Annotated in this window: 58 protein-coding genes, 4 tRNA genes and 2 pseudogenes (2 of these 64 running past the window's edge); 45 read left to right on the forward strand and 19 right to left on the reverse strand. The window is 40.0% G+C overall.

Features of this window, described 5'->3' with window-relative positions:
* From HYG88_RS01890 to recJ, 9 genes and pseudogenes are all read left to right on the forward strand, one after another.
* Positions 1–73: the 3' portion of an MBL fold metallo-hydrolase gene (locus tag HYG88_RS01890; RefSeq protein WP_005156846.1), read on the forward strand. The gene continues 725 nt to the left of window position 1, outside the view; the window shows 73 of its 798 coding nt (coding positions 726–798); its start codon lies off the left edge, out of view; it ends in the stop codon at positions 71–73.
* Between the two features lie 104 nt (positions 74–177).
* The gene (locus HYG88_RS01895) at positions 178–543 is read left to right on the forward strand and encodes a YkgJ family cysteine cluster protein (protein ID WP_005156844.1); all 366 of its coding nucleotides are present in this window, start codon (positions 178–180) and stop codon (positions 541–543) included.
* Between the two features lie 141 nt (positions 544–684).
* A complete protein-coding gene (gene guaB / locus HYG88_RS01900; protein ID WP_004659900.1) occupies positions 685–2,151 on the forward strand; it encodes an IMP dehydrogenase in 1,467 nt (488 codons plus the stop codon).
* Positions 2,152–2,277: 126 nt separating this feature from the next.
* Positions 2,278–3,615, forward strand: coding sequence for a phosphoglucosamine mutase (gene glmM / locus HYG88_RS01905; RefSeq protein ID WP_005156841.1), 1,338 nt, complete (start codon positions 2,278–2,280; stop codon positions 3,613–3,615).
* A gap of 12 nt (positions 3,616–3,627) precedes the next feature.
* Positions 3,628–4,281 (forward strand): pyridoxamine 5'-phosphate oxidase, encoded by a 654-nt coding sequence (gene pdxH / locus HYG88_RS01910; protein WP_005156839.1) that lies wholly within the window; start codon positions 3,628–3,630, stop codon positions 4,279–4,281.
* Positions 4,282–4,368 (forward strand): annotated as a pseudogene (locus tag HYG88_RS15400) (hypothetical protein); the annotation flags it as partial.
* A 145-nt stretch (positions 4,369–4,513) separates the two neighbouring features.
* Positions 4,514–5,596, forward strand: a complete 1,083-nt coding sequence (locus HYG88_RS01915; RefSeq protein WP_005156837.1) for a DNA cytosine methyltransferase — start codon at positions 4,514–4,516, stop codon at positions 5,594–5,596.
* On the forward strand, positions 5,596–6,570 hold the full coding sequence (locus HYG88_RS01920; RefSeq protein WP_005156833.1) for a HaeIII family restriction endonuclease: 975 nt from the start codon (positions 5,596–5,598) through the stop codon (positions 6,568–6,570). The genes HYG88_RS01915 and HYG88_RS01920 overlap by 1 nt, the downstream gene beginning before the upstream one ends.
* Before the next feature lie 19 nt (positions 6,571–6,589).
* Complete coding sequence (recJ, locus tag HYG88_RS01925) at positions 6,590–8,290, forward strand: single-stranded-DNA-specific exonuclease RecJ (RefSeq protein WP_005156831.1); 1,701 nt, start codon at positions 6,590–6,592, stop codon at positions 8,288–8,290.
* A 76-nt stretch (positions 8,291–8,366) separates the two neighbouring features.
* Here recJ and HYG88_RS01930 read toward each other — a convergent pair whose 3' ends face one another.
* Entirely contained in the window at positions 8,367–9,173 is an 807-nt protein-coding gene (locus tag HYG88_RS01930; protein WP_005156830.1) for a putative porin, read from the reverse strand.
* Positions 9,174–9,561: 388 nt separating this feature from the next.
* Here HYG88_RS01930 and prfB point away from each other — a divergent pair.
* From prfB to HYG88_RS01945, 3 genes are all read left to right on the forward strand, one after another.
* Positions 9,562–10,657 (forward strand): peptide chain release factor 2 gene (prfB, locus tag HYG88_RS01935; RefSeq protein ID WP_111313900.1). Its coding sequence is split into 2 segments (ribosomal slippage): positions 9,562–9,633 and positions 9,635–10,657, totalling 1,095 coding nucleotides; the frame shifts between segments, so codons are not numbered across the junction.
* Positions 10,658–10,923: 266 nt separating this feature from the next.
* A complete protein-coding gene (locus HYG88_RS01940) occupies positions 10,924–11,226 on the forward strand; it encodes a helix-turn-helix transcriptional regulator (RefSeq protein ID WP_034602558.1) in 303 nt (100 codons plus the stop codon).
* 26 nt (positions 11,227–11,252) lie between these two features.
* Complete coding sequence (locus HYG88_RS01945; RefSeq protein ID WP_005156821.1) at positions 11,253–12,317, forward strand: alkene reductase; 1,065 nt, start codon at positions 11,253–11,255, stop codon at positions 12,315–12,317.
* Positions 12,318–12,483: 166 nt separating this feature from the next.
* On the opposite strand, the gene HYG88_RS01950 is transcribed toward HYG88_RS01945, so the two are convergent.
* Positions 12,484–12,741: a hypothetical protein gene (locus HYG88_RS01950; RefSeq protein ID WP_005156819.1), complete on the reverse strand. Its 258-nt coding sequence runs from the start codon at positions 12,739–12,741 to the stop codon at positions 12,484–12,486.
* Between the two features lie 154 nt (positions 12,742–12,895).
* Here HYG88_RS01950 and HYG88_RS01955 point away from each other — a divergent pair, with 154 nt between their 5' ends.
* Both HYG88_RS01955 and HYG88_RS01960 read left to right on the forward strand, forming a co-directional pair.
* The gene (locus tag HYG88_RS01955; protein WP_034602556.1) at positions 12,896–14,212 is read left to right on the forward strand and encodes a 3-deoxy-D-manno-octulosonic acid transferase; all 1,317 of its coding nucleotides are present in this window, start codon (positions 12,896–12,898) and stop codon (positions 14,210–14,212) included.
* On the forward strand, positions 14,209–14,919 hold the full coding sequence (locus HYG88_RS01960; RefSeq protein WP_005156814.1) for a 16S rRNA (uracil(1498)-N(3))-methyltransferase: 711 nt from the start codon (positions 14,209–14,211) through the stop codon (positions 14,917–14,919). Before HYG88_RS01955 ends, HYG88_RS01960 begins: the two co-directional genes overlap by 4 nt.
* On the opposite strand, the gene HYG88_RS01965 is transcribed toward HYG88_RS01960, so the two are convergent.
* Both HYG88_RS01965 and HYG88_RS01970 read right to left on the reverse strand, forming a co-directional pair.
* The gene (locus tag HYG88_RS01965; RefSeq protein ID WP_005156809.1) at positions 14,908–15,879 is read right to left on the reverse strand and encodes a mechanosensitive ion channel family protein; all 972 of its coding nucleotides are present in this window, start codon (positions 15,877–15,879) and stop codon (positions 14,908–14,910) included. The genes HYG88_RS01960 and HYG88_RS01965 overlap by 12 nt on opposite strands.
* Positions 15,880–16,013: 134 nt before the next feature.
* Entirely contained in the window at positions 16,014–16,583 is a 570-nt protein-coding gene (locus HYG88_RS01970; protein WP_005156807.1) for a DUF805 domain-containing protein, read from the reverse strand.
* Positions 16,584–16,865: 282 nt separating this feature from the next.
* Here HYG88_RS01970 and acs point away from each other — a divergent pair, with 282 nt between their 5' ends.
* On the forward strand, positions 16,866–18,809 hold the full coding sequence (gene acs, locus HYG88_RS01975) for an acetate--CoA ligase (protein WP_178882470.1): 1,944 nt from the start codon (positions 16,866–16,868) through the stop codon (positions 18,807–18,809).
* Positions 18,810–18,864: 55 nt separating this feature from the next.
* On the opposite strand, the gene HYG88_RS01980 is transcribed toward acs, so the two are convergent.
* On the reverse strand, positions 18,865–19,407 hold the full coding sequence (locus tag HYG88_RS01980; RefSeq protein ID WP_178882535.1) for a cysteine hydrolase family protein: 543 nt from the start codon (positions 19,405–19,407) through the stop codon (positions 18,865–18,867).
* Between the two features lie 105 nt (positions 19,408–19,512).
* Here HYG88_RS01980 and HYG88_RS01985 point away from each other — a divergent pair, with 105 nt between their 5' ends.
* Positions 19,513–19,926 (forward strand): winged helix-turn-helix transcriptional regulator, encoded by a 414-nt coding sequence (locus HYG88_RS01985; protein WP_178882471.1) that lies wholly within the window; start codon positions 19,513–19,515, stop codon positions 19,924–19,926.
* A gap of 79 nt (positions 19,927–20,005) precedes the next feature.
* Here HYG88_RS01985 and sfnG read toward each other — a convergent pair whose 3' ends face one another.
* Together sfnG and msuE are read right to left on the reverse strand one after the other, a co-directional pair.
* Positions 20,006–21,112, reverse strand: coding sequence for a dimethylsulfone monooxygenase SfnG (sfnG, locus tag HYG88_RS01990; RefSeq protein ID WP_178882472.1), 1,107 nt, complete (start codon positions 21,110–21,112; stop codon positions 20,006–20,008).
* Between the two features lie 27 nt (positions 21,113–21,139).
* Complete coding sequence (gene msuE, locus HYG88_RS01995; protein ID WP_178882473.1) at positions 21,140–21,880, reverse strand: FMN reductase; 741 nt, start codon at positions 21,878–21,880, stop codon at positions 21,140–21,142.
* Between the two features lie 351 nt (positions 21,881–22,231).
* On the opposite strand from msuE, the gene HYG88_RS02000 reads away from it, so the two are divergent.
* Complete coding sequence (locus HYG88_RS02000) at positions 22,232–22,882, forward strand: response regulator transcription factor (protein ID WP_005156795.1); 651 nt, start codon at positions 22,232–22,234, stop codon at positions 22,880–22,882.
* Positions 22,883–22,998: 116 nt separating this feature from the next.
* Here HYG88_RS02000 and omp33-36 read toward each other — a convergent pair whose 3' ends face one another.
* Both omp33-36 and uvrA read right to left on the reverse strand, forming a co-directional pair.
* Entirely contained in the window at positions 22,999–23,868 is an 870-nt protein-coding gene (gene omp33-36, locus HYG88_RS02005) for a porin Omp33-36 (RefSeq protein WP_178882474.1), read from the reverse strand.
* 711 nt (positions 23,869–24,579) lie between these two features.
* Entirely contained in the window at positions 24,580–27,411 is a 2,832-nt protein-coding gene (gene uvrA / locus HYG88_RS02010; RefSeq protein WP_178882475.1) for an excinuclease ABC subunit UvrA, read from the reverse strand.
* 210 nt (positions 27,412–27,621) lie between these two features.
* Between uvrA and HYG88_RS02015 the strand changes: the two genes are divergently transcribed.
* Together HYG88_RS02015 and HYG88_RS02020 are read left to right on the forward strand one after the other, a co-directional pair.
* Positions 27,622–28,194, forward strand: coding sequence for a DUF2939 domain-containing protein (locus tag HYG88_RS02015; RefSeq protein WP_178882476.1), 573 nt, complete (start codon positions 27,622–27,624; stop codon positions 28,192–28,194).
* Positions 28,195–28,249: 55 nt separating this feature from the next.
* Positions 28,250–28,603: a DUF1304 domain-containing protein gene (locus HYG88_RS02020; protein WP_004678971.1), complete on the forward strand. Its 354-nt coding sequence runs from the start codon at positions 28,250–28,252 to the stop codon at positions 28,601–28,603.
* A 145-nt stretch (positions 28,604–28,748) separates the two neighbouring features.
* On the opposite strand, the gene tenA is transcribed toward HYG88_RS02020, so the two are convergent.
* Positions 28,749–29,423, reverse strand: coding sequence for a thiaminase II (gene tenA / locus HYG88_RS02025; protein WP_178882477.1), 675 nt, complete (start codon positions 29,421–29,423; stop codon positions 28,749–28,751).
* 171 nt (positions 29,424–29,594) lie between these two features.
* Between tenA and HYG88_RS02030 the strand changes: the two genes are divergently transcribed.
* The 6 genes from HYG88_RS02030 (at position 29,595) to HYG88_RS02055 (ending at position 36,530) form a co-directional block, all read left to right on the forward strand.
* On the forward strand, positions 29,595–30,677 hold the full coding sequence (locus HYG88_RS02030) for a DUF475 domain-containing protein (protein ID WP_178882478.1): 1,083 nt from the start codon (positions 29,595–29,597) through the stop codon (positions 30,675–30,677).
* Positions 30,678–30,828: 151 nt separating this feature from the next.
* Positions 30,829–32,193 carry an MFS transporter gene (locus HYG88_RS02035; protein WP_034602552.1) on the forward strand — a complete coding sequence of 455 codons (1,365 nt, stop codon included), beginning with the start codon at positions 30,829–30,831 and terminating at the stop codon, positions 32,191–32,193.
* 51 nt (positions 32,194–32,244) lie between these two features.
* Positions 32,245–32,829 (forward strand): single-stranded DNA-binding protein, encoded by a 585-nt coding sequence (gene ssb, locus HYG88_RS02040; protein ID WP_005156773.1) that lies wholly within the window; start codon positions 32,245–32,247, stop codon positions 32,827–32,829.
* Between the two features lie 276 nt (positions 32,830–33,105).
* A complete protein-coding gene (locus tag HYG88_RS02045; RefSeq protein ID WP_178882479.1) occupies positions 33,106–33,966 on the forward strand; it encodes a pirin family protein in 861 nt (286 codons plus the stop codon).
* A gap of 435 nt (positions 33,967–34,401) precedes the next feature.
* Positions 34,402–35,700: an FAD-dependent oxidoreductase gene (locus HYG88_RS02050; RefSeq protein WP_005156769.1), complete on the forward strand. Its 1,299-nt coding sequence runs from the start codon at positions 34,402–34,404 to the stop codon at positions 35,698–35,700.
* A 2-nt stretch (positions 35,701–35,702) separates the two neighbouring features.
* Entirely contained in the window at positions 35,703–36,530 is an 828-nt protein-coding gene (locus HYG88_RS02055) for a cyclopropane-fatty-acyl-phospholipid synthase family protein (RefSeq protein WP_178882480.1), read from the forward strand.
* A 48-nt stretch (positions 36,531–36,578) separates the two neighbouring features.
* Here HYG88_RS02055 and HYG88_RS02060 read toward each other — a convergent pair.
* A tRNA-Thr gene (locus tag HYG88_RS02060) sits at positions 36,579–36,654 on the reverse strand.
* Positions 36,655–36,998: 344 nt separating this feature from the next.
* A tRNA-Ser gene (locus tag HYG88_RS02065) sits at positions 36,999–37,088 on the reverse strand.
* 122 nt (positions 37,089–37,210) lie between these two features.
* On the opposite strand from HYG88_RS02065, the gene HYG88_RS02070 reads away from it, so the two are divergent.
* The 3 genes from HYG88_RS02070 (at position 37,211) to HYG88_RS02080 (ending at position 40,633) form a co-directional block, all read left to right on the forward strand.
* Positions 37,211–39,088, forward strand: coding sequence for a potassium transporter Kup (locus tag HYG88_RS02070; protein ID WP_005156719.1), 1,878 nt, complete (start codon positions 37,211–37,213; stop codon positions 39,086–39,088).
* A 155-nt stretch (positions 39,089–39,243) separates the two neighbouring features.
* Positions 39,244–40,317, forward strand: coding sequence for a DNA/RNA non-specific endonuclease (locus HYG88_RS02075; RefSeq protein WP_034602596.1), 1,074 nt, complete (start codon positions 39,244–39,246; stop codon positions 40,315–40,317).
* A gap of 73 nt (positions 40,318–40,390) precedes the next feature.
* Entirely contained in the window at positions 40,391–40,633 is a 243-nt protein-coding gene (locus HYG88_RS02080; RefSeq protein WP_178882481.1) for a hypothetical protein, read from the forward strand.
* Positions 40,634–40,672: 39 nt separating this feature from the next.
* Here the strand turns inward: HYG88_RS02080 and HYG88_RS02085 are convergent, their stop codons facing one another.
* The gene (locus HYG88_RS02085) at positions 40,673–41,680 is read right to left on the reverse strand and encodes an AraC family transcriptional regulator (RefSeq protein WP_178882482.1); all 1,008 of its coding nucleotides are present in this window, start codon (positions 41,678–41,680) and stop codon (positions 40,673–40,675) included.
* 114 nt (positions 41,681–41,794) lie between these two features.
* Here HYG88_RS02085 and HYG88_RS02090 point away from each other — a divergent pair, with 114 nt between their 5' ends.
* A complete protein-coding gene (locus tag HYG88_RS02090) occupies positions 41,795–42,439 on the forward strand; it encodes a sterol desaturase family protein (protein ID WP_178882483.1) in 645 nt (214 codons plus the stop codon).
* 323 nt (positions 42,440–42,762) lie between these two features.
* Here HYG88_RS02090 and hisF read toward each other — a convergent pair whose 3' ends face one another.
* A complete protein-coding gene (gene hisF / locus HYG88_RS02095; RefSeq protein WP_004659983.1) occupies positions 42,763–43,521 on the reverse strand; it encodes an imidazole glycerol phosphate synthase subunit HisF in 759 nt (252 codons plus the stop codon).
* A 101-nt stretch (positions 43,522–43,622) separates the two neighbouring features.
* Between hisF and HYG88_RS02100 the strand changes: the two genes are divergently transcribed.
* From HYG88_RS02100 to HYG88_RS02110, 3 genes are read left to right on the forward strand one after another with little or no spacing between them, the layout of a single operon-like run.
* Entirely contained in the window at positions 43,623–44,579 is a 957-nt protein-coding gene (locus tag HYG88_RS02100) for a homoserine kinase (RefSeq protein WP_178882484.1), read from the forward strand.
* Positions 44,580–44,583: 4 nt separating this feature from the next.
* Positions 44,584–45,201 (forward strand): DUF1294 domain-containing protein, encoded by a 618-nt coding sequence (locus HYG88_RS02105; RefSeq protein WP_178882485.1) that lies wholly within the window; start codon positions 44,584–44,586, stop codon positions 45,199–45,201.
* Between the two features lie 31 nt (positions 45,202–45,232).
* Entirely contained in the window at positions 45,233–45,625 is a 393-nt protein-coding gene (locus HYG88_RS02110; RefSeq protein ID WP_005156704.1) for a hypothetical protein, read from the forward strand.
* Positions 45,626–45,709: 84 nt separating this feature from the next.
* On the opposite strand, the gene HYG88_RS02115 is transcribed toward HYG88_RS02110, so the two are convergent.
* Positions 45,710–46,597, reverse strand: a complete 888-nt coding sequence (locus HYG88_RS02115; protein ID WP_005156703.1) for a DMT family transporter — start codon at positions 46,595–46,597, stop codon at positions 45,710–45,712.
* Between the two features lie 102 nt (positions 46,598–46,699).
* On the opposite strand from HYG88_RS02115, the gene HYG88_RS02120 reads away from it, so the two are divergent.
* Entirely contained in the window at positions 46,700–47,251 is a 552-nt protein-coding gene (locus HYG88_RS02120) for an XRE family transcriptional regulator (RefSeq protein ID WP_005156701.1), read from the forward strand.
* 43 nt (positions 47,252–47,294) lie between these two features.
* Here the strand turns inward: HYG88_RS02120 and hisA are convergent, their stop codons facing one another.
* The 4 genes and pseudogenes from hisA to hisB form a co-directional block, all read right to left on the reverse strand.
* Entirely contained in the window at positions 47,295–48,026 is a 732-nt protein-coding gene (gene hisA / locus HYG88_RS02125) for a 1-(5-phosphoribosyl)-5-[(5-phosphoribosylamino)methylideneamino]imidazole-4-carboxamide isomerase (protein WP_004659990.1), read from the reverse strand.
* 87 nt (positions 48,027–48,113) lie between these two features.
* A pseudogene (locus HYG88_RS02130) lies at positions 48,114–48,325 on the reverse strand (3'-5' exonuclease domain-containing protein 2); the annotation flags it as partial.
* 153 nt (positions 48,326–48,478) lie between these two features.
* Positions 48,479–49,096, reverse strand: coding sequence for an imidazole glycerol phosphate synthase subunit HisH (gene hisH, locus HYG88_RS02135; RefSeq protein WP_005156686.1), 618 nt, complete (start codon positions 49,094–49,096; stop codon positions 48,479–48,481).
* Positions 49,096–49,689, reverse strand: a complete 594-nt coding sequence (hisB, locus tag HYG88_RS02140) for an imidazoleglycerol-phosphate dehydratase HisB (RefSeq protein WP_000194096.1) — start codon at positions 49,687–49,689, stop codon at positions 49,096–49,098. The genes hisH and hisB overlap by 1 nt, the downstream gene beginning before the upstream one ends.
* 104 nt (positions 49,690–49,793) lie before the next feature.
* Here hisB and HYG88_RS02145 point away from each other — a divergent pair, with 104 nt between their 5' ends.
* From HYG88_RS02145 to ssb (HYG88_RS02205), 12 genes are all read left to right on the forward strand, one after another.
* Positions 49,794–50,171: a GNAT family N-acetyltransferase gene (locus tag HYG88_RS02145; protein WP_005156683.1), complete on the forward strand. Its 378-nt coding sequence runs from the start codon at positions 49,794–49,796 to the stop codon at positions 50,169–50,171.
* Between the two features lie 109 nt (positions 50,172–50,280).
* Positions 50,281–50,356 (forward strand) — tRNA-Phe (locus HYG88_RS02150).
* A 138-nt stretch (positions 50,357–50,494) separates the two neighbouring features.
* A tRNA-Phe gene (locus tag HYG88_RS02155) sits at positions 50,495–50,570 on the forward strand.
* 227 nt (positions 50,571–50,797) lie between these two features.
* Complete coding sequence (locus HYG88_RS02160) at positions 50,798–52,012, forward strand: site-specific integrase (protein ID WP_178882486.1); 1,215 nt, start codon at positions 50,798–50,800, stop codon at positions 52,010–52,012.
* Positions 52,013–52,168: 156 nt separating this feature from the next.
* Positions 52,169–53,653, forward strand: coding sequence for a hypothetical protein (locus HYG88_RS02165; protein WP_178882487.1), 1,485 nt, complete (start codon positions 52,169–52,171; stop codon positions 53,651–53,653).
* Between the two features lie 126 nt (positions 53,654–53,779).
* Positions 53,780–54,073 carry an AlpA family transcriptional regulator gene (locus tag HYG88_RS02170; protein WP_178882488.1) on the forward strand — a complete coding sequence of 98 codons (294 nt, stop codon included), beginning with the start codon at positions 53,780–53,782 and terminating at the stop codon, positions 54,071–54,073.
* Position 54,074: 1 nt separating this feature from the next.
* Entirely contained in the window at positions 54,075–54,293 is a 219-nt protein-coding gene (locus tag HYG88_RS02175; protein ID WP_178882489.1) for a helix-turn-helix domain-containing protein, read from the forward strand.
* Positions 54,290–54,643 carry a hypothetical protein gene (locus tag HYG88_RS02180; RefSeq protein ID WP_256731033.1) on the forward strand — a complete coding sequence of 118 codons (354 nt, stop codon included), beginning with the start codon at positions 54,290–54,292 and terminating at the stop codon, positions 54,641–54,643. Before HYG88_RS02175 ends, HYG88_RS02180 begins: the two co-directional genes overlap by 4 nt.
* A gap of 13 nt (positions 54,644–54,656) precedes the next feature.
* Positions 54,657–54,959, forward strand: coding sequence for a hypothetical protein (locus tag HYG88_RS02185; protein ID WP_178882490.1), 303 nt, complete (start codon positions 54,657–54,659; stop codon positions 54,957–54,959).
* Positions 54,956–57,385 carry a DUF927 domain-containing protein gene (locus HYG88_RS02195; protein ID WP_256731034.1) on the forward strand — a complete coding sequence of 810 codons (2,430 nt, stop codon included), beginning with the start codon at positions 54,956–54,958 and terminating at the stop codon, positions 57,383–57,385. The genes HYG88_RS02185 and HYG88_RS02195 overlap by 4 nt, the downstream gene beginning before the upstream one ends.
* Positions 57,376–57,606: a hypothetical protein gene (locus HYG88_RS02200; protein ID WP_178882491.1), complete on the forward strand. Its 231-nt coding sequence runs from the start codon at positions 57,376–57,378 to the stop codon at positions 57,604–57,606. Before HYG88_RS02195 ends, HYG88_RS02200 begins: the two co-directional genes overlap by 10 nt.
* 30 nt (positions 57,607–57,636) lie before the next feature.
* Positions 57,637–57,671 carry the 5' end (the start) of a single-stranded DNA-binding protein gene (gene ssb / locus HYG88_RS02205; RefSeq protein WP_178882492.1) on the forward strand. The gene runs 292 nt beyond the window's last position, so 35 of the gene's 327 nt are visible here — the first part of the coding sequence; it begins with the start codon at positions 57,637–57,639; its stop codon lies beyond the right edge, outside the window.

Genomic DNA, 57,671 nt, shown 5'->3' on the forward strand with positions numbered 1-57,671 from the left:
TCTGGACTGGATTGAGGGTCTGGAATGTGGAGTGGACCTGATGAATGAGTATGTGTTTAGTTGTCCTACCTAAATGAATTCATAATATTTTTTCTATAAATCTATTGTGTTCATCAACAACTTTTCTTAGGATTCAAGTTACAAAAAATTAATTTGATAACGAGAATTTTAAGAAAAATGTTGTCTCAAGTTGCAAGCTCAGATGCATGCGTGAGTTGTGGTGCATGCTGTGCAAATTATCGTGTTTCTTTTTATTGGGCTGAAGCAGAACGGATGCCTGCAAACATGGTCGAACCGCTCACAGCCGTTTATTCTTGTATGAAAGGTACCAACCAAGCTCAAGTCAAATGTATCGCATTACAAGGAGAAGTAGGACAGCAAGTCAGTTGTTCGATCTACGTCATTCGAAGCTCAACGTGTAAAGAGGTTCAGATTGCGGATGATCATTGTAATAAAGCACGACTTGCGCACAATCTCATCCCATTGATTAATATTGAACAACAAGATTCAGAAAATAATGAGAATTATGATCAAGTTTGTTAACTGCATCGATGTTGCTTAAATGACATAAGGCGTCGTAGTGAAGCGTTTCTACGCGCTTATCAAATTATTTTCATCATAGAAAATGAAAATCACATCGAAATTTGTTTATAATAGCTCACGGAAATTACCAGTGAGATTGTTATGCTGACCATCGTTCAAGAAGCGTTAACCTTCGATGATGTCTTATTACTTCCTGCCTACTCAACTGTTCTCCCAAAAGATGTCTCCTTAAAGACACGTTTAACTCGCGGAATTCAACTGAATATCCCTCTCGTTTCTGCTGCAATGGATACGGTGACTGAGTCTCGTATGGCGATTGCAATGGCGCAAAATGGTGGTATTGGTATTTTGCATAAAAACATGGATATCGCTGCACAAGCTGCGGAAGTACGCCGTGTAAAAAAATTCGAAGCTGGAATGGTGAAAGACCCAATCACAGTAACACCTGAAACGACAGTACGTGAACTTATTGCAATTACCCAAGCGAATAATATTAGCGGTGTACCTGTTGTAAAAGATGGCAAAGTTGTGGGTATTGTCACAGGTCGTGATACACGTTTTGAAACCAATCTTGAACAACCAGTAAGCAACATCATGACAGGTCAAGACCGTTTAGTGACTGTTCGTGAAGGTGAGTCGAAAGAAAATATTCAAGCATTGCTACAAAAGCATCGTATTGAAAAAGTTCTAGTTGTTGGTGAACACAATGAACTCAAAGGTTTAATTACAGTCACTGACTTCCGTAAAGCGGAAAGCTATCCAAGCAGCTGTAAAGATGACCTTGGTCGTTTACGTGTGGGTGCTGCGGTCGGTACAGGTGTAGAAACACCAAGCCGTGTGGAAGCATTAGTCGATGCGGGTGTAGATGTGATTGTCGTAGATACGGCACACGGTCACTCAGCGGGCGTAATTGAACGTGTACGTTGGGTAAAAACAAATTATCCACAAGTTCAAGTGATTGGTGGAAACATTGCAACAGGTGATGCAGCTTTAGCATTGTTAGATGCAGGTGCAGATGCCGTTAAAGTGGGTATTGGTCCTGGTTCGATCTGTACGACACGTATTGTGGCAGGTATTGGTATGCCGCAGATTTCGGCAATTGATAGTGTTGCCAATGCACTAAAAGATCAAATTCCATTGATCGCAGATGGCGGTATTCGTTTCTCTGGCGATATGGCGAAAGCGATTGGCGCAGGTGCGAGCACAATCATGGTCGGTTCACTCCTTGCTGGTACTGAAGAAGCGCCAGGTGAAGTTGAATTTTTCCAAGGTCGTTACTATAAAGCGTATCGTGGTATGGGTTCATTGGGTGCAATGGCGGGAGCAACAGGTTCTGCTGACCGTTATTTCCAAGACTCTAAAGCGGGTGCTGAAAAGTTGGTCCCAGAAGGCATCGAAGGTCGTGTTCCATATAAAGGTCCAATGGGCAATATCATCCATCAAATGATGGGTGGTTTACGTTCTTCTATGGGCTATACAGGTTCATCTGTGATTGAAGATCTTCGTCAAAATGCAAAATTTGTGAAAATTACTTCGGCAGGCATGTCTGAATCACATGTTCATGATGTGACGATTACTAAAGAAGCACCAAACTATCGTGTAGGTTGATCTTTAGTAATTTTGGCAATAAAAAAACCGTCAGTGCACTGACGGTTTTTTTGTTTTGGTGTAAAGTAAAACAGATGAAAAATGATATGACGATACGTCATATAAAGATAAGAAAGCGAGTAAAGAATGAGCTATTTTGGAACTGATGGAATTCGTGGCAAATTTGGACAAATGCCGATTACCCCTGAATTTGCATTAAAATTAGGATTTGCAGCAGGAAAAGTATTAAAAAGAAATAGTCCTAAAAACAAACCAATTGTGGTTATGGGTAAAGATACGCGTTTATCAGGTTATATTCTAGAAGCAGCTCTCCAAGCAGGTTTAAACGCAGCAGGTGTGTATGTGCATTTGTTGGGGCCATTACCAACGCCTGCTATAGCGCATTTAACACGTGCTTTACATGCACATGCAGGTATTGTGATTTCAGCATCACATAACCCTTACTTTGATAATGGGATTAAATTTTTCTCAGGTGAAGGTAAAAAACTCCCAGATGCCTTACAAAATGAGATCAATCAAGAATTAGAAAAAGATTTAGTGATTGATGATACGGCTAACCTAGGTAAAAGTGTTCGTGTAAAAGATGCCAATGGTCGATACATCGAATTCTGTAAATCAACATTTCCATATCACTTCGATCTTAGTAATCTCACAATTGTAGTGGATTGTGCTAACGGCGCAGCATATAGCGTTGGTCCTTCAGTTTTTAGAGAGCTAGGTGCAAAAGTAATCCCGCTTTTTAATGAACCAGATGGTTTAAATATCAATGAAAATTGTGGATCAACCCATCCTGAATTTCTACAAAAGGCTGTGGTTAACCACCAAGCTGATTTAGGTATTGCGTTTGATGGTGATGCAGATCGTGTCGTAATGGTAGATAAAAATGGTCAACTGGTAGATGGTGATCATATTCTGTATATCCTTGCTACTCAGGCGAAAAATAAACCAGCAGGTATTGTTGGAACAGTCATGAGTAATATGGCACTTGAGTTAGCATTACAAAAAGCGGATGTCGGTTTTGTACGCGCAAAAGTCGGTGACCGCTATGTATTACAGGCATTAGAAGAAAATGGTTGGGTCACAGGTGGTGAGCCTTCAGGTCATATCTTAACGTTGGATAAGAGCACAACTGGTGATGCGATTATTGCCGCTCTACAAGTATTAACGGTGATGGTTGAGCAAGAGAAAGCATTACATGAATTAGTTGCAGACTTTGAATTATTTCCACAGGTGTTAATCAATGTTCGTTTACAGCATATGATTGATCCATATGCTGTTCCTGCTCTTGTTGCTGAATTTGAAAAAGCTGAACAACAATTGACTGGGCGTGGACGTATTTTGATTCGTAAATCAGGTACTGAACCTGTGATTCGAGTTATGGTAGAAGGAGATCAACAGCAGGAAGTGGATGCCATCGCAAATCATTTAGCCGATGCAGTCAGAGCTCATGCTCAAGCTGCTTAAAGGAGAGTAATAATGAATGATGTCATTAAAGACCTGAGTGAACTTCGTTTAAGTTATGAACAAGGTGAGTTACACGAATCCCAGATCAGTGTAAATCCCCATGAGCAATTCTTGAATTGGTTCAATCATGCGCTCACTGCTCAATTACATGAACCCTATGCGATGTCTTTGGCGACAGCAAATACTCAAGGTCGCCCACACGTCCGAACCGTTTTGTTACGTGGTGCAACAGAAGCTGGTTATGATTTTTACACCAATTATGATAGTCAGAAAGGATTAGACCTTGCGGAAAATCCTTATGCTGAACTTTTATTTTACTGGCCGAGTTTAGAACGTCAGGTACGTATCGGTGGTCAGGTTTCCAAGATTCCAGAACAGGAATCGACGGATTATTACCATAAGCGTCCACGTGATAGTCAGATTGCAGCACATATTAGTACGCCACAAAGTGGTGTCATTGAAAGCCGTGAGTTATTACAACAGCGTTTTCAAAACTTACAAAACCAAGTACATGAAGCTGAGTTGGATAAACCCGAATTTTGGGGTGGTTATCGCTTAGATGCAGATTATTATGAATTCTGGCAAGGACGACCAAATCGTTTACATGATCGTTTAAGTTATGAAAAACAAAATGGACTTTGGATTATTCAACGCTTGATGCCATAAATGACCATGATTCAAATTCAACAAAGACCATTAATTACACGCCCTGAACAATTTCAGGGCGTGCTTATATTTTTTTGTGAGAATCTATTTATTTGATTGTTTTATATAAGCTATTGATATAGATTTTTAGTTGTGAACGACATTTTTTGTCGCAATGATTTAAGTTTTACATTGCAATTTGGTGATAATGGTTAGATCATTACACAAGTTGTTCAGCGTAAAGTATCAGTATATGAAAGTCGTATCGTTTTTTGCAGGAGCTGGTGGTCTCGATTTAGGTTTTGAACAAGCCGGCTTTGATGTGGTTTGGGCGAATGAATATGATAAAGAAATCTGGTCAACCTACGAACTGAACCACAAGAACACAGTTTTAGATAAGAGAAGTATTATTAACATTTCATCAGATGAAGTACCTGATTGTGATGGAATTATTGGTGGGCCACCTTGTCAGAGTTGGTCAGAAGCTGGGTCGAAACGCGGTATTGCGGATAAAAGAGGACAGCTTTTTTATGAATTTATGAGGATTCTCGCTGATAAAAAACCCAAATTCTTTCTAGCAGAGAATGTTTCAGGGATGTTATTGCCCGCACATAAGGAAGCCTTGGAACATATAAAACAAATGTTTCAAGATATTGGATATGAACTCTCTTTTGAGCTTTTGAACGTTGCGGATTTTGGTGTGCCTCAAGATAGAAAGCGTGTTTTTTTTGTAGGTTATAGAGAGGATTTAGGTAAGAAATTTGAGTTTCCTAAGCCAGTAACACCTGTTGATAAAATTACATTAGCACAAGCAATTGGTGATTTAAGTGAGAATGTCTTACCTGCAAAAGATGGAAACCTCACCAATGGAGCTGATTGCAAATTCCTAAATCATGAATATATGACTGGTGGATTTTCATCCATTTATATGTCGAGGAATAGAGTTAGAACGTGGGATGAAGTTTCTTTTACAATTCAAGCTGGTGGTCGGCATGCCCCATTGCATCCACAAGCGCCTAAGATGAAGTTGGTAGAACAAAATGTCCGTGAATTTATAAAAGGACAAGAGCATCTGTATCGCAGATTAAGTATTCGTGAGTGTGCAAGAATTCAAACATTTCCTGATAATTTTTTCTTTGATTACACAAAAGTTAGTGCCGCCTACAAAATGATTGGAAATGCTGTTCCAGTAAGAATGGGAAAAATTTTAGCAGAAAAAATTTATAGTGATTTAAATGCAATAAAGATATCAACTAATAGAACGTTTTCTGAAGAAGTTAATGGGACGATTGTAAAAGAAAAATTAAGTGAAATTGTAAACAGGATGTCTGCATAATGGTGAAAGTGGCAAAGCAAACAATTAATGGGAAAGCTTTTGAATATGCGGTATTACTTGAATTTCAAGCTCGCTTGAAATCTCTTGTTTCAGTAATAGAGATTATTGAGAATGAACCCTATAGCACAGCATTGAATTGTTTTAATAGTTTTATTGAAACTGAACAAGAAAAATTTAGATTGATTGCAAGTTTTGCTATTAACTATTTGATTGATATAGAACCACGTCTTTCTAATCAAATTGATATCGATGATGTATTACAATTAGAAATTGTTCCTGATAAAGCTGGAGAATCAGGAGATGTTCGTGATGTTTTGGCATTGCGTTCCTCACAAAATTGGGAAATTGGTATATCTGCAAAGAATAATCATCGAGCAGTAAAACATTCTCGTTTATCTAATGATATTGATTTTGGTCAGAAATGGTTAGGTTTGTCTTGTACTCATGCTTATTTTAATAAAATCAAACCTATCTTTGATAATTTGGCTCAAATCAAGAAAGATAGTAAATCAACACAAAAATGGGAAACTTTAGGGGATTACCATAATTCTGTATACATACCAGTTTTAGATGCTTTTAAGGAAGAGCTTATTCGCTTAGATAAGGAAAATCCAGGGATTGTTGCCGCAAGATTGGTAGAGTATTTAATAGGTAATAAAGATTTTTATAAAGTTATTAAGGGAAATAACAAGGTTGAAATTCAATCTTATAATTTACATGGTACGTTGAATCTACCATTCGGAAGTATTAAACCTAAAGCTAAAGTACCGAAACTTAAACTCCCAAATCGATTAATTGAAGTTGTATATAAAGAGAATTCAAAAACAACTTTGTTAGTCACATTAAATGAAGGATGGCAAATTTCTTTTAGAATTCATAATGCAAGTTCAAGAATTGAGCCTTCATTAAAGTTTGATATTAATTTGGTTTCAGCTCCTCATTCTCTTCACGTAACTCAATTGTTTGTAAGCTAACGGTCGATTAATTTTATAGATGACACAGATTCAAACTCAAACAAGACCATTCATTACACGCCCTGAACAATTTCAGGGCGTGCCTACGTTTATTGCTGAGATATTAGCGAGACGTGGAGTACAATCGGAACAAGAGCTTGAGCTTAAACTTAAGCATCTGCTTGCCCCGAACCTTAAGGGGCTGGATACGGCGGTTGAACTGATCGATCAGGCGATTGACCAGCAGCAGAAGATTGTCATTATTGGCGATTATGATGCCGATGGTGCGACCAGTACCGCCCTGATGGTGTTAGTGCTGCAAGAGATGGGTGCGGTGGTTGAATATCTGGTGCCTGACCGTTTTAAGTATGGTTATGGACTTACGCCAAAAATTGCTGAACTGGCGCAGCAGACCTATCAGCCAGATTTACTGATTACGGTGGATAATGGAATCTCCAGTCATGCAGGTGTTGAAACCGCACAGGCGTTGGGTATGCAGGTCATCATTACTGATCATCATTTGACGACGAAACCTACGCCAAATGCTGAAGCAGTGGTGAATCCCAATCAACTGGGCTGTGACTTTCCAAGCAAAGCATTGGCTGGTGTTGGTGTTGCCTTCTATGTACTAGCAAAATTAGCCAGTTACCGCGCTCAGCAGGGAAAAAGTAGCAGTAAGGTCACGCAATATCTGGATTTGGTTGCGTTGGGAACTTATGCTGATGTTGCATCGCTTGATTATAATAACCGTATTTTAGTGGATGCTGGCTTAAAACGAATTCAGCAATATCAATGTCGTGCAGGAATTTTAGCATTATTGGATATTGCAAAACGAGACGCCGCAAGTTTACGCGCTCAAGATTTAGGTTTCGTGATCGGCCCTCGAATTAATGCGGCCGGTCGTATGGAGAGCATGCGAATAGGTATTGAGTGTTTATTGGCTCCAGATCTAGAAACAGCCTATCCAATTGCACAGCAGCTCAATCAACTGAATGTAGAACGTCGTCAAGTTGAAGCTGAGATGAAACAGCAAGCGATCAGTGCATTACAGCATGTGCAGCTACAGGCAGATTCTTTACCTGCTGCACTGGTGATGTTTGATGAACAGTGGCATCAAGGGGTAATAGGGATTGTAGCTGGGCGTCTAAAGGAACAGTTTCACCGACCAAGTTTAGTATTTGCTCCTGATGAAGATGGGATACATATTAAAGGCTCTGCACGTTCGATTGAAGGTATTCATATTCGCGATACTATTGAGCAAGTCGCAGAACAATACCCACATTTAGTTAGCCATTTTGGTGGTCATGCCGCAGCAGCAGGTTTGACCTTAAAAAAAGATAATTTTGATGAATTTAAAACAGTTTTTATTCAATCAATTGCTGAAATGGATGAAAATTTATTCCAAGCGACTCTATGGACAGATGGTGAGTTAACTGATGCTAGTTTACATCTTGAAACGCTAGACTGGATTGATCGGCTAGGTCCTTGGGGACAAAAATTTCCAATTCCCCAATTTCAGGGAAGATTTAAAGTGATGGATTATCGCTGGCTTAAAGATCAGCATTTAAAACTGAAAGTATCTTTAGGACAGCAAATTATCGATGCAATCGCTTTTAATGCGGCAGACCGTTTTGAGTTCAACCCGATGCTGGGTTATGTTGATCTCGTTTATACATTGGAACGCAATGTCTTTAATGGCATCACCAGCCTGCAACTTCAGGTTGTATATTTAAGCCAATAAAAAAACCCACCCATAAAGGGTGGATTCCTTAGGGTCTGTTAAAGATCAACAGACCCTATATTCTCTCTGGAGAGAATTAGAAGCGGAATGTACCATTCAGACCGAAAGAATCAGCACCGTCCGTTGTTGTGTAGCTTACGCCAGCAGCAATTTGAGGTGTAAAGAATTTTTTGGCATGAAGACTAAAGATAGTATCGGAGTCTTCAACAGTTGAATCAGCAAATGATACACCTACACCCAAAGTCGGATCGATATAAAGATCAGCACCTAATTTGTATGCAGTTTCATCACCAATTGCTGTTTGAGCTTCAAAGTTAGTATTGAAACCACCAATTTGGGTAACATATTTAGCACGCAAGGTCGCGGCAGTATCTTCACCAACGGTTGTTATATAACCTGCCGAGGTCGCAAAACCATGATTTGCAACAAAGGTAGGATCAAGACTTTCTTTGGATGCGCCAACTGCAAATAGAAGACCATCAATAGGTAAGAAACCTACTTCTACTGCATAGCCAGTATTCTTATCACCCGCGAATTTGACCTGATTTAATGCACCAGATACATAGAATTGAGTATCTGGAATGAAAAATTCACCTGATACACCGTAAACATCAATATCTTCAGGACCATCACCACTCGCATTTGCGTAACCTGCACCGATATTAGAAGCTTTGTTTGAGAATGCAGCTTCAGCTAAGGGCGCATTTTTAGTATTTACTGGATTTAAATAGTATTTACCTGAGACAGTGACTGTATCAAGATCAGCATCTAAACCATCAAAATCAGTATTTTCATAGCTCGCATTAGCTTCAAATTGGTAAGCTTGAGCATTCATGGCAAAAACAGAAGCAAGAAGTGCGGTAGCAAAACTTAATTTTTTCATGGTTAACCCCTTTTTGAGATAATATACTAATTTATAAGTGATTACATTTTTTGTTACATTTTTAGTTTAGTAGAAAAAAACCGCGAGTCAATCTTGAGAACGTAACCAAACTGTAGCAATGTGGTTTTTTTGTAAGTTATTGGACGTATCTATTTGATATTTATTGTTTAATATAAATGTGAGCTTTTGTTAAAACGGCTAGATAAATTGTTTATCTAGATGGCTTTGGTGTGTTTTTTGCAAATTTTTATTAGCAAATGTGTCTAACAGAAATCAAGTTGAAGGGCATTTTTGCCTTATATTCTCACAAAAAAAGACATGGCTGTGTCGTACAAACCAGTTATGTTAAAATATGAGATTGAGTGAAAAATATTGTGAGAAAATACGCGTGGAAATTAATCCGTACTTAGTCCAATTGAAAGATTTATCTGATCGTAGCCAGACACTACGGGGGTATCTTTGACTACGATCTAAAGGCTGAGCGTTTAGAAGAAGTTTTAAGAGAACTAGAAGACCCAACGATTTGGAATGATCAGAGTCGTGCGCAAGCCATTGCGAAAGAAAAGGGCAGTTTGGAAAATACTTTAGGTGTGTTTGATCGTCTTGCAGAGCAGCTAGATGATGCTAAAGCGATGCTTGATTTGGCTGTAGAAGCCGATGATGAAACTTTACTAGAAGATGTTCAGGCTGAACTTGATAGCGCTGAACAGGCTTTAGGTAATTTAGAATTCCGCCGCATGTTTAGTAATCCAATGGATCCAAATCCATGTTTCCTTGAAATCCAATCAGGTTCTGGTGGTACGGAAGCACAAGACTGGGCATCGATGTTACTGCGGATGTATCTGCGTTGGATCGAACGTCATGGCTTTAAAGCTGAATTGATGGAAGTGTCTGATGGTGACGTGGCAGGCATTAAATCAGCAACTATCCGTGTCGATGGCGAGTTTGCTTACGGCTGGTTACGTACCGAAAGTGGCGTACACCGTTTAGTACGTAAGTCACCATTTGACAGTAATAACAACCGTCATACCTCATTCTCTGCGGTATTTATCTCACCTGAGATTGATGACAATATCGAAATTGATATTAATCCATCGGATGTCCGTACCGATACTTACCGTGCTTCGGGTGCGGGTGGTCAGCACATTAACAAAACCGATTCGGCAGTTCGTCTCACTCACGCACCAACAGGCATTGTGGTGGCATGTCAGAACCAACGTTCACAGCATGCGAACCGTGACCATGCATGGAAGCAATTACGTGCCAAACTCTATGAGTTAGAGATGAGCAAACGTAATGAAGCAGCTCAAGCATTGGAAGACTCGAAGTCAGATATTGGTTGGGGCAGTCAGATTCGTTCTTATGTCCTAGATGATTCACGTATTAAAGATTTGCGTACAGGGATTGAAAATTCAAACACCAAAGCCGTGCTTGATGGTGATTTGGATAAGTTCATTGAAGCAAGTTTAAAGCAAGGTCTATAAATCTCTTGCCCTCTCCCTAGCCTTCTCCTGTCAGGAGAGGGAATACTCGAATTTAAAGTGTGAGAAAAAGTCTCCTATTCCTGAGCGGATGGAGACTTTATTCAATGAAAACAAATATATCAAAGTGGCTTCGTTCAGCATTGTTTAGTTAATCGAAAAAATAGGATATTAATATCGAAAAAAATAGATATTAATATTTAAAAAATACGATATACTGGGTTTAGGTGCTGAACAAAGTTTTGCCGCTTGATCAACATGGTGAGTCTATGGATATTGATATTATTAGCAAAGCCTTAGCCAATCCATTACGCCGACAGATTTTGCAGTGGCTAAAACAGCCTGAGCAATTTTTACCGGTGCAGGAATGTGGTGGCAGTTTTGAACGAGGCGTATGTGCGGGTCATATTGAACGTCTAGGCAAAGTTGCACAATCAACCATGTCAAATCATTTGTCTGTGTTACAGCAGGCAGGTTTGATTCAAGTTGAGAAATATGGGCAGTGGTCCTATTTCACCAGAAATGAAGCTTTGATTCAGCAATATATCGAACATTTAAAACAAACACTTTAACTGAATAAGTGTAAATTGAGGCGATCATGGCTGAACTAAATTCTGCGTTACAAGTGGGTGATTTTACGATTAAAAACCGTTTGGTTTTATCACCTTTGACGAGAGCTCGCAGTGGTGTTGAGCGTATTCCAAACGATTTAATGGTGGAATACTATCAACAACGTGCCAATGCGGGCTTAATTATCACTGAAGCGACGGTGATTAGTCCGAAAGCTGCTGGCTACGCCAATACGCCAGGCTTATGGTCACAAGAACAAGCTCAGGCGTGGAACAAAATTGTTGAAGCGGTGCATGCGCAAGGTTCAAAGATTGTGGTTCAGCTATGGCATGTCGGTCGTATTTCACATCCTGACTTATTAGATGGTGATATTCCAGTTGCACCAAGTGCGATTCAACCTGCGGGTGAAGTGAGTTTACTGCGTCCAAAACGTCCTTTCGTTACACCTCGTGCTTTATCGCATGAAGAAATCCAAGAAATCGTCGCACAATATAAACATGCGGCTGAGTTAGCGAAAGCAGCAGGTTTTGATGGTGTTGAGTTGCATGCAGCCAATGGTTACCTGATCGATCAGTTCCTGCAAAGTAGCACCAATATTCGTGATGATGAGTATGGTGGTTCAGTTGAAAACCGCGCGCGCTTGTTGTTGCAAATTGTCGATGCCTTTATTGAGGTATGGGGTGCAGGTCGGGTGGGTGTGCATTTGGCACCGCGTGGTGATTCACATGACATGGGTGATGATAATCCACTCGCAACTTTTGGTTATGTGGTTGAACAACTTGATCAGCGCAATGTGGCCTTTATCTTTACCCGTGAATATGAAGCGGAAGATAGTTTACAGCCGCAACTCCGCCCTAAATTCAAAGGGGTGTGGATTGCTAACGAGAAATTAACACCAGCATCAGCAAAACAGATTTTAGAAACTAAGCAAGCAGATGCTGTGGCTTTTGGATTAGCTTATATTGCCAATCCAGATCTATTAGAACGTTTGGAACATGATTTGCCTTTAAATCAGGTTCAATTCGATACTTTATATGGTGCAGGTGCAGAAGGTTATACCGATTATCCTACCTTTGAACAGTTGGAAGCCTAAGCAACCTGTGCTGGATAAAAATAATCTGGACTGAACTCAGATGAAAGATCAAGCGGATCATTAGCCGCTTGATTTTTTACTTTTAAGACTTACTTTGCTGATCATTGATTGGTGTCAATTCAAACGAGGTATATCGAAGATCAAAACGAGGAAAATAATAATCACTTTAAAACTTTGTATAAATGAAACAGTCGTTCGGTAATTCTGGATATATACAATCAGTGCGCCAATAATAAAGGGAACCATAAGTAAAAAACAGGCTTTCATTAATGCGCCTAAGTGACTGGCTAGAAGCGCCCATAAGCAGCACAGTAACGCTAGAATTAAAAAAAGGGAGAATAATTTTAAATGGATGACGGGGTAGATATTCTTGTGTTGTTTCATCAGAAGGTTGCTTTATTTGTTGGAACCAATCAGGTTGCATTGTTTTTCTCAAAATGGATTATTCTTTGTTCTAAGATATCATTTTTCTTTATAAAGAAATATTTAATCAAAGTGCAACATACAATAATCAATTGTCAATGCATATGAAACTTCCGCATAATGAGCTGAAATCAAATTCTAAATTATGGTCTAGGATGGCGCAGCAAAACGCAGTACAGCAAACACCATTTTGGTATAACTTTTTACTGATATGTCTCAAGCCTTTATACCGTTGGAAAATTAAACAACGGGCTGAAAGTGATGCACTATTTCAGCAAGAGTGTCTAGAGCGTTTTGGACCATTTCAACCCCCTAAAAATTTAAATACGATTTGGTTTCATGTGGTGTCAGTGGGTGAAACCAATGCCGCCCAGCCCTTGATTGAACATTATTTAAAACTGGGCCAGCCTGTGCTGGTCACCAACACCACCAAGACAGGACAAGCCAGAGCCAAGAGTTTATTTTCCGAAAAATATCCGACACTTTTTCAGGCGGTCTATTTGCCTGTTGATCAAAAACCATTACTGAAACAATTTTTTGAGTTGTATCAACCGAAACTTCTTGCTCTAGTTGAAACTGAAATCTGGCCAAATTTGATTGCGGCAGCACGGCTGCATAATATTCCCTGTATTTTACTCAATGCTCGTCTTTCAGCAAAATCAGCGAAAGGTTATGGCAAAGTTCGTCGTTTAACACAGCCGATGTTGCAGCAACTCACATGGTTGTTGGCTCAGGACATCGCGACACAACAGCGTTATATGGATTTGGGGCTAGATCAAGCCAAGAGTCAGGTGGTTGGTAATATTAAATTTGATATTACAGCACCGCAATCTTATGTAGAAAAAGCTGAACAGTTAAAACAGGAATGGCAGTTAGAGAAACGCCAAATAATTACTTTAGCCAGCACACATGCACCTGAAGAAGAACAGTTACTTAAACAGTTACAGCCACATTTAAATTCAAACCCTCATTTGTTGTGTATCGTTGTACCACGTCATCCAGAGCGTTTTGATGAGGTACATAAGATCTGCCAAACCCTGAATTTAAATACGCAGCGGCGTAGTCTTAAACAAGAGATTACAGCGGATACACAGGTATATCTTGCAGATAGTATGGGTGAGATGTGGTTATGGTATGCATTAAGTCAGGCATGTTTTGTCGGTGGTTCACTCAATGAGCCAGGCGGTGGGCACAATATCTTAGAACCAATGGTTTTAGATGTACCCACTGTGATTGGCCCTCGCTATTTTAATTTTCAAACGATTGTCGATGAGTTTGTGGCTGAACAAGGGATCCTTGTTGCTGAAAATGCTGAACTAGTTATACAAAATCTGATGAGTTGCCTAAATCATCCAGAGCAAAGCCAGCGATTGATTCATCAAGCTGAATTGGTGTTACAACGCAATAAAGGCTCATTGCAAAAACATATTCAATTAATTGACCATTATTTAGCGCAACGAACTGCTTCATGAATATCGTTTTACTGGACGCGAACCAAGATTGCTCAAGGGATATTTGGTCAATCGAGGATCAACGTCAAATCAAGCACTTGAATCAACACCTTCAATTAACGGCTGGAGATACTTTAAAGGTAGGCGTTCGTGATGGTCAGCGTTATCTCACTGAGGTGCAGAGTATTACAGCACAGCAGATTATGCTAAGACCCATTCAAACAGAAAGTGTGCCGAATAAACTCCCTGTGCATTTGATTCTTGCTTTGCCACGTCCTAAAGTGTTACGCCGTATCATCATGGATGCGGTGACTTTAGGTGTGGAACGGATCAGTTTGATTCATAGTTATCGAGTGGATAAAAGCTATTGGCAAAGCCCATTTTTACAGCAACTCGATGATTATGTGACTTTAGGTTTAGAGCAAGCAGGTGACACGATTGCACCTGAAATTCAATTGTATAAACGCTTTAAACCTTTTGTTGAAGATGTTTTACCTACATTTATTTCGGATCAGAAACCTGCTTATGTCGCACACCCTTATGCAGAACAGCAGATGCCTTATGCGATTCAACATTCATGTCACTTAATTGTTGGCCCAGAAGGTGGATTTATTCCGTATGAGGTTGATCTGCTCATAAAAAACGGCTGCCAAGCAATGAGCTTAGGCAACCGAATTTTACGAACTGAAACGGCAGTATCACATATTTTAGGGCGATTATTTATCTAAGTTCTCTGTATGATCAGATTGATCACCACGATACACTTTGACTTCTTGTACTGGGTAAGGAATCGAAATTCCTTTTTCATCGAAGGCTGTTACAACCAGTTCTTGAATTTCACTAATTGATGCAGATGTAGTGGTTTCTGTGGTATTTACCCACCAACGGACGGTTAAATTAATCGAGAAATCTGCAAGTGCGGTGACATTGACCGAGAAACTGGGTTGGCTCAGTACATTGAGATTACGGTCTAAAATATCCATAATGATTTTTTTTGCTTTCTGCATATCATCTTCATAGCCAATACCAACGACAAACTCACAACGGCGGCGCTGGTAGGCATTGTTCACTGTCACGGCACTGGTATACACCGTGGCATTTGGAATCACGATACGGCGACCATCAGGTGAGCGTAAAAAGGTTGCGCGAATTTGGATATCTTCAACATTGCCTTCAAAACCATTCACAACAATATCATCGCCGATGCGGAAAGGTTCACTGAGTAAAATTAAGATACCTGATAGCAAGTTTTGGAAAATATCTTTGAAAGCGAAACCGATTGCAACAGAACCGATTCCCAATGCTCCGATTAACTGGCTTGGGGTGAAACCTGGAATAGCGATGACCAATCCAATTAAAAAACCAAAGAATAGAATAAAAGTGCTTCCGACACGGTTAAGCACTAATACCAAGTTTTGTCGGGTGTAGCTACGGTTTTCCAAAGTTTTGTGAATAAAGAATTTAAATAACTTAGTCAGTAGCCAAAAAATGACAAACACCGCAATGGCGATGCAAATATAGGGAACCCGTTGCCAGAAACTGTCGATGATCTTGTCAATCGTGGTATAGGCATCATGGTATTTTTCAGTATGGGCCAATACCGTTTGCGTGGTTTTTGCACCTGCTTGATGAATCAATTCACCAGTATCTTTAGCGACCTCAGTTAATGTCGTTTGCTCATTTGCCACGGGAAAATCTCTATTTCGCAACGTAAGGAATTTATTAGGGGAGCTATCATAATGAATTTATGCTGATCATGCATGATAAATTCCGTAACGGTTTTATTTATTGAGTAGTTCAAATTTGGCTGTTCGATAAAGTATTAAAAATACTCAGTTGTATTTTGTAAGATCTGGGTTGGTGTACCCCAAAAGTCAGGGCTAGCAAAATAATAGCTAAAGATAAACATGCCAAATATCATCATTAAACTGAATATAATCATGATCCATGCAAATAGTTTTTCCCATATGGTGGATGGGCGGACATCGCCATAATCATTGCGATGAGGTGTGCCTGCTGCAAATAAGACATAAAGTGTAAAAAAGAATTGAAGGATTGGCACCAGTAATAATAGACATAGCCACCCTGTTTTATTCAGATCATGTAAACGTCGGATTAAAAAAATGATCTGAAAATAAAAACCAGCAAACCATAGTGCAATCAGCGCAATTCCTCCGATTCCTGAAAATGCAGATAAGATTGGTTCATGAATCTGTACATCATTTACACTTAGACTCGCCGAAATTGTGGCAATAAGAATGAAAAGAACCGTCCAACTGACACTCAACAAACCATACCAACCTAGATAGCTTAAGCGATTAAAACGTCCTTTAGCAGATAAAGGATGATCGTATTGAGGCTGAATTGGGGCAGATAGTGTTTGATCGAACATGATGAATTCCTATTTTTTGATTATTAAATCTTTTAAGGTCTTAGCAATGATCAAAATAATCACTTATTTTAAAAGTAAAAAGCATAGACAAGCAGTTCAAATTTAAATTATTTTGAGTAAATTTTTGAAAAAAATTTGGTTGCTAAAGCATAACATTCTTACGACCAAAGCCGCATTGTTTGCTATTGTAAATGATGACCATACTGCAAGAGAAAACAAAATATACCCGAAAAATAGATGTGTATATCTAAGGTATGAAATAAAAAACAAAGGAAGTGAGCTATGAAAGAAATCTACCCAGTGCCTGATAAATTCAAAGAAATGGCAAGAATCTCGGAAGCAGACTATTTCAAACGTTATCAGGATTCAATTGAGCAACCCGAAGTATTTTGGGCACAGGAAGCAAAAAATATTGATTGGATCAAACCATTCACACAGGTTAAAAATACAAGTTTTAACGCAGATAATTTCAAAATTGAGTGGTTCGCCGATGGTGAACTGAATGTTTCAGCCAACTGTTTAGATCGTCATCTTAAAGATAATCCTTTAAAGCCTGCGATTATCTGGGAAGGTGATCATCCTTCACGTCATAAAATCATCTCATTTTCTGAACTACACGATGAAGTCTGTCGTTTTGCCAATGTGCTAAAAAAACAAGGCATTCGCAAGGGTGATCGTGTGGTGCTATATTTGCCAATGGTGCCTGAGGCAGCGATTGCCATGTTGGCCTGTGCACGAATTGGTGCTGTGCATTGTGTGGTGTTTGGTGGGTTCTCACCAGACTCATTGGCTAGCCGTATCGAAGATAGTCAAGCAAAATTAGTGATTACTGCGGATGCGGGCATGCGCGGCGGTAAGCTTATTCCACTGAAAGAAAATGTAGATGCAGCCTTAGAAATTGATGGCACCAGTAGTGTCGAAAATGTGATTGTGGTGCATCGTACAGGGAATCCGATTCAGTTCAATGCTGAGCGTGACGTTTGGTATCACCTTGCGATTATGGAAGTAAATGAACACTGTCCACCAGAACCGATGAAAGCAGAAGATCCGCTCTTCATTCTGTACACCTCGGGCTCAACAGGAAAACCGAAAGGCGTGTTACATACCACAGGTGGTTATCTGGTTTATGTCAACACTACTTTTAGAGAAGTCTTTGATCTCAAAGAAGATGATGTGTATTGGTGTACTGCAGATGTAGGCTGGATTACGGGACATAGTTATTTACTTTATGGTCCGTTGAGTAATGCCACTACTACGGTCATGTTCGAGGGAATTCCACAATATCCAACTTGGGCACGTATTGGTCATGTGATTGATAAACATAACATCACGATTTTATATACTGCACCAACTGCAATTCGCGCCATGATGCGTGAAGGCGATGCCTACGTGCGTGAAAGTGATCGGAGTAGTTTACGTTTGCTGGGTTCAGTCGGTGAACCAATTAACCCTGAAGCATGGAATTGGTATCACGAGGTCGTAGGTGAAGGCCGTTGTCCAATTGTCGACACATGGTGGCAAACAGAAACAGGTGGCATTTTAATTTCACCATTGCCGGGTGCAACTGCACTCAAACCGGGTTCAGCAACACGTCCATTCTTTGGAGTACAACCTGCGTTAGTCGATGGCGAAGGAAATGAATTGGACGGAGCAACAGAAGGTAATTTGGTCATTAAAGACTCATGGCCGGGCCAAATGAGAACCATTTGGGGCGATCCAGAGCGCTTTATTGAAGCTTATTTCTCAACTTTTAAAGGCTATTATTTTACTGGTGATGGTGCACGCCGTGATGCCGATGGCTATTACTGGATCACTGGGCGTGTTGATGATGTACTGAACATTTCAGGTCATCGTTTAGGGACAGCCGAGATTGAAAGTGCATTGGTTGCACATGAAGCAGTGGCTGAAGCGGCAGTTGTTGGTATGCCACATGACATTAAAGGTCAAGGGATTTGTACTTTTGTCACCTTGCAAGCCGATGTGGCGGAATCTGAGGAGCTACGCAAGGAGTTGGTGAGCTGGGTGCGTAAAGTGCTTGGGCCAGTGGCTACCCCTGATGCACTGCATTGGGCGCCTGCTTTGCCGAAAACTCGTTCAGGTAAAATCATGCGCCGTATCCTAAGAAAGATTGCGGCAAATGAATTGGATAGCTTAGGCGATACCTCAACATTGGCTGAGCCGGCTGTGGTTGAACATCTGATTGCCACGGTTTATCCAAACCGATAAACCTATTCAAATTTAAAAAGAGCGTTCGATGGAACGCTCTTTTTTTCTGCATGATTTAATTCTGTGCTAAAAAATCAGCCGTGTTTTGTACTGTGCCAAAGAAACCGAGTGCAGATAAAAATGCCGTTTGTACATCGGCTGCTTTGACGATCTTAGCATCATGTTCAAGATCACGGGTTGCAGTGGCATCTGCGATCACAATCGGTTGGTAGCCAAGTTCTTTGGCTGCACGTGTCCCTGAGTCAATACAGACATGGGTCATCATACCTGTGATCACTAACTGTTCAACTTGATGTTGTTCAAGGATGGTTTGAAGATTGGTTTCCAAAAAGCTATTGGGAAAATGCTTTTCGACAATCACTGATTGATCTGTGACTTTAAGTTGAGGATGTAATTCAACACCCACGGTATTTTCCTGAAAGAAACTGGCAGAGGCAGGGTTAATATGTTGAATATAAATAATCGGTAAATTATTTTGAATAAAATGGTCTTCCAATAGATTGGTTTGCGCTAGAGCAAGCTCTGGATTGACCAATTCCATTTTGCCATTTTTAAAATAATCGTTTTGGACATCAATAATCAGTAAGGCTTGTTTCATCATTTTTTTCTTCCAACGGTAAGATAAAACAAGAGTAGGGGAAGTGTGAAAAATCCGCTATATTCAGATGAAAGCATTGTTGCTGGTTTTCTTTCGTAATGAAAAATGAATATTGAACTTGATCCGATTGATCTGAAAATTATTGAATTGCTAAAACAAGATTCGCGTTTAAGCCATAAAGAAATAGGACAGCGAGTGCACCGTACTGGGCAGGCCGTTGGCGCTCGTATTGCACAGTTAATGGATGCAGGCTTTATCAAAAATTACACCATCGCGATAAAATATGAACATAAACAATTCATCCAACTGTTTATGAATGATCAGCAAGCTTTTATTGAGGTTGAGCGTTTGGTCAAACAATATAAGCAGGTGGATGAATGTTTTAAAATTCTCGGCAACGCCTGCTATATGATTGTTAGCCATTTTAATCCATCACAATTAAATGAATTTATTGAGCAACTGTCGCAGTGGTGCCGTTATTCGGTTGAAACGGTCATGCGGGAAATTGAGACCCGTTAAAATAAAAAAAGCCCCAAGCCGAGCCTTGGGTGAAAAATTTGCCATTTCTTTTGTTTTTCTTCTTATTCAGCACTGAAAACTAAGCTGATTTTGCTGCGAGACGCTGTTCCTGTTGTTGCTCAAGTTGACGGACTAACGGTAGAACTTTTGCTCCAAAATATTCTACTTCTTCAATGAAATGCAGAAAGCCTGAAAGCACCAGATCAACGCCAACATTCTTTAAGACCACAATCCGTTCCGCAATTTGCTGCGGCGTCCCGATTAGATTGGTTTTAAAGCCATCGTTATATTGCACCAGATCATCAAAGGTCGATTTTGCCCAATTGCCCTCACGCTCAGGCGCTGCTGCACCTGCTTCACGAGTCGCATCACCGAAGGCATTCACTGCTTCGACGTTAGCTTGAGCAATGATTTCATTCATTACGGCTTTGGCTTCTTCCTTAGTATCACGGGCAATGATAAAGGCATTAACCCCAATCTTGACTTGTCTGTTGGCTAACTTTGCTTTGCTGCGGACATCATCAACTTGCTTCTTGATTTCTTCAACGCTATTGCCGTTGGTAAAATACCAGTCTGATACACGCGCGGCCATATCACGTGCTGCACGGGAACTGCCACCTTGAAACACTTCGATATAAGGTTTTTGCAAAGGTTTCGGTTTAAGCGTGTAATTTTGGAATTGGTAATATTTGCCATCAAAGCTGTAATTGTCAGCTGTCCAGATACCTTTGAGGGTACGAATAAATTCCTCCGAACGAATATAACGTTCATCATGCTCAGGCCAAGGTTCGCCAATCGCATCAAATTCGCCACGGAACCAGCCGCTGACCACATTAATCGGAATACGCCCTTGGGTGAGGTAGTCAATGGTCGCTAGTTGTTTAGCGGCGAGTACAGGTTTCCAAGGGCCTGGCAGGATCGCTGCAATTACTTTGAGTTTTTCGGTTTTTGCCAATAAAGCATGGCTGAAACTCACGGATTCATGTTGGTTTTCTGCGCCATAGCCAGCGGTAAAACGGATTTGTGTAAGTGCATATTCAAAGCCGCTTCGTTCCGCTGCTTGTGCGAGGCGCACATTGTAGTCGTAGCTCCAGTTTGTACGTTGTTCAATATTGCTTACAACGAGACCGCCACTCACATTGGGAACCCAGTAGGCAAATTTAATTGCTGATGTTGTTATTGTCATCGTTGTATCCTCCATAAAAGATATGGTTTATGCGACGTGGGTCAACTTCTTGGCTGACTTTGGGTGTAAGCGAGATTCAGCTGCATCCAGATTCGGTACTGCCGCAGATGGCAATACTTCTGCTTGTTCGATTTGTTTATTGATGCCGAGATTCTGATTCGCTTGCTCAGTTTTGGCTTTGATGGCAGCAGCACGCTGACCTTTGGCAGGAGCCCATTCCAAAATCGGTAAAGCACGTGCCACAGCTAAGGTGACGCGATCAGACAATTGCTCGCTTTTAACCGTATATTCAGGCGTGAAATCACGATCGGTAGCATAGACGCCAATCGGTAAAGTTTGTGCTTGGAAGAAGCTAAATAGTGGGCGTAATTGATGTTCGAGAACCAAAGCATGGCGATCACTGCCACCTGAGGCTGCCAGTAAAACGGGTACATCAACCAAAGCGGTTTGCTCAACAAAGTCGAAGAAATGCTTAAATAAGCCCGTAAACGAAGCACGATAAACAGGTGTTCCAACAATCAATGCATCTGCTGCTTCAACGGCAGCCAAATCATCTTGTACCCGTTGTGGCAGTTGATTGCGATAAAATGCTCCGCCTAGTAAAGGCCCAATTTCACTCAGCTTGACGAAATGTACTTTAATATTAATCGCTTCCGAAAGCTCATCCAGAATCGCCTGAACTAAACTTTCTGTTTTTGATGGGCTGTTTAAACCACCAGATACTGCAACAATATTAAGGGGAGTAGAGAGAGTATTGTGATTGGACATAATAGCGGCCTAAAAGATCATTTCGAATTGCTATTTATTTATCTACACCGCATGCCAAGTTGTAAAATAAGGAAATGCTGCAAGCTTATCTGTTTTGTATATATACCTATAGAGGATTCAGTAGAAAAAATTAAATGAATTTAATACTCTGTTTCTATTGGTTATTTCTGTATAGTAGTTATTGATTAGTCTATGTTGTGTGAGTTATATCAATATTTGTATTGTTTTGCATTTATGACGAAATAAACAACTTTTGATGTCTAACCAACAGTTCATTTAAAAAATAGGCTAAGATAGATTAAATTTGAATAAACACCGTACAGTGACGTACTCGCAGACAGCTCAGCGCTTATGAATATTTTAATTGTAGACGACCACCCTTTATTTAGACATGCTTTAATTCAAGCGGTTCGATATAGTCTTCCTCAAGCACAGATTCAGGAAACTGCGGATGTCGATGAATTCTATGAGCGCTTAGAGCATGGTGCAGAACCTGATCTCGTATTACTTGATCTGAATTTACCCGGCGCATCTGGTTTTTCTGCCTTGGTATACGTACGAGCACAATACCCAGCGATTCCAATCATTGTTGTATCAGCACACGAAGAAGTCTCGATTATCCAACGTGCAATTGCACATGGTGCAATGGGGTATATCCCGAAATCATCACACCCAAGTCATATTGGCGAAGCAATTAAACATGTATTAGAGGGTGAAATTTGGCTACCGCCGAATTTAGCCATGCATCATGGTTTCGATCCAAGAGCTGCGGATGAAACCGCGTTGGCAGAACGTCTGCAATCGCTTACACCACAACAGTTCCGTGTATTGATGATGGTGGCAGAAGGTCTGCTCAATAAACAAATTGCTTATGAGTTAGACGTATCAGAAGCCACGATCAAAGCGCATGTCACGGCTATTTTCCGCAAATTAGGCGTACAAAACCGTACGCAAGCTGTTTTAGCAATTAGTGCATTAAATATCGAAGATAAAAAGATGTAATTAACAAGTTGAATAACTCATTTGTTTATTCAAATGTTTAAAGACAATAAAAAAACCCAGTTCATGAACTGGGTTTTTTTATGCATAGATGCTGAATTAGAACATCTATGACTGCATTAGAAGCGTACTTTAGCGTTTAAGCCAATAGTTTGCATATCTTCATCAGTACCTACAGCATTAGCATTTAAATAGCTTGCACCTACAGCAACTGCTGGGGTAATAAAGTAGTTTACATTAACACCCCAAGCTGAATCAGGTGTATCTGCAAAACTTGATTTAGCGTATGAAACACCTGTGCTAAGTTTAGAGTTTAGGTACAAATCAGTTTTTAACTCGTATGCAGTGTCTTCACCGTAAACGATACCTGTTTCGAAACCGATTGACATAGGCGTGCCATCGATAGCACCAACGTATTTAGTACGAGCAGTGATTGCATCTTGCTTGTCAGCGATAGTCGCTGTTTCACCAACTGCTTTACCAAAACCTTTATTTAAGATTTTGAAAGTATCCAAAGATGTTTGTTCAACAACGTTCGTATAACCTACCGCTACGAGGAAGTTTGGAGCGATTACCGAACCAAATTCAACAGCCCAACGCTGACCACGGTCATCATTCTCGCCATATTTACCGTCATTGTCAGTCGCGCTATAGCTTAAGCTTGCATACGCCGGTGTATATGGAGTTGGTACATAAGCTTCAGCTTTAACACCTACGTTTTGAGATTTAGTATCATCAAGATTAGCAAAGTTATATCCAAGAGCTACATTTGATGCTTGGTTAACAAAAGCTGCTTCTGCTAAAGGACCTTTAGATGCATCTACATTTTTGAAGTAGTAAGTTGCTTGTCCGCCAACAGTGTAATTATTAAAATCTCTGTTTTCATCGTTAGAATCTAGAGCTTCAGACTGACCTTGGATTTCGAATTGGTAAGCTTGAGCACCGGTCATGGCTAATAATAAAGCAGTGGCTAAACCGAGTTTTTTCATAATAATTTCCAGCTTTTACAGTAAGGAGTAAAGTTGGATTTCATTCTATTGTAACAAAATATGATGTCAATGTAATAAATGACATGTTCCGACAAATGATCATGTAAGATAATAATGGTGGTTAAAAGTTGCTCTGCTAGAGTTTCGGTTGTCAACTTTAGAAAAAATATAATATTAATATATAGATAAGATATTTTCTTATGTTTATTTAAGCCAGTAATCTTGTTTTGAAACGATGTATCTTAATTGTTTAATTCGATTGAGTTTATCGTTTTTTTCGTTTTAATATGTCGTAAAACTGTAATAAATTACCAATAAAAATGTGATTTTAATCTCATTAAAATTGTGTTATGTGATTAATTTAATTTGTAAATGAAGCATGACAATTAAAAAATTTGGGAAGTTCAATTTTAAGAGCTAATTTAATTTGGAAAAACGATTGTAAATTTAAACCTGATCTATTTAATCGACTTTACTTTTTGAGATATAATTCACATAATGGTTGCAGAGAGGTATTTAATTTGCATTTTATTCTCTCGTAACATTTTCTCAATATATTGTGTTTTACTAGCTCGACTTTCCCCAAGGTTGAGCTTTTTTTTGCCCGTTCTTTATCCATTTTTTAAGATATGACCTTTGAGTTGGCGTAAATTCAAGCTAGAGAAACGAAATCAACCTAAATTTACGCCAGTACTTGAGAACCGATTAAATTTATTTCAACATTGGCTTCAAGAAACGCCCTGTGTGAGAAATCTCAACTTCAGCGACTTGCTCAGGTGTACCTTCGGCAATGATTTGACCACCACCAGAACCACCTTCAGGACCAAGGTCAATTACCCAGTCTGCGGTTTTGATCACATCCAAATTATGCTCAATCACCACAATGGTATTACCCTTATTGCGTAGCTCATACAAAATGTCGAGTAACTTAGCAATATCATGGAAATGTAGACCTGTTGTCGGCTCATCCAAGATATATAAGGTTTTACCTGTATCACGTTTTGCTAACTCACGCGCTAATTTAACCCGTTGCGCTTCACCACCTGAAAGCGTGGTTGCTGCTTGACCTAAACGAATATAGCCTAGACCTACTTGCATTAAGGTATCTAAACGGCGGTGAATCACAGGAATGGCACTAAAGAATTCAGCAGCATCTTCTACGGTCATTTCTAACACGTCTGAAATGTTCTTGCCTTTATAACCAACCTCTAAAGTTTCACGGTTATAACGCTTGCCATGGCAGGCATCACAAGGCACATACATATCAGGTAGGAAGTGCATTGCGACCTTGATCATGCCGTCGCCTTCACAGGCTTCACAACGTCCGCCTTTCACGTTAAACGAGAAACGACCTGCGCTGTAACCACGTGCTTTGGCTTCAGGCGTTTGTGCAAATAACTCACGAATTGGGGTAAATAAGCCTGTATATGTGGCAGGATTCGAACGTGGGGTACGACCAATCGGACTTTGGTCAATATCAACCACTTTATCTAAGTGCTGTAAACCATCAATCGAATCAAACTTTTCTGCGGTCAGTGTGGTTGCACCATTGAGCTGGGTCGCAGCTAAAGGTAATAAGGTACGGTTAATCAGCGTTGATTTTCCTGAACCTGACACGCCTGTGACACAGGTCATAATGCCGAGAGGAATGGTCAGATCGACATTTTGCAGGTTATGTCCACTCGCACCAGACAGCTTGATCACTGCATTTGGACGAGGTGATTGGGTACGCTGTTTCGGTACTTCAATCTTCAATTTGCCTGAGAGATATTGACCTGTAAGGGAGTCAGCATGGCTTGCCAACTCATCATAAGTGCCTTCGGCAATAATTGCACCACCATGAATACCTGCACCAGGACCAATATCAATAATATGATCCGCAGCACGAATCGCGTCTTCATCATGCTCAACCACAAGCACCGTATTACCCAAATCACGTAAGCGAATTAAGGTTTGTAATAGGCGATCATTGTCACGTTGATGCAGACCAATAGATGGCTCATCCAGTACATACATCACACCCATTAGGCCTGCACCAATTTGCGATGCGAGGCGAATACGTTGTGCTTCACCACCTGATAATGTTTCGGCTGAACGTGCAAGACTGAGATAATTTAAACCGACACTGACGAGGAAATGTAAACGTTCACGAATCTCTTTAAAGATTTTATCGGCGATTTCACCTTTGGCACCTTCAAGATTGAGGTCTTGATAGTAGTTTTCAGCGTCACCAATCGACATCTTGGTGATTTGTGCGATGGTCTTATCTTTAACACGAACATGGCGTGAAATTTCATTGAGACGTGAACCATCACAGGCATCACAAGCTGCATTGGATAAATATTGTGCGAGATCATCACGCACATAATTCGATTCAGTTTCACGATAACGGCGTTCTAAATGTGGCAGAATTCCTTCAAAGGCTTGCACACGACTGTGTTTACGACCACGTTCATCGATATAACTGAGGTCGATTTTCTCTTTGCCTGTGCCTTGTAAAAATTTCTTTTGGGTGTCTTTATCTAAACTATTCCAAGGCTGATCGAGATCAATACTGAAATGATCCGCTACTTTTTGCAGCATGGTGTAGTAATACGGACGTTGTCTGTCCCAACCACGAATCGCCCCTTGGCTGATCGAAACTTCTGGATTTGGAATCAGTTTTTCTGCGCTGAAATGGCTGCGTGTTCCTAGACCGTCACAGACAGAGCAAGCACCAAATGGATTATTAAATGAGAATAATCGTGGTTCAAGTTCAGCTACGGCACGGTCACATTCAGGACATGAATGTTTTGCAGAGAACACACGTTCAGGATGTTCGCCATTCATCCACGACAACAACGCAATATCACCGCCTAGACGTAATGCAGTTTCAAACGATTCTGCAATACGGTTGCCTAAATCATCACGCACTTTAAAGCGATCAACAACCACTTCAATGCTATGCTTTTTCTTTTTATCTAATTCAGGTGGGGTATCAATATCAATGATTTCACCATCGACACGCGCACGGACAAAACCTTGACCTTGTAATTGTTCAAATAATTGGGTGTATTCACCCTTACGCTCGCGCACCACAGGCGCAAGCAGCATCAGTGCGGTGCCTTCGGGCAGTGCCTTCACTGCATCAACCATTTCGGAAATGGTCTGCGCCACCATTGGCAGGTCATGTTCAGGGCAGTATGGCGTACCGACACGCGCATACAGCAAACGTAGGTAGTCATAAATTTCGGTAATGGTTCCCACGGTTGAACGTGGATTATGGCTGGTCGACTTTTGCTCAATGGCAATCGCAGGAGACAAGCCCTCAATTGAATCGACCTCAGGTTTTTCCATTTGCGAAAGGAACTGGCGTGCGTAGGCTGAAAGCGACTCAACATAGCGGCGCTGACCTTCGGCATACAGGGTATCGAACGCCAGTGATGATTTACCTGAGCCAGAAAGTCCCGTAATCACCACAAATTTGTCACGTGGTATATCGAGTGACACATTCTTTAAGTTATGGGTACGTGCGCCTCGAATACGGATATGACTTTGACTCATAAATACATCTCGAAATTGTGCGAATAAAACGTGTATATAATAGCGATTTAAAACTGTTCAAGCTGTAACAAAACGATTTTAAACGTCAGATTGTGTCGGATTAATGATTTCAAATATGTTTTTAACATGAAATTCTAATGTGGCCAAAGGTTTATCGCTGAGATTTACAGACCATTTATTCAAAAATAAATTCCAAAAATTGAGGGCATCATGTCAAAAAAACTGCAAGTTTCGATTGTTGCGATAGTTCTGCTGGTCTTCGTTTATGTGTATGCATCTCCCTATCTGGTGATTTACCAAATCCGTCAGGCATTGAAGAATGAAGACAGTGCAGCACTGGCAGCCTATGTTGATTTTCCCAGTGTTCGACAGGGAATCAAGGATCAGTTGAATACCGAACTCGTAAAGAAATTTCCAGAACATGCACAGGCATCGGAGGGTGGCTTTGCCGCTTTCGGTACCTTACTGGCGTCTTCGATGGTGGATAAAATGGTGGATGTGATGGTCAGTCCGCAAGGAATTGCCATGCTTTTACAGGGAAAAAAGCTAAAAGAAAGTTTGCCATTTCAAGCCCAGCCTGAACAGTCCGAACAACAGCAAACACAGGCAGGAGAGCAGGCAAAGGAAAAGCTGTCTTATCATGGTAAATATCAGTCATTCAATCGCTTTACGGTGGAAATCCGTCACCCACAAAAGCAGCCTCCAATTAATGTCATTTTGCAAAGACAAGGCTTGAGCTGGAAAGTCACACAAATCGTATTGCCAATCGAGCAATTGAAATAGATCAGTGCTACATTAAAATCAATTGTGTAAGGTGCAAAACAAGGAAAAAAATAAAATGTTGGGAACAATTTTAATTGCGTTGATTGCTATATTGCATGTTTATATTTTAGTGCTGGAAATGTTTTTATGGGATAAACCCTACGGTTTAAAGGCTTTCGGCAATACATTAGAGAAAGCTCAACTGACCAAGGTTCTGGCACAAAATCAGGGCCTGTATAATGGCTTTCTAGCAGCAGGCTTGTTCTGGTCATTACTGGCACCCACAGCTTGTGCAGTTGCAATCGCCAACTTCTTTTTAGGCTGTGTGTTGGTTGCAGGCATTTATGGCGGGCTGACCGCCAGTAAAAAGATTATTTATATTCAGGCTGTACCTGCATTGATTACCTTAATTGTTGTCAATCTTTTTTGATAAGGCTCAACAATAAAAGTATTTATTCAACTTTATTTATGCTTTAATGCATTCAGTTTGAGATGAGCCTCATACAGTATATCGGATGATACGATATACGACTAAGCCCCTGAAGAGGGGCTTTTTTATGTCTGTATGAAATGTTTTAGGCGTGGTCCAATCCCAGCCACTGCCGTTGCTGATAAGCACTGTCCCAAAACAACCATTCCAGTTTTGCACCCATCGTATAAGCCGCATGCATTTTTGCCAGCGTGTCCTGATCACAGCGTGCGGCGACTTTATCTACAGTTGCAATCACATTGCGCACTGCCGTATTAAATTCTTCACCTGCATAGGTATCAATCCATGCTTGATACGGATTATTAGGAACTGATTGGTTTACGATGTCTTTACCAACCTCAGCATAAATCCAAAAACAGGGAAGCAATGCTGCCAAAATCACAGGATAACTTTCTGACCAAGCTGTTGCGGTTAGGAAAGAGGTGTAATGGTGGCAGGCAAGTGTTAATGGTGTACCTTCAAACTCAGCCTTGCTGACATCAAACTCCTGCATAAAATCACTATGCAGGCTACGTTCTACAATAATCGCAATTTTTGCTGCTTCCGAAAATTGAATCACATCATCTGCTTCATAGGCTTTTGCCGCAGCTACAGCAAGCGCACGACCATAAGCTAGTAAATAGTGAGCATCTTGAATCATATAATGACAAAATGCTTTACGATCTAAAGTACCCTTAGCTAGTTCTTGATTGAATGGTAGAGCTAATATTTTTTGATATAAATCGTGATTACGTTGCCATACATCTTGAGAAAACGTCATGAAATGAACCTATTAAAGTACATATAAAAGAAATCTTTCAGCACTATAACAGAGTCTGGTTTGAATGGTTTCTTTTGCCAAACAAGTCCAACAATCTTTTCTCTTTTTGGGGCGAAACTCGCCTACAATAGCTACATTTTTATAACTCAACGATTTCGCATAAGGCTGTTCATGAAGCATTTTCGTTTTTCTATATTCTTTACGGTAGTGTGTTTAGCACTATCTGCCTATTGGGGCTACACGCATGGCCCTGAAGCAGGCGTAGCTACGATGCTTAAAGCATTGACCATTACTGCGATCTTGGCCGTGATGGAAGTTTCGCTATCCTTTGATAATGCTGTGGTAAATGCTTCGGTATTACGTAATTGGGATCATTTTTGGAAAATGATTTTTTTAACGGTGGGTATTCTAATCGCCGTGTTTGGAATGCGTTTGATTTTCCCTGTCGTTATTGTTGCTGTGACGGCAGATATGGGCATGATTGAAGTCGCTAAAATGGCATTGAATGATCCAAAAACCTATTCAGAACGTTTAATGGCACATCATGCTGAAATTTCATCGTTTGGTGGTACTTTCCTGTTAATGGTGTTTTTAAACTTCTTCTTTGATGATGGTAAAGAAACCCATTGGTTTAAGTGGTTAGAAGCAAAATTAGCAAATTTAGCCAGTGTACCCGCCATGTCTGTTTTTCTCGCATTGATTGCCATGATTATTATGGCAGCCAATGTTGAAGAGTCTGTACGTTTGGCTGTGACCATGGCAGGGATCTGGGGTATTGTCGTATATATTGGCGTGCAGGTGCTTAGTCATCTCCTCGGTGGTGAGCCAGAGATTGATGAAAATGGTAATGCGGTTACGCATGATGCAAATGGCGCTGCTTCAGGTGTCGTGAAAGCTGGCTTTGGTGGTTTTTTATATCTTGAAGTCCTAGATGCATCGTTCAGTTTTGATGGTGTGATCGGTGCATTCGCGATTACCAGTGATGTTGTCATTATCATGTTAGGTCTTGCGATTGGCGCAATGTTTGTCCGTTCAATGACCATCTATCTTGTTGAAAAGGGCACGTTAGATGCTTATATTTTCTTGGAACATGGTGCGCATTATGCGATTGGCGCTTTGGCATTTATCATGATCGCAAGTGGTACAGGCTTACATGTACCTGAAGTTGTAACGGGCCTGATCGGGGTTGCCTTTATCGTTTGGGCAGTGATCGCATCTATTCAATATAGCAAGCGAGAACAGCAAGCTTCTTAAGCTTATTTTCAGCTAAGTGGTATATTTTAAATAAAGGAGCACGATTTGCTCCTTTATTTTTTCTCCTAAAGATTGTGTTTTTCATAATCTACTTACAACCTTGTTAAGCGAATCGCTTATAATTCGCTAAGCCAGTTATAGTGTCTTATCAATAATGAATGCTTTAGAACGCCGTTCAACTTTTGCCTTAAGCAGCATTTTTGCCTTACGCATGTTGGGTTTGTTCATGATTATTCCTGTCTTTTCAGTGGCAGGACAGTCTTATCAATATGCCACGCCTGCCCTCATTGGTTTAGCGGTAGGGGTCTATGGTTTAACACAAGCAATTTTGCAGATTCCGTTTAGCTTGTTGGCTGATCGTTTTAGTCGTAAACCATTGGTTGTACTGGGTTTACTCTTATTTGCGATTGGTGGTGCGATAGCAGGTTTATCTGACACAATTTATGGTGTGATTATTGGTCGTGCAATTGCAGGTGCTGGTGCAGTTTCAGCCGTAGTCATGGCTTTACTGGCCGATGTGACCCGTGAAGAACAGCGGACTAAAGCCATGGCAGCGATGGGGATGAGTATTGGCTTGTCTTTCGTAGTGGCATTTAGTTTAGGGCCTTGGCTCACTAGCTTAGTCGGTATTTCTGGACTATTTTTCGTGACAACGATTATGGGATTGGCTGCGATTTTGATGTTATTGCTCGTGCCTAAAGTCACACGACATCATCGTAATTTCCAACAAGGTTATTTATCGCAGTTGAAACAAGTCATTCAAATGGGCGATCTGAATCGCTTACATGTCTCTGTTTTTTCTCTGCACTTATTGCTCACGGCAATGTTTATTTATATTCCTTCTCAGTTGATTGAATATGCACAGATTCCACTGGCAAAACATGGTTTGATTTATTTGCCATTATTGGTGCTGAGTCTGTTCTTTGCTTTCCCAAGTATTATTATTGCTGAAAAATATCGCAAAATGCGTGGTATTTTCTTGTCAGCAATTGCTGGAATTATTGTGGGTTTACTGATTCTTATTTTTGGTTATGAATCGAAATATGTATTGCTCGCAGGGCTTGGTATTTTCTTTATCGCCTTCAATGTCATGGAAGCATTATTGCCGTCTTGGTTATCGAAAGTTGCACCTATTCAATCTAAAGCAACTGCGATGGGAATAAATGCCAGTAGCCAATTCTTAGGTGCTTTTTTTGGTGGTACTTTGGGCGGACAGCTTTTGATGTTACAGAATACTGCACTTGGCTGGAGTGTCCTCTCTGGGATTGCTATACTCTGGTTGTTGGTCAGTTTTGGGCTGGCTCAACCTCGATATTTGTCTTCAATTGTGTTGCCTTTACCTCAAATGACACAAACGGATGAATGGACTTCAAAATTGTTGGCAATTCGTGGTATTGAAGAAGTCGTGGTGATGCCTGAACAACAAGTTGCTTATATTAAAGTCGATAAACAGTGTATAGATGATGCTGGACGACAAGATTTAACGCACTTGATTGGCAAAGAGGTAGCCATTTAAACATAACTCTTATAAAGTAAAACATAGAAATATATAGGATGAAGACAGCTAATGCGTGGTGTGAATAAAGTTATTTTAGTAGGTACTTTGGGTAAAGATCCTGAAACCAAAACTTTTCCAAATGGTGGATCCCTGACTCAATTTTCGATTGCAACAAGTGAGTCTTGGACAGATAAGAATACAGGCGAGCGTAAAGAACAAACAGAATGGCATCGTATTGTGTTACACAACCGTTTAGGCGAAATTGCACAGCAATATTTGCGTAAAGGTTCAAAAGTTTATATCGAAGGTTCATTACGTACTCGTCAATGGACAGATCAAAACGGTCAAGAGCGTTACAGTACTGAAATTCGTGGCGATCAAATGCAAATGTTAGATACGCGTCAACAAAGCGAACAAGGCGGCGGTGACTTTAATCAACCACGTTTTAATAACAACAATAACCAAGGTGGTGGTTACCAAAATACGGGTTATAACAACAACCAAAATGGTTATGGTCAGGGCGGAGGTTTTGCTGGCGGTAATCAAGGTAATTATGCTGGTAGTCCACAAGCAGGAAATGGTTTTAATACACCAAAATCAGCACCTCAGCCTGCGACTGCCCCTGCTGATTTAGATGATGATTTACCGTTTTAAAATGTACAATACTTAATTATTGTATTTATTAAAGAGAAAGAGCTTGATTTATATCAAGTTCTTTTTTTATTTTTAAAAAATATTGAATTTTACTTACTCGCTATTTTTTATACAGCAAATGTCAACAGACCCTAATTTAGTATTAAATTATCTATAAAATTTAAGATTGTCCTGTTTGTGGAATAATTTGTTGTTAATCCATATCTATAAGCGTTGATCATCAAGGCGTAAAATGAGTCTCAAGAAAAGAATTTCTACCTGAATAGGAGAAACTAAATGAAGAAAGTTCTTGGTATCTATCAAAATAAAAATATGCACTGGGTTGGTGATGGTTTCCCTGTGTACAATTTGTTTTCTTATGATCGTTTGGGACAAGCGATTAGCCCATTTTTACTTTTAGATTATGCAGCGCCGTACCGTTTTGAACCAACAACTGCTCAACAAGGAGTGGGTACCCATCCGCACCGTGGTTTTGAGACCGTGACGATTGCCTATCAAGGTGAAGTGACACATAAGGATTCAAGTGGTGGCGGTGGCACAATTAAAGCTGGTGATGTGCAATGGATGACAGCTGGAGGTGGTGTTCTACATCAAGAATTCCATTCCCCTGAATTTGCTCATCAAGGTGGTTTGTTTGAAATGGTACAATTATGGGTAAATTTGCCAGCTCATTCGAAAATGACACCTGCAAAATATCAAGCCATTGAAGCAACAGATATCCAAAGCATTCAGTTGGATGATGTAGGGAGTGAATTGCGTGTGATTGCTGGGCAATATCAAGAGACAATTGGCGCAGCTACAACATTCAGTCCAGTCAATGTTTGGGATGGTAAAGTTGTGGCAGATCAAGCGCACACGTTTTATGTGACCGAAGGACATACCACATTGTTGGTGCTACTTTCTGGTGAGGTGATTTTAAATGATACTCAACACATTGCAGCACCAAGTTTGGTTGTACTGAGCCGTGAAGAAATTGATTTTACGATCAAGGCTGAGCAAGACAGTAAATTCTTGATTTTAACAGGTCAACCTTTGAATGAACCGATTGAAGGTTATGGGCCATTTGTTATGAATAGCAAAGCTGAGATTACAGATGCGATCAATGATTTCAATCGTGGTAAATTTGGCAGCATGTAAAGCTTAATTTTCCTTATTACAGACACATATAAGAAAGCCCATAACTCCTTTAAAGCTATGGGCTTTCGCTATAAGACTCTCTATTGATTGTTTTAATATTAGGTCACTTATTATTATCAAGTTTGTTACGTGACTCGATTCTGATTATTGTTTAATCACAATAGCGCTAAATTTCAGCTTTGCAAAGTCCCTAACAGGGTAAAAATGGAAAAATAAAGAATGTTATGTATATTTATTTAATGTATAAAACAATATAGTTAATATTATCATTGATTTAAGCTTAAAATAAGAAGTGTGTTAAAATGTAACAATAAGTGAATGGACACATTAAGACAAAAGTCTAGCTTAAATGCAGAATCTGGTATTTTTTAATACCGTATTTAGGTTAACTATCAGTCATAATCAAGAAAAATCATCAACTGATGGGACATAATTTTGGATATTGCAATTATCGGCAGTGGTATGGCAGGACTTGCCTCAGCCAGAATCCTACATGATGCAGGACATAACGTAACGATATTCGAAGCACTTGCTGGGCGCGGCATGGACAGTCACAGTATAGACTTTGATGGGGGCTTAATTGATGCACCATTACGTGTGATGAACCCAAAACTTTGGAAAAATACTTTAAGTTTAGCCAGCTATTTGGGAATAGAAACGTTCCCTGTGCGTACATTTATGGCTTGTAGTTGGTTATTCGAAGATAAAACAGATACTTGGCTAACAACTTCACGTAGCCGAATTGGAAATTTCCCAATTATTAATAACCGTAAAGGGATACAGCAATATGGCTGGCGTCTGGTAAAAGGGATGCTACAACTCAAAACAGCTGTACATCAATTTTTCAAATCAGATAATCAAGACATCACCCTAGCTGAATTCATGAATCAATACCATATTGAGGAAGTGTTCTGGCATGGTACGGTAATGCCAGTGCTTTATACCATTTGCACATGCCATCCAAAAACGATTGGTGAGTGGCCAGCCAAGCCCCTATTAGAATTTATTCGCCAACTCACAGAAGGTGAAGCTTTATTGCGAATGAAAGGGGGAACACCTGCACTCGTGAATCGACTGATTGATGGAATTGCTATCCATAGTGGCTCACCTGTTGAAAAAGTAGAAGAACAAGGCGATAAGATTTTGGTAGAAAATGGACAAGGTGCAAGCCAATTGTTCGATCGAGTTGTTATTGCAACACCAACACCAGCCATTGAAAATTTTCTCAAGCAACCACAATTTGCAGATGATATTGCATTACTGAAAAAGTTCCGTTTTGAACAAGGTGATTTGGTTATTCACACCGATCCAATCGTGATGCCACAACGCCGTAAAGATTGGGCAGTATTAAGTTATATGATGGATCGGAATTTTAGCCGCCAGCAATTCACTGTGTGGATTAATTCAATCGAACCAAGCCTAGTCGGCAAAAATGCCGTATTCCAAACTTGGTGCCCTGTAATTGATATTGACCCTAAGAAAATTATTTCTAAGGTACAGCTCACGCGTGCTGTTGTTGATTCAGAGACGGTTGCGTTGAATAAACAAATTCAAAAACGTCATTTAGACCTCAATCGTAAAGTGTTTTATTGTGGTTCGTGGTCATGTGATGGATTACCAATTTTAGAATCTGCGGTGACCTCGGCGATGCATATTTCTGAAATTTTAGGTGCGCCATTGCCTTTCGTTGGGCTTAAACCGAAAGTTTCAGTTGCGCCAGAACTGGGTTATTAAATATGGCTTACTCCAAGCAAGGATGGATTGAGAAAGTTTTCGGACATAAATATGCAATAGATGCAAAACGTCTCGGAGATGATTCTCTACTTGCTTGGAGTAATTTAGGTTATTGGCAGAACCAATATGATGATTACCCACAGGCTTGCCAAAACCTAGCGGATCAAATCGCTGCTTCTATTCAACTCAAACAATCTGATCATGTTTTAGATCTGGGCTGTGGACAGGGAGCAAGTCTTTTACATTGGCTTAGGTATTATCAGATTCAACAACTCAGTGCGGTTGAGCTACAGCCAGAATATGCCAAACGAATTCAAAAACAATTAGCCCAAGTTCAAATTCATTGTGGATCATTTTTGAATTTAAACGCACTGCAACTTTTAAATTTATTTGATGTAGTGCTGTGTATAGATGCAGCTTATCACAGTGATTTGAATTCATTTCTCAATTCGACATCTTTGGTTTTGAATTCAAAAGGTCGAATTGCATTTCATTATTTGATGTGGTCAGATGCTTGGCGAGAGTGTTCAAATTTAAAAAAACAACAATACCGTTATTTGCTCAAAAGCGCTGATGTAAATTGGCAAAATTTAATGGGTGAACAACAATTAACACAAAAGCTTATACAAAAAGGATTTACCCAGATTGAAATTCAGGATTTTTCCGAACCTGTTTTAAATGGTTTTGCTGTCTATATTGAAAATAAGAGAAAAGAAAGGAAACATTTTGACTTGGCACAATTGAAAATTGATATGACAGCAAAGTTATGTAGAAAACTCTATCAAGATGGTTTAGTGCATTATATTCAGGTCAGCGCAGTTAAAAATTAGGCAATAAAAAAGGCTTAATCTTTAAAATTAAGCCTTTTTTGAATTTTATGGTGCCGGCACACGGATTCGAACTGTGGACCTACTGATTACAAGTCAGTTGCTCTACCAACTGAGCTATGCCGGCAACGTGGCGAGAATTCTACAGAATCTATTTAAAAAAACAAGCGAAAAAATGAGCAAACAGATAAATTTAATTTGATTGTTGATTTTTTATCAATTTTCCCCAAATTGACCGCAGTAAATTCCAATCAATCAATGGTTTTAAATAGCTTTCAACCTAAGATTTGAAGCTAATTCCATTGAAATTTGGGGGTAAAAAAATAGGGGTAATTTATTATGCCCCCAGTTATACCCCCAACCATCTCAGGATTCAATAGGGTCAATTGGAAAACATAAGGCAATAAAAAAAGCCTAAACCCTTTAGATTTAAGCTTTTATGACTCTATGAGATATCATAGAAAGTAAACTTGGCGGTGAGAGAGGGATTCGAACCCTCGATACGCGCAAACGTATACACACTTTCCAGGCGTGCTCCTTAAGCCACTCGGACACCTCACCAAGGTGTGCGATAGTAACTAAAAAAAAGCAGACTGCCAAGTTGTAGTCGAACAGATTTGCAGAAAAACTTCTTGGCTAATGATAATATTAAGGAATATAACGTTCTATATTGAAGACAATATATGCAAAGTACTGCAAAAAAAGCAGCCTTACCTGCCACTGCATTGGCAGCATTAGGGGTGGTGTTTGGAGACATTGGAACCAGTCCTCTGTACGCTTTGAAAGAATCCTTCCATGCTGCACATGGCTTAGGAATTCAACCTGAAAATGTATTGGGAATCTTGTCGATTATTTTTTGGTGTTTAATGCTGATTATCAGTATTAAATACATCGCGATTATTATGCGTGCGGATAACAATGGTGAAGGTGGAATCATGGCTTTACTTGCTTTGAATCTACGCAAAGCAAAAATATCCGATAGTAAGAAGATTTATTTAATTGCGATTGGTTTTGTTGGGGCATCGCTATTTTTTGGTGACGGTATTATTACGCCTGCAATCTCAGTACTTTCCGCTGTTGAAGGTCTATCAATTGCAACCAATGTACTTGATCCGTTTATTGTGCCAATTGCAATTGTAATTGTAACGACATTATTTTTAATGCAAAAACACGGAACCGCGTTTGTTGGTAAATTTTTTGGGCCAATTACGCTACTCTGGTTTTTGTCATTGGGGATCTTGGGTGTCATTAGCGTCGTGCAAACACCCATCGTACTCGGTATGGTTAGTCCTCATTGGGCAATTCAGTTTATTTTCACTCATCCTGTACAAGCATTTTTTATTATGGGTGCTGTTGTTCTGACGGTCACAGGTGGTGAAGCCTTATATGCAGATATGGGGCATTTTGGATCGCGTCCAATTCGTTTCGGTTGGTTTAGTGTCGTTTTGCCTTGCCTTGTATTAAATTATGCTGGACAAGGTGCGCTGTTACTTCGCAATCCTGCGGCGATTGAAAATCCATTCTATTTACTAGTCCCAAGTTGGGCTTTGTACCCAATGATTATCTTGGCAACGATGGCAGCTGTGATTGCATCACAGGCCGTTATTTCTGGGGTTTTCTCTTTAGCTCGTCAAGCAATCCAATTGGGTTATTTACCACGTTTAGGCATTAAACATACTTCTGATTCTGAAGAAGGACAAATTTATGTGCCATTTCTGAATTGGTTATTGCTGATCGCGATTGTCATCTTAATTTTAATTTTTAAAACCAGCTCAAACCTTGCAAGTGCTTATGGCTTGGCTGTGACCTTAACCATGTTATGTGACACAATTTTAGTTGCTGTATTCATATACTATGCATGGAAATGGAGCTTACCAAAAGTGATGCTGTTGATTATTCCATTCTTTATTTTGGAATCCGTACTGGTCGCAGCAGCATCATTAAAAATGTTCTCAGGTGGTTGGGTACCGTTATTGATCGGTGCAGTCGCGGTTATGATCCTGATGACGTGGAAACGTGGTCGTGAGCTTACTTTTGCTAAGCTTGAACATGACACCCTATCACTCGATTTATTTGTGAAAAGTATTGGGGACAATGTTCATCGGGTACCTGGCGATGCAGTCTTTTTAACCGGAACACCTAATGTTGTTCCGCATGCGATGCTACATAATATTAAGCACAATAAAGTACTACATGAGCGTAATATTTTAGTCACGGTTGTGATTGAAGATGTTCCATTTGTTCCTCAAGAGGAGCGAATTAGTGTTGAAACGTTGAATGAACATTTCTATCGCATCAAAATTTTCTACGGTTTTAAAGATGAACCTAATGTGCCAAAAGCCTTGATTCAAGCTTACGAAGAATTAGGCTTTGAATACGATTTGATGCAAATTAGCTTCTTTATTTCACGTGATCGTATTGTTCATAGTGTGGGAGATGGTATGTCTCCGTGGCGCGAACGCTTATTTATCTCAATGCAACGTAATACTAGCCCTGTGAGTGACTTCTATCAAATTCCAACCAACCGTGTTGTGGAGTTAGGCAGTCAAATTGAAATTTAGGTAACATAAAAAAAGGCACTTTAGAGTGCCTTTTCTATTATCTGGTGATCAAGTGAACAGTTTTGCGACATAAAGTGTCGTTCTTTGCTTTATCTCAATATACAGTTGAATATGGAATTGCTAAGCTTCGCATTCATATTGATTTTGATTTAGTTATGGCGAAGAAAACAACCAAAAAGAGTAAAACACAATTTGCTTTTTTGAGCCAAAATTTTGGAAAAATTGTTCTTGCTTTGATCGCAACAGGCAGTTTCGCGATTGCATTTGGTAATGAAAAAATTTCTAAATTAATTCCTTTGCCATCGAGTCATGGTGCTTGCTTAGAACAATTTTATCGAGATGTTCCTCCTTTACTTACAAAAGAAAGTCTAAAAAAAGATAGTTATGCTTTGTGTTTTAATGATTTTAATGTGATGTATTCAGGTATTTCAAAAACACCATTGTGGTCAGCGGAATACCTTACCCCAGATCGTTTAAGTATTAAAATCAAGCGCGAAGATAGTTTTCACGAAGAAACACGAGTGCCTCTCGCTCATCGTGCATTGTTAGCGGACTACCGTGGTTCTGGGTACGATCGTGGACATATGGCACCGAATGGTGATATGAATAACACTGCGGCACAACATGACAGTTTTTCTTTAGCCAATATGGTGCCACAATCACCGAAGAATAATCAGGAAGTTTGGCGTAAACTCGAAGAAGCGGTGCGTTCTATTGTGACTAAACAGCATAAAGATGCCTATGTTGTGACTGGACCGATCTTTGAAGATAAGCGTTTAAAAACCATAGGGAATGGCGTAATAGTTCCTACAGCGGTATACAAAGCCGTGTATTTACCTAAACAGGGGATTATTGGGGCGTACTATGCACCGAATAATGATTCATTACAGGTTAAAGTGGTGAGCATCTGTTATTTAGAAGAAAAGTTAGGAATTAATTTATTTCCACAACTCACAGAACAACAAAAGCGTAATGTTTATCAATTGCCTACATCGGCACAACAAGTTAAAGCCAATAAAGAAATTAGCTATGTGAGTTGGGATAGACAAAGTCAATGTGCTGAAGAAGCAACCACGGCAAGTATTCAAGCACAACAGCAGCAATTCTCTTCTGGGAAGACACAAACTGATGAGACTAATTTGCCGCAGATTGATGAGGAAACCAAACAAGCTTTAATCAAGCAATTGATTGATGCATTGGTTCAGTATTTCTTACAATTGTTGCGCTAATTTCGCAGCCATCCTAATGTGGTTATGCTTAACTCAAATAGCCTAAAACAGAAAAGAACAATGAGAGGAAAAGATGTTTAAACCTTTTGAACAAGGCGATCAGTCTTCGGCAATTTATGATCTGACTTTGGAAAATCAAGTGGACTGTGTAAGTCTATATGGCAATTTGCAAATCACAAAAGATCAAGCAGGTTTAAAGGCTGCCAGAAAGTTGCAGGCCTTTATGAATGAGGTGGTGACAGCCCTAGAGCAGGAAAATCTCCCTGAGAAAATTCAGCGCCCACCTGAACATGAAATCGAAAATCCATTTCTATAAAAAATGCTTTAAGAAACCATCGTTTCCTTATTAATTTGATTAAGAACTATAAATGGTATTGTTCTTTCGCCACTGTTGTGGAGTTAAACCAGTCCAAATTTTAAATGCACGTTGAAAAGCACTTTGTTCCGAATAGCAAAGTAGCAAGGCAATTTCTTGTAGGCTCAAATGCGGATCTTTTAAATATTCCGTTGCGAGCATAAAACGTACTTGTTGCACACGTTCCTGAAAGGTGGTGTTTTGCTGTTGTAAGTGGCGTTGTAATTGTCTGACCGATAATCCTAATTTTTGTGCAATAAAATCGATTTGATATTGATTTTTTTGTAATCCAGTCAAAATTGCATGTTGCAGACGTTGATCGAGTTGAGTGGAATTGGGAAGCTTATCCAATAAAGCTTGAGCTTGTTGTAGCAACAATTGCTGTAAAGTGTGATCGCCTGTTCGAAGTGGCTTAAAGGCTTCGGTAACAGGTAGAAGTAGCTGAGTTTTAGGCTGATCAAAACGGACTTTACAACGGAAATACTGCTCATAAACCATAATGTTTTTCGGTGCGGTATTCACAAAATGCACTTCGTGTAGATTGAGATCTTCACCTGACAGAAATAACTTATGGAATTGCACCATCAGCGCAATTGCAATTTCATCTGTTAATTGGGTTGGGTTGGGTTCTGGAGCTTCCCAGCGGATTGATGCGTAGGGTGGGTTAAATTCAACGACGAGAGGGCTACCATCATAAATTAAGCGATGAAAATCATGATAACGCGCCAATGCTTCGCCCAAGTTTTCACATGACAGTGCGAGATAAGCAATAATTCCCAAATGCTTGGGTTGGACGTATTCCGCAATTTCTAATCCTAAACCGATTTTTGGATGTAGTTGATTCAACTCTTCAAGTAGATCCCGCCAAATGACATAATCAAAGCGTTCAAGGTTTTGAATTTTTTGTAATTGTTCGGGTAAAGCTAGATTTTTAGCTTCACAATAAGTCGCCAGTAAATGACCCAAGCCACCGTAAACTGATCCTGTATAATTCTTGAGTTGAGACATCCTGTCTACTCCTTATTCTGTCGTGTTTTGTCAATATAAATATATCGTATCGTCAATACTTCGCCTACAAAAATTTATATCTTTAAAAAAATAAGGAAACATTTGGAGAAAACCATGTTGAAGGGTTTTGTTGCAGGTTTGGTGATTGCAAACGGTTATGAATGGTTTGCCCATAAATATCTACTGCATGGGGTTCACCGTAAAGGCAAGCCACGTTTCAGCCCAACGCCAAAACAGATGGAATCGCACTGGGCACACCACCGTGAAGTGCGCAAGCAGGGCTTTTCTGATGATTGTTATGTCGAGGGTCTGGACAACTGGCGTACGCGCAATGAGTTAATGTCACTTGCTGTAGCCGCAGGTGTGCTAAGTGTTGTGTTCTATCCTTTTTCAAAAGGCATGGCGCTTGCAGCGATTTATAGTGCGGGGAATTATTATTATGTGCATCGCCGTTCTCATTTAGAGCCAGAATGGGCAAAAAAACGTATTCCCTGGCATTATGATCATCATATGAATTCGAATCAAGATGCTAACTGGTGTGTAACGCGACCATGGTTTGATTATGTGATGGGAACACGAGTTGTATCTTCGGCTGATTTAAAAGAAGCTAATCCGCTCGGTCTACCGTTACCTGCACCACTTTCAAAAGCATTGACCCAAGCGATCGAGTCGGTTTTTCCAGCGAAATGGGTTGAGCAAAAACCAAAATTAGTCAAAGCGCCTGTAGCAGAAACTGAGCAACAAGAATCAGTTGCTTAGTGAAAAATGCGAAGTGTGACAATAAAGCACCAAAATTTTGACGAATCACGACAATACTTCAGTCGTCCATGTCGTGAATTGTCAATAAAATCTGTTTTTAATGTCAATATTTTTGTTCATTTTATAGCTATTTTGATTCAAGCATTTGAAATGCACAGAATTTTCAAAATGACAAAATTCACGTTTACCCTCTAGCGTTGTATAAACGCAGTTTCCATACCTTGCTCAGCAAGGTATTTTTTTGCCTGAGGAAATGTTGAGTGAATAAAAAACCTCTCAAACGATAGATTTTGAGAGGTTGGTTTTTTGAGTAATACTTGCGTTTAAAGACGCATTTCAATCCCTTGCTCAGCCAAATATTGCTTAGCTTCTGGAATGGTGTGCTGACCAAAATGGAAAATTGAAGCAGCCAGTACCGCATCTGCACCGCCTTTCAAAATTCCGTCAGCCAAATGTTGTAAATTGCCTACACCACCTGATGCGATGGTCGGAATATTGACACGATCATTGATCTGACGCATCAAGGCAATGTCATAACCCGCTTTGGTTCCATCGGCATCCATACTGGTAATCAGCAATTCGCCCGCACCGAAGTCAGCCATTTTCACAGCCCATTCAATCGCATCAATTCCTGTTGGCTTACGACCACCGTGGGTAAAGATTTCCCACTTATTTTCGCCAGTTTTTTTCGCATCAATTGCGACCACAATACATTGTGCGCCAAAACGTTGAGAAGCTTCTTGAACAAACTCAGGCGTAAATACCGCTGCCGAGTTGATACTGACTTTATCAGCACCCGCATTTAGTAATAAACGAATATCTTCAACTTTACGGACACCACCACCAACAGTTAAAGGTACAAACACGCTTTCAGCCATACGTTCTACCGTACGGTAAGTTGTATCGCGTCCATGATGGGTAGCAGTAATATCTAAAAAGGTAATTTCATCGGCGCCTTGTTCGTTATAGCGACGTGCGACTTCGACAGGGTCACCTGCGTCACGAATATCAAGAAATTGAACGCCTTTGACGACTCGACCATTATCAACATCTAAGCAAGGGATAATACGTTTTGCGAGCATAAAATTTTCCAAAAAATCGCCAATAAAGAAAGGGGTGCTACACCTTCATGGAGGGAAAAGGTATTCTATCAAACTTCACAGCTATTTTTTGCAGGTTTTCCATGTCGGTTTATACCCCGTTGAGTTTAGAAGAAGTTCAAGCATTCGCTGAGCCTTATGGTTTAGCGATCATTGACCTGATTCCAATCCAGGGCGGTATTCAAAACACCAATTATTTTTTGGTGGATCAATCACAGAAACACTATGTTTTAACGGTTTTTGAAGAATTAGATGCTGAGGGGGCAGGTGAACTGGTGCCTGTACTGGATTGTTTGGGTAAGGCAGGCGTACCTGTGGCGGTGCCCTTAAAATACAATGGACAGGCGATTCATAGCATTGCAGATAAACCTGCTCAAATTGCACCTCGTTTGATGGGTGAACATCCTGAACAAGCCAGTATTAAACAAGTACAGGCGATTGCTCAAGCGCAGGCAAAATTGCATTTGGCTTTGCAGGGCTTTCCTTTGGAACGTGATTTTAATCGCAATCATCAATACTGGTCTGAAGTAGCAAACCAATTACGTCCTCAATTGATTCAAGCAGATCAACAACTTTTAAATCAGGTCTTTCACTTATTTACAGTGATTACGCAAGCATATCCAAACAGACCAATAGGCTTTATTCATTCTGATTTATTTCGGGATAATACCTTGTTTCAGGGTGACCAATTACAAGGTATTCTTGATTTTTATGAACTCAATCAAGATGAATGGCTATTTGATATTGCGATTAGTATCAATGACTTCTGTACAGCTTATCCACAAGCCCATTTGGATATAGAAAAAGCTGAAGCATTCTTAGGTGCTTATCAAAGCATTCGTCCACTGACACAAGATGAATTGGCTTGTCTGGATATTTTCCTCGCAATGGCAGCTTGTCGTTTTTGGAGTATGCGTTTACAGGTCGCACAGAAAAATGCAGCAGAAGGGCGGACAGGTGAAGATATTTCACAAAAAGACCCTATGGAAATGCGCATGATGTTACAAAACCGTTTACAACAAGTTTTAGGTTTAGGGTAGGAATATGCGAGATCAAGGGCGTTTAGTTGAATGGTTCGATGATAAAGGCTATGGCTTTATTCAACCGAATGATGCACATAAAGATCGTGTTTTTATCCATATCAAAGACTTTGCTCGCACAGGGCCGCGTCCAATTGTGGGGTGTGCCTTGGAATATTTAGTCATTTTGGATGAGCGCGGTCGTTATCGCGCTCAGCAAGCAACTTATTTAAAAGCATCACAAGTAATTGAACATCGCAGCAAACCTACTCAGCCGACATCTGCCAAGCGTTGGTCAGCGATGCAGATTGGTATTGTGATTTATATTGTATTTATGCTGATTGCAAGTTTTAGTAAATTGCTGCCGCCGTATACTTTGCTGTTTGTTAGCCTGATGAATGTCGTTAGTTATTGGTTGTATGCGCAAGATAAAGAAGCAGCACAATTGGGAAATCGCCGTGTTCCAGAGCAGACTTTGCATATCGTGGACTCTTTGGGTGGTTGGTGTGGAGGGTGGCTTGCTCAGCAAAAACTGAGACATAAAACACAAAAACAACCGTTTCGTAAGATTTATTTCTGTACCATAGTCTTTCATATATTGTTGATATGTTGGTTAATTTCTCCACTCAATGTGTTTTATTGATTGGGAGGGGAGTTTTTGGAGATAAATAAAAATGAATTATTCCGTTGATCAAGATCCAAACCGCACCTTAACTTTGGTTCTCTATGTCCTTTATATCATTGCGATTTTTAGTGGTGGTTTGTTGGCGATTATTGCTTTAATTATTAACTATGTAAAACGTAGTGATGTGCAAGGTTCAATTTTTGAGAGTCATTTTACTTGGCAAATTCGTACCTTTTGGTGGTATTTGGCTTGGAATATCATTGCATTTATCCCATTTTTCTTTCTGTTTTTTACAGGCGATAATGCCAATGCTTTTGCAGGTGTCGCACTCTCAAGTACTATATTTTGTGGGTTCGTGATTTTTGCTGCATGGGTGTGGATTGTATATCGAGCAATTCGAGGTTTAATCGCATTAAATGATAATAAACCCATGTACCAATAAAATAGAATAAAGCATGATTATTGAGCATGTGCATTCGTGTATGTTAATCAAAAAGAAAGAGTCATCAGCAGCATAGAGTGCTTTTTAGCGCTCTTTTTGTTTAGGCTTGTTCCATTTTAACTCACTGACCAACACCCCTAGAACCACCATTAAACCTCCCAGCAATGCCAGTAAAGGCAGTCGCTCACCCGCAATGCGCCCAAATAAGCCTGCCCAAACAGGCTCACCTGCATAAATAATTGCAGCACGGGTTGGATCGACCATTCGTTGTGCCCAATTCATTACAAATTGAATCAGTGCACTGGCTAAACCCAAACTAAGCACTAGAATGCTTAATTGCCATGAAAAACTAGGAATATTATGTTCGCCAACCAATGGCATACTGGCAAATGATAAAAATGATGCAACAGCCAATTGAATAACGGTGACTCGTCTTAAATTAACTTTTCCTGCGAAATAACCAATCAAAATAATTTCTAGCGCAATCACAAAGGCACAAATTAAGGTCAGTGTTTGTCCATAGCTTAAACTGATATTGGAGATGCCATTTCCAGTTAAAAGCACTAATCCAGTAAAAGCGAGTGCAGTTCCTAACCATGTCATCAGAGAAGGTCTTTTTTGGAAAATAACCCACATTAAAATGGGGACAAGAGGCACGTACAGTGCGGTTAAAAAGGCAGATTCACTACTTAAAATCGTTTGTAACGCAATGGTTTGGGTGCCATAACCAATCGCAATCACGATACCAATCGCCGTTCCTGCAAGTATTTCTTTTAAAGTTAATCCACGCATTGATTTCATTGAGATTAAAAAAATCGCCAAGGCTGCGATAGCAAAACGACAGCCCACAAAAAACATAGGGCTACTAAAATTCAGAGCGTATTGCACCGCTAGAAAAGTTCCACCCCAAATCATGGTAATGAAAATGAGTGCAAATTGAGCTGCTTTGGGAGATTGAGATAAAGATGTCACAACAACAAACCTAAGATGGGAGTGCAATATATTGCACATATTGTATTATTTTAGAGTTTTGTGCAATATATTGCACTTAAATTAATTTGATTACGAATGTAAATGAACCAAGCTGAAACTGTTCTGCAATATGTAGGAAAAAATATTCGTTATTTCCGCGATCAATCACAACTCAGCCAACAAGAATTAGCGGATCGGGCAGGTGTGAGTCGACGGACTATTGCTGCCTTGGAAGCAGGACAAGTAAATATTAGTTTAGCCAAGCTAGATGCGATTGCTGCTGTTTTGGCTGTCGATTTTAAAAGACTTGTGAGTAATCCTGATGTAAGTGAAAACGCAATTGTGAATGCGCTTGCATGGCAAGGAAAAGCTCAAGACAGCCATGCGACACTTTTGGCTGCTGTACCAACACATACCCAAACTGAGTTGTGGAATTGGTCACTTGCGGTAGGAGAGGAATATTGTGCCGATGCAGATCCAATCGGCTGGCGAGAACTCATTTATGTTTTAGAAGGTGAGTTAAGCCTTGAGTTTGAAAATGAAACTCGTGTGATTTGCGCAGGTCAGTCAATTTTTTTTGAAAGTGATGTGAGCTATCGTTATATTAATCGTGGCACATGCGTATTAAAATTTATTCGTAATGTGTTGTATTAAATAAAAAAGAAGCCATCGAAAAGATAGCTTCTTTTGCATTAGATTACAGGCGATTATCATCCAACAAGAGCTGTGCTTCACGAAGGTTTAATGTACCTTCATAAATTGCACGACCTGTAATAGCACCTAAAATACCTTGCTGACCTTTTAAGTTGCGAACATCATCCAGATTGGTCACACCACCTGAAGCGATCACAGGTAAGCCAGAGTATTGTGCTAAATGAACAGTTTGCTCAACGTTAACACCTTGCATCATGCCATCACGTGCGATATCGGTATACACAATACTTGAAACACCAGCATCTGCAAAACGTTTTGCAAGATCAGTTGCCTTCACGTCAGTTACATTTGCCCAGCCATCTGTCGCAACCATACCATTGATTGCATCAATACCAACAATGATATGACCTGCAAAGCGTTTGCATGCCTCTTCAACAAATTCAGGTTCTTTTACTGCTTTTGTACCGATGATGACAAAAGATACACCTGCTTCCAAATAATGTTCGATGGTTTCAAGTGAACGAATACCACCACCAATTTGAATTGGAAGTTCTGGTTGTGCGCGTGCAATCGCTTCCACCACAGGTTTATGAATTGGCGTACCTGCAAAAGCACCATTTAAATCAACTAAATGTAAACGACGTGCGCCTTCATCAACCCAATGTTGTGCAGTTGCGACAGGATCATCAGAGAAAACGGTATCGTCTTCCATACGACCTTGTTTTAAACGAACACATTTACCATCTTTCAGGTCTATTGCAGGGATGATTAGCATGCTTTCGCTCCTAGCGTCATCATAAAGTTTAAATTGGCTACATATTAACAAAGTATTGATCAATCGCTAAGCCTTGTCTGTTGAACCTTAAAGTATTCTTGCAATTTGTTGTCGAATTTGAGGAGGTAGTAACTGCTGATGATATAGGTATTGGTATATCAACAATGCGGTATAAGCATCGGCGGCAGCATAATTGATTTGTTGGGGACTTAGCTGTTTGACAGACCAGTTTGAAGTGCTGATTTTTTTTGCTTTTGACAAAAAAAATGTTGGAAAAGTAGAGCAATCGCCGTTTTTAAAAGAGTTGTTTGTTGCTGCATTTCCATTTTATGAAACTCAAAACTTTTGGTTGAGCTTAAACAGTTTTATGGAAATGAAAAAGCCAAGTGAGAAAACTTGGCTTTTTCATTATGGAAAATCGTTATTCAGCGTATTGCTGCTGTTTGATTGGATTAAATCTTCCATTCCACAAAGTTTTTTAACAACTGCAAACCAGCAATATGACTTTTCTCAGGATGGAATTGGGTCGCGAATAAATTGTCTTTGTGAATCGCCGTACAGAAATTCACGCCATAATCACAAGTTGCTGCCGTGATCGCTGGATCTTTTGGCTCAACATAATAACTATGCACAAAATAGAAACGTGCGTCCTGCTCAATGTTATTCCACATCGGATGACTTGGATCAAGTTGATGGACTTGGTTCCAGCCCATATGCGGTACTTTTAAATTTGGGATTTCAGGAAAGTGTTTAACAACACCGTCAAAAATACCTAAAGCATCGACACCGCCATTTTCTTCTGAACTTTGCAGTAGTGCTTGCATGCCGACACAGATGGCTAATACAGGTTTGTTAAACGCAGCTTGACGTACTACCTCATCGATTCCTGCCTCATGCATGCCTTGCATACAGTCACGCATTGCACCAACACCAGGAAATACAATTTTATCTGCTTTAGCAATCAGTTTTGGATCATTGGTCACATCGACAGTTGCACCCACATGCTCTAAAGCTTTTGCTGCAGAGTGTAAATTACCCATACCATAATCAAGTAAAGCAATACGTGTCATTACAAGCTACCTTTGGTCGAAGCAATGGTATTTTCTGCACGTGGATCAATTTCACATGCCATACGCAATGCGCGAGCCAACGCCTTAAACACACTTTCAATCTGGTGGTGGCTGTTTTTGCCTTTCAGGTTGTCAATATGCAGGGTCATTAACGCATGGTTGACAAAACCTTGGAAAAACTCAGAGAACAAATCGACATCAAACGTGCCGATACGAGCGCGAGTGAATGGAATATCCATAAATAAACCCGGACGACCAGACAGATCAACCACAACACGGGACAATGCTTCGTCTAATGGTGCATAAAAATGACCATAACGACGTAAGCCTTTTTTATCACCTAAAGCTTGCGCAAAGGCTTGTCCCAGCGTGATTCCACAGTCTTCCACCGTGTGGTGGTCATCAATTTCAAGGTCACCATCACAATGAATATCGATATCAAATAGACCATGACGCTTGATTTGATCAATCATATGGTCTAAAAATGGAACCCCAGTGTTGAGTGTGCCTTGACCCGTACCATCGAGATTGAGACGAACTCGAATTTTGGTTTCGTTGGTGTTTCTTACCACTTCACTGATACGTTGCGTCATGGACACGTTCCTCAAAAAACGTTAAAAATGATAGAATTAAAAACCGATAGTTTCGCTGTGACGAAAAAGTGACAGCATCATAGTTTGCTCAGGAGGGTTTATCAATGCCTATTACCGTACATGCTTACAGTACACTAGATAATCTAGGAATTCGTACTCAGCTCGAGCGACTCTACGATACCAGCCCAGAGTTTGGTGATGGGCAAGATGCAATGGAGCAACTTGCGCAAAATCTACAGCAATATACCACAGTTTATACCGCTGAATTTAACACCAAAATTATAGGTGCAATTTGGGCAACAGGACAAGGTGAAAGCCGTGTTTTAGAATATATTGTCGTACATCCATCCAATCGTGGACGTGGGGTTGCAGAGCGTTTGGTTGAAGAAGTGTGCCGTATAGAAGAGGAACAAGGTGTAAAGCATTTTGAACCAGGTTGTGGAGCAATTCATCGTTGTTTATCGCATTTGGGCAAAATCTAGAATTAAAGTCTAATTGGTTTGCGATTTGCAGTAAAATTAGACGTTTGATAGGAAAATCCGCAAATTTGCTTGACGCACGTGTTTAAACATTGTTTAATACGCCCACTTTGGCGCGATAGCTCAGTCGGTAGAGCAACGGATTGAAAATCCGTGTGTCCCCAGTTCGATCCTGGGTCCCGCCACCATAATTTGTATTTTCAATCCCCGATCCCATCGGGGATTTTTTTTACCCAAAATTGATTGCGTGAAAAATGGGCAATCAAATCAAAAGCTCATGATAATTATTGACTATTGAGCTGAGATACGGCTTAATACACCCCATTGGCGCGATAGCTCAGTCGGTAGAGCAACGGATTGAAAATCCGTGTGTCCCCAGTTCGATCCTGGGTCCCGCCACCAAATTGATAAGAATAGACACTACTAGACATTACCAAAGGCTTAAATCATAAAGGTTTAAGCCTTTTTTTATACCCCTAGCCACTACCATCCATCCCCCTTAATCACCTATACTTTGTTGGTATTTTTGTTGGTATAAAGCAATACCAGCAATTTAATACCAACAAATGCCCTAATTTCATACCAACAGTCCGCTAGATTTTATACCAACAAATAAGGGGGAAAGCCTTATGTTGACTGATGCACAGCTAAGACGAATTAAAGCCAATCCCAATAAAAAAACGCCTGATAAATACAGCGATACCAACGGGCTACAACTGCATGTTTTTCCAACTGGTCGTAAGACTTGGATATATGCCTACCGATACCAAAACAAGCAGCGTTCACTTACTTTGGGAAGCTATCCTGATCTATCGTTAGCAGATGCACGGATTAAGGTATCAGAGGCAAAGAAAACGCTAAATGAGGGCATAGACCCAAACCAAGCCAAAAAGAGCAACCTAACCCAGTTAAACGGCGAGCATAGCTTTGAATATGTGGCAATGGAGTGGTATAGGAAAAAAGTAGAGACATGGGCACAAAGCACCAGCGTAAAAACAAAAGCTCGTTTAGAGGTGGATATATTTCCGTTTATCGGTGCAAAGGATATTGCCAGTATTAAATCACCTGATCTATTGAGCGTGATTAAACGCATCGAGGGGCGCTCACCTGATACAGCCAAACGAGCGTTACAGGAATGTGGGCAGATATTTAGGTACGGCATGGCATTAGGTAAAAATGAAAACGACCCAAGCCAAGCATTACACGGTTTATTACTCCCCGTAAAAACAAGGAACTTTGCAGCGATTACAGACCCAAGCAAAGTAGGCGAATTTTTAAGGGCAATAGATAGCATTCCCAATACAACACTTGTTGTAAAAAGTGCATTTAAGTTAGCACCTTTGTTTTTTGTGAGAATTGGCGAATTAAGGAAAGCCAAGTGGAGCGAGATAGACTTTGATAAACAGGAATGGCGTTACTTCATTACCAAAACCAGGCAGGACCATATTGTACCTTTGTCAAAACAGGCAATCGAGATTTTAAAAGAACTGCAATGCTTAACAGGTCAGCATGAACATATATTTGTTGGCTACCGAAACAATAAAATCCCTATGAGTGACGGCGCAATCAATGCAGCAATACGCCGTTTAGGTTATGACACACAGGAAGAAATCACAGGACATGGTTTTAGGGCAATGGCTAGAACCATTCTTAATGAAGAAATGGGCATCCCTGTAAGCGTTATTGAGCATCAATTAGCCCACAAAGTACCTGATAACTTGGGTACAGCCTATAACCGCACCAAGTTTATAGCGCAGCGTAAAAAGATGATGCAGCAATGGGCGGACTATCTCGACAGTTTAAAACAGAATGTCATTCCATTCCCTAAGCATAAGACCGCATAACACATAAACGACAAATAACGCCGTGCTAATACTTTCCACGCCTAGCCATGACCTAAGCGGTTTAATATACTGGATTAGCTAGGTCTAGGAGGCATCCGAAAGCATATACCCAATATGTTGATCTAGTATCTTTTGGGATGCTGTGGGAGGCATGAATTGAAAAAATATTTCTCGATAGAAGAATCACTTTTATTTTTAAATAAGAGTTTAGATGAATCTGAAAAATTAAATATTAGAGATTTATTTCAGTGTTCCGCAGAAAATAGACTCCAACCTTGTTTTTACTTTAATGGGCATTCTCTTTGGATAGAGGAAAAAGATCCACATTATAAAGGCAAAATTTACGATGGGCATGTAAGGGGTTATTTCTCAGTTATCGACATGGGGATGCGATTATTAGATTCTCTTAATAACAATCACACAAATTTAGAAATAGCATGGGCAAAAGAGGTTGATTTGCTAACCACCTATACAGGTTATGGGGCTAATCATATCAGACTAATCACCTATGAAGACTTTACAAGTGATGCACTAAGAGAGGCTTTTGGGTATAGCGGACTATTTAGCAAAGGATGTACAAATAAAATCATGGATAGCCATATAGATGGTGAATTTATGGAATATGTTTTTTATCATCAAAATGGAGTGACAATTGATTTTAAAGATATTTATTTTTTAAAACAGGATTTAATTTTACTACTAGATACAACGAATGGGCTACATAATCCACTTACAAAGTCAGAACAAGAAAATAAAATACTAATTGAAGATAAGAATTTAAAAACCGACTTACCTAGCTATATAAAAGAGCAATTTCAATATTATATAAGTTGTGTTGAGCTAATGAGCCATATTTCTGAATCACAAGGAAAAAGTTTTTCAGAAGTAATTAAATTATTTTCATTTAATGATGTTGCTGAAATTCCAATTTATAAAAAGAGAGATGATTGGAAAATCATCAAGGTAAATTCAGAAAATAATAATTTATTTCAATTGCTTAATAATTTTGTAGACATTGACTATAAAAATATTGATCAATGCAAAATTACTTTTGAGAAAAATCATAAAAATAATTTAGACATAATACATAAGACCGATTTTTTTTATTGGAAAATAGAGGACATTTTAAATTTTGAATTTATCCAACCTTTTAGAGTTAAAAAATATATCGAATGGCAAGTATTCCATGCGTCTAATATATGGATAAATTTAAGAACACAACAGGAGATTGATCAAGATCATCAACTCGAATCGTTAAAGCAACAACAAAATCTATCTAATTGTGGCACACCAACCATTGAAGACTTGAATGCTGAAATTGCACGATTAAAGCAGGAAATGGTTAGTAAAGATCAAACCATAGCTGAACTACAGCAGAAAAATGGCAGTCTTGGAGCTGAAAATGCAATAAATGATATTGAAATATCTTTGAAAAACAGTGAACTACTATTTATTGCTGTGCTATTAAAAAAACTACAAAGTGCAATTACTACAAAAAGACACAAGTCACAAAATGCTATATTGCAGTCTATCGAAACTGAATACGGCGTTGGGAGTGGATTATCAAAAAGTACGACTGATAAGATAATGAAAAAGGCAAACGGTATTTATAAATCTTTGATAACAAATAAAATGCCATGATTTAATATTGCAATGCAATTTTATGTTCATTGCATGAAATGAATTAAAAAACAACAAGATAAATACTTCATCTATCAACCCTTGCCACGAACTGACAGGGGAAACATTTAATTGATAGGTGAATCTATGACAATAGCCATTCTACAAAACCCTGATGCTTTCCTACGCATCAAAGACCTTGCCAATTTCCCTGAACGCAAGGAGCGTATCCAAACCCATAAAGCAGGCAAGTGCAAAGGGCAAACCAAGCGTATATCAGCACGTCCAGCATCTAGGGGCATTCTAGGCGTATCTGACAAGACCATATGGCAGTGGGTGAAACAAGGTGAATTTCCTCAACCAATCAAACTAGGCAGCATCACAGTATGGCGTTTATCTGATGTGCAGGCATGGATGCAGGCGCAAGGACTGGAGGCATAACATGAACAAAACTACTCAAGACCAAACCATCCTAGACCACCTACAACAAGGCAAAACCATCAGCCAAGCCGAAGCCATAGAGCTATGCGACTGCTACCGCCTTTCGGCTGTCATTGACCGATTAAGAAAGCAAGGTTTTGAAATCGTGACCCATAACGAACCAAACCTAAACAATAAAGGCACACATGCCAGATATGAATTAAAAGAGGTGGCAGCATGAAAGAACTTTATTCAAACCTTTTTAAATTGATTCTAATATGGCTACTGGCGATATTTATTATTGCAAGCTGTGGACGTTCCGCTTATGCTGTAGACCTCTCAAAATCTGTAAGCGTCACCCCACAGCGTCATTGTGGTTTTATTGTGCCTAAAATCTGCATAGGCTCTCAATCTATGCACATACACAGCACAAGCGTATCAGCTACGCAAACAAGGCTGAAATCCCTCTATGAGGGGATGACATTGCAAAATAAGCCACTAGGCGAATATGCAGGGCGGTACTTACAGTCCGAGAGTGAATCCCCTCACCAGTTATTTACTGGTGAAAATCTCAAAAACTCAAAACTGTAAGGAGGCAATCATCATGCCTAATCAAATCAATTCTACAAATGCACCTAAAAAATACGATGCTGGCGACATGCACGACATTCAGTCGTTGGCTGAATACGATATGAAATGGATGCAAACGGCCATTGATCGTATTCGCCGTGACTTCATAGACCTAAGCAAAAAACTACAGAAACAAGGTGTACATCAAATCTATTTTGATGACTTGCGTACAGTTTTAGATATGTACTCATATCTTGCAGAAGAACGTCATGCCTATCATGAAAAAACAGCAAAACAATACGAAAAAGAATGGAAAGGACAAGGGGGCAATAAATGAATATAAAACCCTCATGGGATACCATGCCCGATATGCTTGAGGGTGGCATATCAAATGCTACCCCTCAGAAACAACAAAGCCCACTTGAGGAAGTGGGCAATGATGCAAGCAATTCAATTGTTGAAGCACTTGAAGAATATACAGTCCCATTATTTAACAACAATCCGCTACACGGTGCAATGGTTAAAACGATGGGCGGTTGTTCTATAGAAATCCGCCGTTCATTGATTGAGAACGCCACCCAGTATGGTGAATCTAGTAATGAAGCTCTATATGGCTTGGCGGTTTTTGATCTTTTTGACGAAAACCTACAGCCTACAGGTGCGGTATTTACCAATCCAACGATTGAGGGATTCAAGGATATTGTTTTTGGTCATGGTGGCTTGTATTTCAATCGGTCAAAGCTAAATGAATTACCATTGCTCGTGACTGATGACATTCACCTTGCATTTAAAACGACATATCCAGTCTATGCCCCATATAGTGATAGCAAGATCAAAGCCTATGCCCTCAAGGCATTAATGAAAGCACATCCTGATCTATATGTGATTGCCCCAGTCCATCAACAGGACGACATACAACGCCGTTATACTGACCTTGATGTAAAACTGGCGTTTATTCCTGAACCGCCTAATTTTGCGATGCCACAGGATGAACTGGACGGCATGATTAAAACAGCGATTGATCAAGCCAAAGCCCCTCCCAAAGGACATTTAGCCAAACCGTTTAAATATGGTGACGGTGTATTTCATCTCCTTGAAAATGGCTTGTATTACATTGAACAAACCAAAGAGGATGAGTTGAGGCGTTATATCTCAAGTCCGATCAAGGTATTGGCTCAAACGAGAGATACCACTAATAACGCATGGGGGCGTTTGCTCGAATGGCGTGATGCGGATGGGGTTAAACATACTCAAGCCTTGTCTATGGAGCTATTTCAATCGGATGGCGTAGAGCTTCGCAAAGCCCTCGCCTATCAAGGTGTCATTATTGCACCCGATGGCAGAGCAAGAAATTTACTGCAAAGTTATTTAATGAGTTTTCCGACTGATACAAGGGCGTTATGTGTTGACCGTGTTGGGTGGCATGATGATGTCTTTGTCTTGCCTAACCAACAGATCGGACAGCATGAGAATGACGATTTGATTGTTTATCAGACCACACAAGGGATTGATAGCAACTATCAGAGCAAAGGCACATTAAAGCAATGGAAACAAGACATCTCTATGCCTCTTTCCACTCATTCAAAATTAGTGGTTGCCTTGAGTTCAGCTTTTGCAGGGCAATTACTCGCACCACTGGAGCAACAGACAGGTGCAGGCGTTCACTTTAAAGGGCAATCATCCAAAGGCAAAACCACGGCGTTATATGTCGGCTGTAGTGTATGGGGTAAACCAAGCAACTATTGCAAAACATGGAAGTCGACAGGTAACGCTTTAGAGCATACGGCATATATTCACAATGATGGATTCTTGGCACTGGATGAAATCGGAGAGGTTGCCAATCCTAAAGAGCTGGGCAACATTGCCTATATGCTTGCCAATGGCAAAGGTAAGGCACGATTAACCAAGCAAATCACCGCTAAACCCTCATACGCATGGAAAGTCATATTCTTGTCTACAGGGGAAAAGAGCCTCAAGGAAATCATGCAGGAGAACGGACAAAAGACCAAACTAGGTCAAGAAATCCGTTTGATTGATATTGATATAGACCAGTCCGAGTATGGCTTATTTGATCAGATCGACTTCGCCGAAGATGGTGCAAAGCAATCAAGACTACTTGTAGAGCGTTCTAATCAATCCTATGGCGTTGCAGGCATGGCATGGCTGAATTACCTCACCAGTGACAAGAAAACCGCCATAGCCACGGCTAGACAGCTATTAGAGCGATATAACCTAGAGTTAATTGCAGAGCATAAACAAGGTCATATTGTACGTGTGGCAAATGCTTTTGCTTTGATTGCTACGGCAGGCGAACTGGCGACCCAAGCAGGCATTACAGGATGGCAGACAGGCACAGCCTTTAACGCCGTGAAAACTGTTTTTAATGAATGGGTGAAAGACTTTGAGTATGTCGGCGATTATCAAACCAAAGAATATATTTTGCATGTTAAGGCATTCTTTGAGGCGAATGAATCAAGCCGATTTGAGGCAATTACTCCCGACCCTGACCACATCGAGAAGATACTTAATCGAGTAGGCTACTGGAAGATCGAGAACGGCGAAAAGTTGTTTCTTGTGCTACCTGAGCAATTTAAAAATGAAGTGTGTAAGGGGCATGATAGCCGAAAAGTTGCAAAGGCTTTATTGGTTGAAAAATTACTAGAGCATGACACAAGCAAGAACACTAAAACGGTTCGCCTCCCTAGTCGAACTAAAGCTATTCGAGTTTATGCCGTAAAAGACACTATTTTTAGTTGGGAATAGCAAAAATACAGGGCAACAAAGGCAACAAGGGCAACAACCTTATAAATAAAGGCTTTGAGCGTGTTGCCCATATAAAAATGCAACAGGCAACAAAGGCAACAATTCAGATAAAACTTAATTTGTTGCCCATGTTGCCCAAGTGGAAAAAAAGAGGCAACAGCCTGAAATGCTTTGATAGCAAGCATGTTGCCTATGTTGCCCATGTTGCCCATAGAAAATAGACATTCTGAGAAAATTTAAGAGATTGAACAATGCCAAACGTGAACAAAGTAATTTTAATGGGTGT

It is taken from the genome of Acinetobacter sp. SwsAc4 (assembly GCF_013391535.1).
Taxonomy (GTDB): Bacteria; Pseudomonadota; Gammaproteobacteria; order Pseudomonadales; family Moraxellaceae; genus Acinetobacter.

Coding starts and splice junctions, on each gene's coding strand:
- HYG88_RS01895 (WP_005156844.1), top strand. CDS start 178: ATGTTGTCTCAAGTTGCAAGCTCAGATGCATGCGTGAGTTGTGGTGCA.
- guaB (WP_004659900.1), top strand. CDS start 685: ATGCTGACCATCGTTCAAGAAGCGTTAACCTTCGATGATGTCTTATTA.
- glmM (WP_005156841.1), top strand. CDS start 2,278: ATGAGCTATTTTGGAACTGATGGAATTCGTGGCAAATTTGGACAAATG.
- pdxH (WP_005156839.1), top strand. CDS start 3,628: ATGAATGATGTCATTAAAGACCTGAGTGAACTTCGTTTAAGTTATGAA.
- HYG88_RS01915 (WP_005156837.1), top strand. CDS start 4,514: ATGAAAGTCGTATCGTTTTTTGCAGGAGCTGGTGGTCTCGATTTAGGT.
- HYG88_RS01920 (WP_005156833.1), top strand. CDS start 5,596: ATGGTGAAAGTGGCAAAGCAAACAATTAATGGGAAAGCTTTTGAATAT.
- recJ (WP_005156831.1), top strand. CDS start 6,590: ATGACACAGATTCAAACTCAAACAAGACCATTCATTACACGCCCTGAA.
- HYG88_RS01930 (WP_005156830.1), bottom strand. CDS start 9,173: ATGAAAAAATTAAGTTTTGCTACCGCACTTCTTGCTTCTGTTTTTGCC.
- HYG88_RS01940 (WP_034602558.1), top strand. CDS start 10,924: ATGGATATTGATATTATTAGCAAAGCCTTAGCCAATCCATTACGCCGA.
- HYG88_RS01945 (WP_005156821.1), top strand. CDS start 11,253: ATGGCTGAACTAAATTCTGCGTTACAAGTGGGTGATTTTACGATTAAA.
- HYG88_RS01950 (WP_005156819.1), bottom strand. CDS start 12,741: ATGCAACCTGATTGGTTCCAACAAATAAAGCAACCTTCTGATGAAACA.
- HYG88_RS01955 (WP_034602556.1), top strand. CDS start 12,896: ATGGCGCAGCAAAACGCAGTACAGCAAACACCATTTTGGTATAACTTT.
- HYG88_RS01960 (WP_005156814.1), top strand. CDS start 14,209: ATGAATATCGTTTTACTGGACGCGAACCAAGATTGCTCAAGGGATATT.
- HYG88_RS01970 (WP_005156807.1), bottom strand. CDS start 16,583: ATGTTCGATCAAACACTATCTGCCCCAATTCAGCCTCAATACGATCAT.
- acs (WP_178882470.1), top strand. CDS start 16,866: ATGAAAGAAATCTACCCAGTGCCTGATAAATTCAAAGAAATGGCAAGA.
- HYG88_RS01980 (WP_178882535.1), bottom strand. CDS start 19,407: ATGAAACAAGCCTTACTGATTATTGATGTCCAAAACGATTATTTTAAA.
- HYG88_RS01985 (WP_178882471.1), top strand. CDS start 19,513: ATGAATATTGAACTTGATCCGATTGATCTGAAAATTATTGAATTGCTA.
- sfnG (WP_178882472.1), bottom strand. CDS start 21,112: ATGACAATAACAACATCAGCAATTAAATTTGCCTACTGGGTTCCCAAT.
- msuE (WP_178882473.1), bottom strand. CDS start 21,880: ATGTCCAATCACAATACTCTCTCTACTCCCCTTAATATTGTTGCAGTA.
- HYG88_RS02000 (WP_005156795.1), top strand. CDS start 22,232: ATGAATATTTTAATTGTAGACGACCACCCTTTATTTAGACATGCTTTA.
- omp33-36 (WP_178882474.1), bottom strand. CDS start 23,868: ATGAAAAAACTCGGTTTAGCCACTGCTTTATTATTAGCCATGACCGGT.
- uvrA (WP_178882475.1), bottom strand. CDS start 27,411: ATGAGTCAAAGTCATATCCGTATTCGAGGCGCACGTACCCATAACTTA.
- HYG88_RS02015 (WP_178882476.1), top strand. CDS start 27,622: ATGTCAAAAAAACTGCAAGTTTCGATTGTTGCGATAGTTCTGCTGGTC.
- HYG88_RS02020 (WP_004678971.1), top strand. CDS start 28,250: ATGTTGGGAACAATTTTAATTGCGTTGATTGCTATATTGCATGTTTAT.
- tenA (WP_178882477.1), bottom strand. CDS start 29,423: ATGACGTTTTCTCAAGATGTATGGCAACGTAATCACGATTTATATCAA.
- HYG88_RS02030 (WP_178882478.1), top strand. CDS start 29,595: ATGAAGCATTTTCGTTTTTCTATATTCTTTACGGTAGTGTGTTTAGCA.
- ssb (WP_005156773.1), top strand. CDS start 32,245: ATGCGTGGTGTGAATAAAGTTATTTTAGTAGGTACTTTGGGTAAAGAT.
- HYG88_RS02045 (WP_178882479.1), top strand. CDS start 33,106: ATGAAGAAAGTTCTTGGTATCTATCAAAATAAAAATATGCACTGGGTT.
- HYG88_RS02055 (WP_178882480.1), top strand. CDS start 35,703: ATGGCTTACTCCAAGCAAGGATGGATTGAGAAAGTTTTCGGACATAAA.
- HYG88_RS02070 (WP_005156719.1), top strand. CDS start 37,211: ATGCAAAGTACTGCAAAAAAAGCAGCCTTACCTGCCACTGCATTGGCA.
- HYG88_RS02075 (WP_034602596.1), top strand. CDS start 39,244: ATGGCGAAGAAAACAACCAAAAAGAGTAAAACACAATTTGCTTTTTTG.
- HYG88_RS02080 (WP_178882481.1), top strand. CDS start 40,391: ATGTTTAAACCTTTTGAACAAGGCGATCAGTCTTCGGCAATTTATGAT.
- HYG88_RS02085 (WP_178882482.1), bottom strand. CDS start 41,680: ATGTCTCAACTCAAGAATTATACAGGATCAGTTTACGGTGGCTTGGGT.
- HYG88_RS02090 (WP_178882483.1), top strand. CDS start 41,795: ATGTTGAAGGGTTTTGTTGCAGGTTTGGTGATTGCAAACGGTTATGAA.
- hisF (WP_004659983.1), bottom strand. CDS start 43,521: ATGCTCGCAAAACGTATTATCCCTTGCTTAGATGTTGATAATGGTCGA.
- HYG88_RS02100 (WP_178882484.1), top strand. CDS start 43,623: ATGTCGGTTTATACCCCGTTGAGTTTAGAAGAAGTTCAAGCATTCGCT.
- HYG88_RS02105 (WP_178882485.1), top strand. CDS start 44,584: ATGCGAGATCAAGGGCGTTTAGTTGAATGGTTCGATGATAAAGGCTAT.
- HYG88_RS02110 (WP_005156704.1), top strand. CDS start 45,233: ATGAATTATTCCGTTGATCAAGATCCAAACCGCACCTTAACTTTGGTT.
- HYG88_RS02120 (WP_005156701.1), top strand. CDS start 46,700: ATGAACCAAGCTGAAACTGTTCTGCAATATGTAGGAAAAAATATTCGT.
- hisA (WP_004659990.1), bottom strand. CDS start 48,026: ATGCTAATCATCCCTGCAATAGACCTGAAAGATGGTAAATGTGTTCGT.
- hisH (WP_005156686.1), bottom strand. CDS start 49,096: ATGACACGTATTGCTTTACTTGATTATGGTATGGGTAATTTACACTCT.
- hisB (WP_000194096.1), bottom strand. CDS start 49,689: ATGACGCAACGTATCAGTGAAGTGGTAAGAAACACCAACGAAACCAAA.
- HYG88_RS02145 (WP_005156683.1), top strand. CDS start 49,794: ATGCCTATTACCGTACATGCTTACAGTACACTAGATAATCTAGGAATT.
- HYG88_RS02160 (WP_178882486.1), top strand. CDS start 50,798: ATGTTGACTGATGCACAGCTAAGACGAATTAAAGCCAATCCCAATAAA.
- HYG88_RS02170 (WP_178882488.1), top strand. CDS start 53,780: ATGACAATAGCCATTCTACAAAACCCTGATGCTTTCCTACGCATCAAA.
- HYG88_RS02175 (WP_178882489.1), top strand. CDS start 54,075: ATGAACAAAACTACTCAAGACCAAACCATCCTAGACCACCTACAACAA.
- HYG88_RS02180 (WP_256731033.1), top strand. CDS start 54,290: ATGAAAGAACTTTATTCAAACCTTTTTAAATTGATTCTAATATGGCTA.
- HYG88_RS02185 (WP_178882490.1), top strand. CDS start 54,657: ATGCCTAATCAAATCAATTCTACAAATGCACCTAAAAAATACGATGCT.
- HYG88_RS02195 (WP_256731034.1), top strand. CDS start 54,956: ATGAATATAAAACCCTCATGGGATACCATGCCCGATATGCTTGAGGGT.